Raw genomic sequence first — 45,269 nt, 5'->3', positions numbered from 1 at the left:
TGTTGTGTCTACTCCATAACGTGGCACATCCCCATCGAATGCCATAATCGTAGGGGTGAAGTCTTGTGCCACATCACATTGTTTATCGCATTTTTCTTCGGTGGTCGCCAAACGACTCGCTTTTAACGTATACTTTGTCGACACCTGTGGCTTGACTTTGAAACTCCCCTTGCAGGTAGTTATATTTTCATTAACGCTGCATTGTTTTTCAGAATCTGTGATAATGGTTTGATCATCGATCATTAGCGTTGTTGGGTTTACATTCTCTACTTCGTATTGCAACGACCCCTCCCACCCATTCCATAGGTCCCCTGATTTAAATATTTTTATATTAGGTTTATTGCGCACTTTGAAAGTCACCGGTCGACTAGGGCCCGGCTTTCCATCCACTTGCTCTGTTACGACGGTAACGGTTACTGGCTCCCCTTCTTCCATCCCACTTACACCCAAAGTTGAACTCGCACTCGCAGGATTTTTTGCAATGGGCTTTAATTTCCCAATCGGCCCCTTAATCGAAACCAGGCTCACTTGCGGTTGATTCACAACATTAAATTCTATCTCCTCATTCCCAAAAATCCATTTTCTCCCTTTGGGAGATACAACTTTAATGGCACTTGTATTAACCACACTATATTGCCCTTTACCTAATCCACTGTTACTCGCCTTATCAACCACCTCTACTTCTAGTTGGACCACCCCATCCGGCAAAAGCTCGGTGTTGAGTTGATTAAATGTTGTTTCCATCTCCCATAAAATATTTTCGTTCTTTTCAGTCGTATCACCGGCCAGAACTTCTCCATTATATTTCAAGGTTACCCCTTGAACCCCTTGCCTTGCACAGGCTATTCCCTTTAAAGTCTGGGTGCCTTCCAATTCGGTTCCCTCTTCTGGGTCGCTAAACGCAAAGGTGGGATGCGATAGATTGCTATCGAGAGTGAGTGATGCCTTCTCGTCTTTCCCCTGAATGGCGGTCACGCCGTCTTCAACGGTGGCCAGCAATTGTCTTGAGCTTAAGTCTTTATTCACACTCAAAAGATCCAGGCGATACACGATCTGTTTCGTCACTTTGCCATTGGCACTTCCCGTTACCTCGCTCAGTTTCGTAACTCCACAGATTGGATCAGTTAGTTTCATCTCTTCAACATGGGCGTTGTCTTCGCCTTCGAGGGTGATCAGTAAATCCGTGCCTTGCTGGGTGGTGGTGATTTTCAGCGTCGGTGGTTGGGGGACGCTTGTCTTATCGGTTGGGCTGACTTTGTCCTTGAGTTCTTGGTACGTGCTCCAACCATCGTTGTCGGGGTCTAAATCGGGCAAAATGCCTTGGCTGATGGAGGCGCTGATGCTCGGGTCTTGTTTGTCCACTTCATAACGGATGTCTGAGCTGGTGAAGCTTACGGTTTCGGCGTTACCGTCGCCGATTTCTTTTTCTACTTCGGCGTAGGCAAAGGCGATGGCACTACCTTGAGATAAATATTGAAACTCGATGATGAATTTATACGTCTTGCCGCCGGGGAGTTTGAAACTTTTGGCTTTTACGGTGCCGGTGGTTTCATCGACCTGCATGGTGGTAGCGTGGACTTTGGTTTGGGTGGGTAATTCGTAAACGCGGAGTTGGGCGGCTAGCCAGGGGGTGGCCTGGGCGTTTAGGTCTTGGCTCCAGCGGCTGGGGATGGGGATGGATAGGCCTTCGGGGGATGTTGATGGGGTGGTGCAGGAGGTGGAGAGAAGAAAAAGAAGGGGAAAGAGATAAAATAGAAGATTGCTTCTGTTATCATGGGTCCCCGCCTTCGCGGGGATGACATTCCTCGCAATGACATTTTTAGACATGGCACTCACGTAAATTACCTCGCTCACCCCCTGCCATATACAGTTACGCAGCGGGATTCAAGGGGGTTTTGCAATTTACGCTTTTTAGAAATTCGTCAAATAATAAAACAAGGCTACCAAGGTTTTGCCGTCTTGAATCTTGCCGCTTTTAAGCAATTGTTTTATTTTTTGCACAGAGAAACGATGGGTTTCGATGATTTCGTCTCGCTCTTGCGAGCATTTTCCTAAAATTAGCCCTTTGGCCACAAACAGATGAATGACCTCTTGGCAAAAGCCTGGCGTTGTCCAGATTGAAAGTATTTTTTTGATGGATCGGGCTTTGAAACCCGTTTCTTCTTGCAATTCACGCAATACCGTTTGGCGTGGAATCTCACCCTTTTCTAACCGACCCGCGGGGATTTCCCAAATGTATTGGTTTAAACAAGCCCTATATTGGCGCAACAATAAAATATCACCATTAGGAAACACCGGCAATACGGCTGCTCCACCCGGATGCCCCACCACTTCGACTTTAGTGGAAACACCGTTGGGCAAAACTAAATCAAGAATAGAAAGAGAAACTATTTTGCCCTTATAAATATTTTTTAATCTCATATAATGATTTGACTTTCAATTAGTGTCATCCCAGCGGAGGCGGGGATCCAGATTTTAACTATATTTTATGGATCCCCGCCTCCGCGAGGATGACAAAAATGGAAGGTCGTGGCCCGAAGACAACGCAGAAGGCTTCCGTGCCCTCTGGCTCCATGAAGGTCACCGCAAGAGACCTCAAGCATTTTAAACACTACTGTCTTGATCAAGGTTTTTAACTCTGCGACTTTAAGTAAGTGTAGCCTTGTAAGATCTGCTGATAAAATTCTACCAAATTGACGCCTTCTTTAGGTTTGATGACCCCCTCCCTAACGCGCCTCTCAACCCCACCCTTCACCTTTTTCAATAAATCACTCCCCGCATATTGCATGCGTGAAATGACATCGCTCACACTGTCACCCTTGATCACTTCTTCAATGTAAAAATCCTCCGGGTCTTCATCGTCACAAAACACGTGGATCTCATTTACCCGCCCAAATAAATTGTGCATGTCGCCCATGATGTCTTGATAAGCACCCATCAAGAACATCCCAATATAATAGGGCCTGCCATCATATTGATGAAGAAAAAGATTGTCGCGAAGCTTGGAACGATCAATAAACTTTTCTACTTTACCATCACTGTCACAGGTAAGATCGGCAATTTGAGTGCGCCGAGTGGGAATTTCATTGAGACGATGGAGTGGCATGAGGGGGAAAACTTGTTTGATAGCCCAGTGATCAGGGGCGGACTGAAATAAACTAAAGTTGGCGTAATAATGATCGACCAATGACTCTTGTAGTTTTTTGATTTCTTTAGGAACCTTTTCCATTTTTCCCACAAGATTAATAACGGCCTTACAAGTTCGCCAAAAATAATTTTCAGTAATGGCACGATCTTCGAGTTCTAAATAACCCAACCGAAACATATCCAGGGCTTCTTGTTTTTTTGCTACTGCATCGTGATAAGTTTCTAAGGCATTTTCTGTCTTTAAATTTTCCATCATGTCTTGCCATTCTTTGGCAATGTCACCGTTACTCGATTTAAGATGCCCATTTTCGGTGCCATATTCAATGTTGCCAAAGACATCCATAATAATGCAAGAATGATGCGCCACCAGGGCACGCCCGGATTCACTCACAATGTTAGGTTGTTTAACCCCCTCATCCATACAAATCTGCTGAATATTATACACCACATCCGAGGCATACTCGTTCATATTGTAATTGATCGATGAATCGGCCGTGGTACGGCTGCCATCGTAATCAACCCCTAAGCCACCCCCCACATCTAAATACTGAATGTCAAAACCCATCTTGGCCAATTTCCCGTAAACCCGCGTGGCCTCGGTAATGGCTTCTTTAACGGCACGAATATCCGTAAGTTGGGAGCCTACATGAAAATGAAAAAGTTTGAGAATGTGTGTCTTGCTTTGTTCTTTTAATATTTGCACCACCTTAATAATTTCCGGAATAGTCAAACCAAACTTTGCAAAATCACCACCGCTATCTTCCCATTTACCAGTGCCTTTGGCAGTTAATTTGGCTCGAATGCCAATCACTGGGTCTATTTCCATTTCGGCAGCAATGCGCAGCAATCTTTCTAACTCTTGAAATTGCTCGATCACCACAATGACCTGAATCCCCAGCTTTCGCCCCAGCATGGCTAGCCTTAAATATTCTTCGTCTTTATAACCGTTACACACCACCAACGATTCGGTGTCGTTGATGATCCCCAAAACTGTTGCTAATTCTGCCTTGCTCCCTGCCTCCAAACCGTGATGGTGAGGCAATCCGGCGTCGAGAATCTCTTCGACCACCTCGCGCATTTGATTCACCTTAATAGGATACACCCCAAAATATTTGCCTTGGTAGTTATGCTCTTCAATGGCCTTGTTAAATAATTGATTGATGGCGGCCACCCGAGCCCGCAAAACATCTTGAAAACGCACCACGCAAGGAAACCCCAAGGCCTTTTCACGGATATCATCAACAATGTCCATAATATCAATGGTGGGCCCACCTCGCCCCGAGGGGTTCATGCAAAGATGCCCTTTGTCATTGATTGAAAAATAACCCAAACCCCAACCATCGAGATTATAATTTTTCTCGGCTTGGGTGATGGTCCAGTTTTGACTGGGTGGTTTATCCAACGGCTCGCCCTCGAGTTAAAGTGCCCCGCCCCATTTCGATCATCTTGCCAATGCCACTCATGGCATCGGTGACAGCGGTGGGTTCATAACCGCAGTGGGTCATACAATTAGCACATTTAGGATTTTTACTCGCTGTTCCGTACCGTTCGAACTCGGTGGTCTGCATGAGTTCTTGATAGGTCTTAGCATAACCTTCATTGGTTAAAAGATAACAGGGTTTTTGCCAACCAAAGATATTGTAAGTAGGCATGCCCCAAGGCGTGCATTCATAATCACGCTTCCCTTCCAAAAAATCTAAAAAGAAGGGGCTATCGTTAAATTCCCAATTTTTATTATGGGCTCGTTGGTATTCAAATAATTCTTTGAAAAATTCATGTGTGCGTTGCTGTTTGAAAAAGTGATTTTGATCGGGTGCCTTTTCATAACTGTAACCAGGAGAAATCGTCAAACCTTCCACCCCTAACTCCATCATGTGATCGAATAATTGGGTTAGGTTTTCAATAGAATGCCCTTCAAAAACTGTGGTGTTGGTAATAACCCTAAAACCTTTGGCTAACGCCGCCTTCATGGCACTCACCGCAATATCGTAAACCCCTGACCTATCGACACAATGGTCGTGGTGTTCGCGGTAACCATCCATGTGCACACTAATGGTAAAACGAGGATGGGGTGTTAGCTTGTGCAGATTTCTTTCAAGCAACAAGGCATTGGTGCACATAATTACATAACGTTTTTGTTTAAGTAAGCCTTCAATGATTTGCTCGATCTGAGGATGAATGAGCGGCTCACCCCCTGGAATCGTCACCATGGGCGCACCACATTCTGTGGCGGCTTGCAGGCACTGCTCAACACTCAAGTGTTTTTTTAAATCTTCTTCAGGGTATTGGATCTTGCCACAACCCGGGCAAGCCAGATTGCAACGGAATAAAGGCTCTAACATTAAATTGAGCGGGTAACGTTTGTTTCGTTTGATTTTCTGCTTAAACAAATACCAACCCAAACTCAATGCCTGGTGTAAAGGCACGCCCATAAAAAGACCTCCAAATAATTCCCCACCCCATATCGAAATTAAAATGAAATAGCTATAGAATTTAGGCCAATGGGCTTAAGAATTTCATGCCATTATTTGGAATTCTTTATGGCGCCGCTTTGGGTCCCAACCTAAGGCATCGCCCACCAAATCAATGACTCTGGGTAATACCGCTAGGGTAGCCTTGCGATCTAAAAAAGCCAGCCGCATGCGCCGAGATAAAATATCCATCACATGACAGGCCCCTTCTTCGCGTATGGCATAAAGAATTTCTGCTTCTAAATAAGGATGACCCGGCACCAGCCGCCGCCATAAATAAGCACCCGTTGAAGTTAAAACCTCTCGAGCCAATCCTCCATAGGAGTTTGCTAAATGTTGGGCAATGTCAAAGTCTAACTTAAACTCTTCGGCTAATTCATAAGGTAATTTTGCATGAAAGCCTTCTGCCCCTACAAAAGGGATCTTTTCGGTTTGCGAAAATCTAGCCGGTTGAAGTTGCGCCAATTGAATCGCCTGATTAACTGCATCCAGAGCCATTTTGCGGTAAGTCGTCCATTTGCCACCCGTGATGGTGATCAAACCTGAAGCACTCACCCGAATCACATGATCCCGCGATAATTTTGCCGTTTCTTTAGAATCCGCCACCGAAACTAAGGGGCGCAAACCCGACCATGAGGCCAACACATCTTCGCGGCTTATTTTCAAATCGTAATAGCGATTGATGTATTTTAAAAGATAATGAACATCTTCTTCGCTAGCCTGAGGATCCACTTCTACTTTAGCAGGGTTGTCGGTCGTACCCACTAAGGTGTGGCCCAACCAAGGTAAAAGAAAGAGCACCCTGCCGTCATCCGTTTTAGGAATCAACACCCCTGTATCAGGCGCACAAAATCTTTTGTCTAACACCACATGAATCCCCGAGCTCACCTGCAACATGGGAGAAACTTCGGGTTCATCGATTTTACGAATTTCATCAACAAAAGGGCCCGTGGCATTAATGATGGCCTTGGCATAAATGTCAAATTCTACGCCGTTGATTTCGTCTTTAGCCCTCACCCCACATAATTTCCCCGCATCATTTTTAATAAGATTTTGCACCCTCACATAATTGGCCACCACCGCACCCTGTTTTAGTGCCGTAAGGGCAATCGACAAGTTCATCCGAGCATCGTTGAACTGCCCATCATAATAAAGCACCGCCCCTTTAAGCCCTTCCCGTTTAAGCATGGGAAACATTTCCATCACACGTTTAGCGCTCACAAAACGACTGGGCTTTAAATTATGCCTTCCCGCCAATAGGTCGTAAAGCTTCAACCCAATATGGTAATAAACAATCTCGTGCCATTTGTAGAGCGGGGTTAGGATGGGTAGAGGGTGAGTTAGATGGGGAGCCAATTTTAAAAGGATGGCTCGTTCATGGAGGGCTTCTTTCACCAAATGATATTGCCCCCGATCCAGGCGTTTCATGGCTTGTTCTAAATAACGAACCCCACCATGCACCAGCTTGGTGCTACGACTCGAGGTCCCCGCCGCAAAATCAAGACGCTCCACCAAAGCCACTTGCAAGCCCCGGCTAGCCGCATCGAGCGCAATCCCCGCCCCCGTGGCCCCCCCACCTATAACGAGGATATCAAACTGCCCTTCTTTGAGATTGGCTAATTGTTTATTTCGTTGCATGATTTAAGCGCCCTTATAAAGTAGCCCCTGCCAAAAGCCATTTCTAAAATCAACTAAATTAACACTAAATTAAAAACGGGGCATCCAATCTGAAATATATGTATGTAAAGCCTCAGTTTTAGGGGTTTAGCTTTCCGAAACCCTTTGCGCGAGAGCGACGAGTCATGAGCGCTTAAAAAAACATATAGTTTGTAGAAGTTAGGGTATGACCAGAGGGAATACACTAACTTCTAAACAAACTAATGTTTTTTAAGTGCGAATACGAGGAGTGGAGCGCGGGTTGAGGAAAGCTAAACCCCTAAAACTGAGGCTTTACATGTGTATCGTAAATCCCCTTGACCCTTCTCAAAAGCAAATCTATGAGGAACATGAATTCTCGGGGATCGTCTAATGGTAGGACCGCGGACTCTGACTCCGCTAGTCTAGGTTCGAATCCTAGTCCCCGAATATTTCATTTTGGGATTTTATCGTTTAGCTGAATTCCACAGTTTGGAAATGTCAGAGATGGCAGAGAAGCCATTTCTGCAATCAGAATAATGGCCCTCTTTAATTGATAAATAAGACTATATTTCTGAAACCTTTTATTCAAACATTCACCTTTATACATTAGACTGAGTATTTCTTTCGCTTGATCCTCTATTTTAGGGCATTCCAAATTGTGGGCCATCTTATTTCTAAGATTATTTAATTTTTCTACAGCTTCGAAAAAGTGATCGAAAGTCTTATCAAAGTTACCCATTGCCTGAAGAAAGACTAACTTAGTAGGAATAGAAAATCTTAAATCCTTTACCCTTTTCAAAAGATTAGGTTTTAATTTCTTCTCAAAAGCCTCGTTTATTCTTTGTTCAACGATCAAATGTCCTTTTAAAATGATTAGATCCAAATCTTTTTTATTTAGGTGCTTGAAATACTGATCTTGCCTTCGTTTAAACTTTTCCGAGCACTGCTTTACCCAAGCTTCAAAATCTTTATTCATTAAAGCTATTCCTTAATTTGAATTAACTGATTTAATTTCATCGCTCAATTCAATCTTTGAAACTGATTTACACTTTTTCTACGAATTTGTATGATTTTAAAATTCTTGCTCTCCTCGGCCTTGGGCTACGCCCCAGGGAAATATTCAAATCTTAAAAATGGTTTATGAGTCATGAAGCGATTGAACTATTAAATTTTACATTCCGCTCTATTCTCACTCGATCTCCTTCAAGGTAGCTTCCAAGAATTTCTCAATCTCTTTCTTTTTGGGCAATTCCACTTGGTACTTCGACACGAACAATTTGTTGTTCATGCCCGCCAAGGCATATTCAGCAAGGACATGATCCTTCTTCGTGCAAAGAAGAATTCCGATCGGGGGATTATCCCCGGACTCGGTCATATTCTTTTGGAACCAACTAACATAGGTATTCAATTGGCCTAAGTGTTCGTGGTTAAATGCATCCACCTTGAGTTCAATCAGAATATGGCATTTGAGAATCCGGTGATAGAAAACTAGATCCACAAAATAGTGTTTTCCACCGATGAGAATTCTTTTCTGGGAGGCTTCAAAACAAAAGCCGTGGCCCAACTCAAGCAAGAAATCCTGTAACTTATTAAGGAGAGATCCTTCCAAGGTTGATTCCGCCATCACCTCTTTCGATTTGATCCCCAAAAATTCAAACACATAAGGATCGCGGATATTCAGTCTGTCATTTGCCCCTTGAAGTTTTTTCTGAGTCAGATCCGCCAACTTCTTTTTGTTTTTTGAAAGGCCGGTTCTTTCAAAATAAAGACTAGCAATTTGACGCTTCAAATCACGGACTGACCAATTACCCTTAATGCTCTGGATTTCATAGAAAGCACGCTTTAAGGGATCATCGATTTCAGCAATCTGCTCTAACTGGCTATAGGACAGCTTAGAAATCAATTGATCCATGGGTACCCTGGAAAATGGGGCCACTGTCCCCACTTTCTCAAACCCAAGAGATTCTTCTCCGATGATCTTGCTGAATTGTGGGGACAGTGTCCCCACAATTTGGGGATAAAATTTATAAAATCGCAAGTACCGATAAAGTTGCCGCTTGTTGCAATTGCTTACCTTGATCTTGGTCAATTTCTCGGCTAATTCCGACAATAATTTTTCGCCGTAAACCGCACGATCTTTTCCACCAAACTCAAATTCTGAAATGTAATAACCAAAGACTCAATTCCGTAAAGTTAGACCCATCATGCGTTGCTGAATCCATTTTTCACTACGACCATGTTTGCGCCACGTTTCACGGGCACGATCGAGTGATCTGGCTGGGTCAGCCATTTCTTGCATACGCTCATAACCTACTTTAGCAAGCCAGAGTTTGATGGGTTCGGCTTTAGAGCTGGGGATGGACTGAATAAGCCGACTTTTGAGGACTTTCCAGTAATTTCGAGCAGCTTGGAAGTTAGGTTGTTGGATGAGAATTTGAATGATATCGACCACTGAAAAATACCAAACCTCATTTTCTTCATCATAGTGACGACGAATTTTGTAGTCTTCAAAAACAGCTAAGTTATTCTTAGCAGTCATAAATTAATACCCTTCAATAAAGGCTTCTTATTTTTTAAATTTCTTTATCACCTGTACAACCTTGCCATTGACCATGTAATCAACAAAGTCTTCAAGATGAATATAAATAGGTGGCAGTTCCTGAGCCGATTCCGAAATAAGAACTATTTGGCTATTTTCCCTATCCTCACAAAACAACTTAATATTAGCGGATCCTCCAATAACCGAAAGAACATAATCACCGTTCTTTGGGGCTTTGACTTCTGAATCCACGATTACATAATCCCCATCTTCGATCGACTTGCCTGCAATATTAGCCTGGTTCATTGAAGAGCCTACAGCTCGTATCGCAAAGAGGTGTTTTTTTTTCGGTACCATGCTCGGAGAAACGGTTAGATAGCCTTCCAAATTTTCAACGGCAAACTCACGCGGATCTCCACAATTAGCCGCCCCCAGAATAGGGATGGAAAGCATTTTTGTTTGCCCCTTCCCTTGAACTGCACCAATTTTTATTGACCTTGGTTTATCTCCGCTGACAAGGAGCCCTTTTGCTCTTAGCTGATTCAAATGGTGTTTGATTTTTTGCGGATGCTTCTCCCCGATATGATCACCAATCTCACGTAGAGTCATCCCTTCAAGTGGTTTTTTCGAAGCAAGTTCCAAAATGGCTTGTTGTAGGCGGTGCATAGATTCTGACCTCCTGATGTCAACCATGTAGCATAATTAGATCGTTCTAGTCAATTTTAATCAATATACTTGACAAATTTGACAAACACCAGCGTGGTCCTATTTGAATAGTCAACACAAATAAAACTGTTTTTTATAAGGAACGAGCTATTGCTATAACTGCTGAATTAGAACAGCAATCAAATTGGAAAAAAATGGGAAAATTCGCAACTAATATTGCTTCAATAATTTTTGCTAGTATTCCATTCCCAGGGGCTGGTTCAATTTCTGCAATTATTGACAAGGTTGGTAATATTTTTTCAACCTGACCTTCAAAAAAGCCTAATTGAGTTGGCAAAAATTATTGAGGCCTCAGTACCTGATATGGAAAAAATTAGACCATTAAAACGGCAAAAAAAGTATAATAAATAAAAAGGGTTTGTTTAGATTTTATGAAGTACATTTCTTAATTTATTCATAGAGACTTCGTGGGCTTTTCTATCCATCTTCCGAATATTCAACAGTTTCCACTGCACCGCGGGTAATTTATCGACTCCAGGAATGCCTAAAAGACCCCAATCAGGGGCGCCCTCTTTCATAGACAAAAGAAATTGTTTTTCATCATCAGTCAAGTCTCCCATTAAAGTTTTGATAAGCCAATCCCTTGCTTCGGTTAACTCTTTCATCGTCACTGGAACATGGGGCATGCCCTCAAATTCGTTTTCATAAATTGTTTGAATATCTTTTTTAATGGGAGAAAGCAGTTCACTCATGGGCCGGTCATGACTAATCAGATAAACCAAAAATGCTTTTCGGATTTGAGGAGTAAGACCTTCATTTTCCATTAACAGTTTAATGTCGAATAAATCTCTCGGATGTTGCCGATCCAACGCGGCGCAAATTTTGCCTCCGTAAAGATCGGGAGTTGATAAACTTACTATGGAAGCCGAAAGATTAAATAGATCTTCTGCTTTTGGAGAAAGATCGCGTGTCTCGCAAGGGTATACAAATCCTCGTATCACGGGATTAACTTCTATTTTGATTGCGGTTTTTCTGTTCTTTACCAAAAGATTAATCACTGTTCTTAGTGATGGGTTGGGAGTTACCTGAACTTTTACATTGGGAAGTTTGCCTTGAATGGCCTGAGAGAGTCTCTGCAAGGCCTCTCCCATATTCTTCAAAGAAATATCCCGTGCTTCTAGTGGTAAATAGGTCAGATCAATATCTACGGAAAGGCGCGCCATGTCGCGCAAGAAGAAATTAATGGCAGTTCCACCTTTTAAAGCAAAACATTTTTCACGGGCTACAAAAGGCAATGTTTGTAGCATAAGGAAAGTCTGTTCATAAAAAGGACTGTCTTTCATTAGGCTAAACTTTCGGATTTGGCGTAATAGTTTTTAGGAACGGTGATTTGGTATTTTTTATTAAACACGCCTTCTTTTATAAGAGAACGTTTTCCTTTGCCAAAGTCTACTTTTTCTAGAGAGAGTTTTTTTAACCAAGTATGGTTTAACTTTTCAGCTATGAGCATAAAGAGACGTTTTACCTTGATAGATTTACAATTTTCTAAAAGCTGTTGAACTAACTTCGGTCGAAGAGTCACCAGGCCTTCCATCAAAAGATGGGCTTCTTCAAACGACTGTTGCTTTGGGACGAGATACAGCACTTCAAGGATTGCTCTTTCTGGAGATGAAAGTTGCACAGAAAAATTGCCCATATCCTTTTGAGTTAATCCAAGTTCCATATTAAAAAATAAACCTGGCGTGAAATATTGTATTTTATTTTCCCAAGCGTAGGAATTGAACCAGCGAGGAAGCTTTGTTCCAGGATTTCCAAAAAGCCGTATTGGGGATTTCCCCAAGGGTATAAAATGAGCAAACCCTAATAGTTCCAGTGCGCTTTTAGCTGCCACATGAACAGGAAGTTGCAATTGCGCCTGAAGAGCATAAAGTCCGCCATCCCATGCCACCTTTTCTCCCGCTCTGATAAAAGCTCCGGGGCCTATTCTAGAAAGCCAGGAAGTTTTTTCATATTTATCGGCTAACTGCTGGGAGATGCCTTGTTCTTTCAACCAGCGCGAGACGACAACAACGCCAGAAGGCCATTCTTTGAGAAGTTGGTTTATTTTGCTTCCAAAAGCACTAGTCATGGTTGTCATAGTAGCATTAATTTAAACTATATTGCAAGCATAGTTTATTACAAGTATATTTTAACAACTTATGGTTGTTTTTTTAGAACTAAAGTAAACAAATATGGGGGAAAACCATCTGCGGCTTCTAATTTCAGTTGGTGACAATTTGTCACCAACTCACTGCCTTGTTTAACAACCAGTTTTATTTGCGCAGTAACAGAGCACAAAAACCCTTTGCCTTTTTTTCACAAATTCAGTACTTAATCATAATCTAATCACGTCAGCGGGTGGGTATTTTCCAACAAAAACTTATTTTTCGAGGAGTGGAAATGCCTGATAAACCTACCCATGCTTCCTATAAAGTCTGTAACGACAATATCTTTGGCCTTTTTGGTTTGATTAGCCATTGTGGAACCGAACAAGAAGGAACCTTACAAGAAGCCCAACGAGCAAAAAGAAAATTCCAAAATGAAAACGCAAATAATTATGTGATCTATTGTGAAATGATCGACGGCTATCGACCTAACTGTCGTAAAATTTAGCCCGCAAGTGTGCTTTTTGCAGCACCTTCGTATTGCTTGATGACCTCAATAAAAACCGTGGCATATTCTTTGTGTTTCTTTTCACCTACGCCATAAACCCTAGCAAAGGCCTGATCGGTCATAGGCTTTTGGTGCGCCATTTCTCTTAGGGTTTTATCGCCAAAAATAATAAAGGCCGGCACTTTTTTCATGCCTGCTAGCTCGGCCCGCTTTTGCCGCAACAGCTCAAAGAGATTGTAATCGATCTGTTTCCATTCTTCGCTCTTTATTTTCTGTTTTGTTTTTTCAATAGCCTGCTTTTTTTGAGTTGTCACGATCGGCTGAATCAGGGTGGGTTTACTCTCGCCACGCAATAATCTTTTTCCTTCCGCCGTGATGGAAAGCGAAGAATAAGCAGGTTCTCGTTTGATAAACTGCTGCCCAATTAACTGTTCGATCATAGAACGAATAAAAGAAACGGGTTTGTCTTGCAATAAGCCAAAAGTTGATAAGGTTTGGTGGTTCCACTGTTGAATTTTTTCGGTAAGTTTACCTTTTAAAACCTGTGTGACATGATCGGCCCCAAAACGTTCTTGAACCCTAAACACACAAGACAAAATCTTTTGCCCCATAATGAGCGGATCTTCTACCTGCTCTAACTCTCCCAAACAATAATCACAGGCCTCGCATGTACCTTGTAAATAGGATTGGTTAAAATACTGCACCAAGGCCCGGTGTCGACATTGCGGCTCCACACAAAATTGATAAAGTTTTTTGAGCTTTTCAATCATGACCATTTCGTTTTTTGAACCTTGCAACAGGTATTCCCATGTACGGTAGTCTTTACTCGTGTAAAAAAGATAACAAAAGGCAGGCAGCCCATCCCGGCCCGCCCGGCCAGTTTCTTGTTGATAATGCTCAACGCTTTTGGGCAACGCGGTGTGAATCACAAAACGAATATTAGATCGGTCAATCCCCATGCCAAACGCGATAGTCGCTACCATAAGATCGACTTCTTCTCTCGAAAAACGATCTTGGCATTCTTTGCGCACCTCATCGTCTAACCCCGCATGATAGGGGAGATTTTTATAACCGAGCGTATTGAGATGACTAGAAAGTTCGTCTACATCGCTACGCCGTAAACAATAAATAATCCCGGGCTCGTGATGATGTTTATCTAAAATATTAGTGATCTGCCGAATGTTTTGCTTAGCTTGAATACGATAAGTCAAATTAGGGCGATCTATCGGTGCCCAATTGACAAAGGGTTTTTCTAACTGCAACAATTGGATGATTTCTTCTTGTACTGCATGAGTGGCCGTGGCGGTAAAGGCGTGCACATTAATCTCTGCAAATTTTTCTTTGATAATACCCAACTGACTATATTCTTCCCTAAAATCGTGCCCCCATTGACTCACGCAATGGGCTTCATCAATCACAAAAAATGAAATTTTAACCGACTGTAACAGTTGAAGTGTCGATTCGGTCTTTAAACGTTCCGGCGCCAAATACAAAAGTTTGACCTCCCCATGTTTAACTTTTTGCACAATGGCCCGCTGTTCTTCTAACTTAAGGCTCGAATTAAGATAATCGGCCGCAATCCCCAATTCTCTCAAGCTATCCACTTGATCTTTCATCAAAGAAATTAGGGGAGATATCACCACGGCCATGCCGGTTTGACATAAAGCGGGGATTTGAAAACAAAGGGATTTTCCGCCACCGGTGGGCAAGAGGGTTAAGCTATCTTGATGATTTAAAATGGCGTTGATCGTCTCAGTTTGAAAGGGACGAAAATCATCATAGCCCCAATATTGTTTTAACAATGTTTTCATGTTTATTTTCGTAAAATAAACAAGGGGGGGTTGTCACTATTTAATTGATAATAACTGCATGGCCTCGCAAACTGTTGCAGGTTCTCGGCCTGCAGCACGGCACATTTTGGCAGCTTTTGCAACGAGCTCTCCGTTGCTCTTTGCCATAACATCTGGCTCGACATAAAAATTATCTTCTAACCCCACACGAATATTTCCACCCAGTTCCAAAGCAGCCTGCACCAGTTCCCACTGTTTGTGACTAATGCCAATAATCTCCCAAGTAGAATCAGGGGGAATTTGTTTAGCTTGATAAGCCAGGTGTTCGGGTTTGGCTGAAAGCCCGCCCAATACACCCAAAATAAAACTAAACTGAACCGGCCTTTTCAAAACCCCCATGTCTAATAAAGGATAAATGCTCTCGGTATGGCCTACGTCAAAACATTCTAATTCGGGCTTTACCCCAGCCCGATTCATATTTTCTAAATAAAATAAAATTGTTTCAAACGGATTCGCAAAGACAAAATCAAAAACCATTTTTTTCTTTTCAGGGGAATATTTCGCATAATTCATGCTGCCCATATTCAACGCACCAATCTGTGGCTTTAATTCACTAATATGGCGAATGCGCTCTTCCTTGGGGACATCCACCGCCCCGGTTGAAAAATTTATAATCACATCACACAACGATCGCGTTTTTTGCATAATCGCCCGATACACCTCAACGCGATGCGAAGGCCGACCGTCGTCTTCACGGGCATGGATATGCACCACGCTGGCCCCGGCTTGATAGGCCCGATAGGCTTCTTGGGCAATTTCATCTGGCGTATAAGGAATCGCCGGGCATTGTTTACGATTGGCCGCTACCCCGGTGAGAGCAGCTGTAATAATGACTTTGTTGTTCATACACTTACTCCTCATTAAACTGGAAGAATACCTTGTTTCTTCTTAGGCAAATGCACTTGTTTATTTTCACAACGTTCGAGCACGTCAATCAATACCCGTCGGGTATCAACGGGGTCAATGACATCATCGATATAACCTTCTTGCGCCGCTAAATCGAGATCGATGCGTTGTTTAAATTGGGCCACCAATTCAGCACGCTTTTTTTCTGGCTCAGGGCTACTCGCAATTTCTTTGCGAAAGATAATATTCACCGCCCCCTCGGCCCCCATCAAACTTATCTCGGCACTGGGCCAGGCCACAAGCAAGTCAGGTTGATAACCTTTCCCGCACATCACATAATAGCCCGCCCCATAGGCCTTGCGAATAATCACGGTTAATTTTGGAACGGTAGCCTGGCTAGTTGCAAACAGCATTTTAGCCCCATGCCGGATAATGCCCGCCCGCTCTACTTTAGAGCCTACCATAAACCCAGGCACATCGACTAAGTAGAGTAAGGGAATATTAAAACTGTCGCACAAATTAATAAAGCGTGCGGCCTTATCGCTGGCATCAACATCAATCACCCCTCCCATCACTAAAGGTTGATTGGCCACAATCCCAATCGATCGCCCATCGATTCTAGCCAACATGGTAATAAGAGAGGGAGCAAATTTTTCTTTGAGTTCTAAGCTCTCGCCCGCATCAACAATTTTGGCGATAACTTTTTTCATATCATAAGGTTTTTGGCTACTATCTGGAAGAATTTGATAAATAGAATCGTCTTTGGCAAGTTCTTCACGCAAGGCGGAGAATTCGTCTTCTACTTTTGCTTTACGAGATGGCTTGGCCCCACTGTGAGCTGGAAAAAACCCCAAATATTTTTTAATGACCCCAAGGCATTCTTGATCATTTTGCGCCTCATAATCAGCAACCCCACTGATCGCACAATGAATCTTTGAACCACCCAAATCTTCTGCCGAAATATCTTCGCCAATAGCAGCCTTAACCAGCGGGGGCCCAGCCAATGCCATAGAAGAGGTGCCCTTTACCATAGGCACAAAATCAGCCAAGGCCGGGATATAGGCCGTGCCTGCCGCACAAGGCCCCATCACCGCTGCCACTTGCGGGATAACCCCACTAGCCATGACTTGATCAAAAAACATCTCGCCAGTCTCAGCAAAACGCGAACTGGCAATTTCTTGAATCCTCGCCCCCGCTGAATCGAGTAACCACACTAAAGGTAATTTGTGTTTTAAGGCTAATTCGCGAATCCGCTTACTTTTTCTCTCCCCTACGGCTCCAATGGTGCCAGCAATTACCGTAAAGTCATAAGCAATAATGGCAACCTCTTTGCCTTGAATGCGGCCGGTGCCCGTAACCACCCCATCAGCGGGTGTATCCTTCCCCTGCAAATCAGACTCTACCGAAGCATGATTAGCTAGCAACCCCAATTCAGTAAACGAACCCGCATCGAGCAAACGCTGTAACCGTTCTCGAACATTTAGTTTTTTAGCCGCTTTTTGTTTAAGCAGCGCCTCCTCCCCCCCCATCCCTAAATGCCGTTTTTTAATTTCAAGATATTTCTGATTAAGTTCTTTTAATGTTGCCATAGGAACACTCCATTTTTTGGTAACCGGTCAGTGAACGGGTGAAACAAAGCGTTGTGTCATTCCTGCGAAGGCAGGAATCCAGTCTTTTTTCAGTATTTCTGGATCCCCGCCTTCGCGGGGATGACAGCCAACCACCCGTTCACTAACCGGTTACATTTTTTGTTCATCTTTTCTTGTCTCGGCTCACGATCCTGTGTCATAGGTGTAGCAGACTATGGCCTCCTTAGTAATATGGAAAGGAAAAAATCATGAATGCGACCCCGCGCTCTTATTTCACCACCGAACATGAAATATTTCGCAAAACCGTCCGTTCTTTTGTTGAAAAGGAACTACTGCCTCATAAAACAAAATGGGAATCTGAACGTTTTGTCCCAAAAGAAATTTTTAAAAGACTAGGCGAAGAGGGATTTTTGGGCATCAATTACCCCACCGAATACGGCGGCTCGGGCTGTGATCTTTGGTTTAAAGTTGTTCTTTACGAAGAACTCTTGCGTTGTCGCATGAATGGTTTTGTGATGGATGTGGTAGTACAAAGCGATATTTCGACCGGAATCATTGATGCCATTGGAACTCAAGAACAAAAACTCCAATTTTTAAAACCTGCGATTGCTGGCCTTAAAGTGGGCGGTTTAGGTATCACCGAACCTAATGCCGGTTCAGATGTGGCTCGCATAGCCACTAACGCGCGTCGCAAAGACGACCATTATCTCATTAATGGCTCTAAGATGTTTATTACCAATGGCAATCGTGCCGATTTTATTACGCTTGCCGCACGCACGGGCCCTGCCCTTAATGAACAAAATTTTTCTGCCGGGCACAAAGGGATTAGTCTCATCATCTTTCCCACTCATGATGAACAAGGTAAACTTACCCCTGGGTTCAGCACTCAACCTATTAAAAACAAATTAGGGAATCATTCTTCCGACACGGCTGAACTTTATTTTGAAAATTCCCCCGTCCCTATCAAAAATCTTTTGGGCGAAGAACACCGTGGGTTTTATTATATTATGCAAAACTTTCAAGGGGAGCGCCTGCATGCAGCGGTGATGTCGGTGGCTTGTTGTCAAATTTTGTTGGAAGACGCCATTCGCTATGGCTATGAACGCCAGGCCTTTGGCCAACCCATTATCAAATTCCAGGTGTGGCAGCATCGTTTTGCCGAACTCGCCACCCAAATCGCTGCAGCCCGTGAATTAACTTATCGGGCTTGTGACCTCTTTAACCAAAAAATCGATTGTGTGACTGAAATTTCTATGGCCAAACTTTTCTCTACTGAACTTGTAAATCGGGTGGCCAATGAAGCCCTCCAGTTTCATGGTGGCAGTGGTTACCTGGAAGAATACGATGTGGCACGCATGTTCCGCGATGTAAGGCTGGTGAATATTGGCGGTGGAGCCAGTGAGATTATGCGAGAGATTATCGCCAAGCGCATTGGGCTTTAGAGGTCCCCTTAAGCAGCAGGCGGCGCCTCTTTCATCAACAAATCTTGATAAGCCGCTATCGTGATGGTGTAAAAAAGTGGGAAAGTTCCAATGTAGCCAATGTAACACACATAAATACCCACCGATGAAATAAAATTAGCTATTAAACTAAAGAGCAACAACCACCAGAATTTTTTACGACATAAACTATCCGCCAAATGATAACTTTCTCTAATGGGTAGCCCCTTATCTACCATAATAGGCAGCATCAGCATAATGCGTGGGCTGAAGTAAAAAGAGAGAACAACAAAGCAAAGAATAGCTAAGAAAAAAATCCCAAACCCTCCAAAAGCAAAAAGGGGCCCCAATTTTTCAGCCATCAGTACCCCCCCAATGAACATCCCATAGGGAATCACAAACAGTAGTAGACTCACTCCGGTGATAATCATCATGAGCTTGGTAAAATCCCAATAACGATTTTTGAAGCCGTAAAAAACGTCTTGCACCGAAAAGCTCTCTCCCTTTAAATTTTTAAACGCAATATAAAACATAGAGTGCATGAGAGCACCTGACACAAAAAGTAGAGGGATAAAAAGGCAAAGCATCGAACCAAACATGATAAGCAAGGCCACCAGTGAAACCAGGCACCATTGCTGCCATTGATTACCAAACAGCTTAAAGCCATTCGAAATCCAATCGCCTAATTTAATTTCAATTTCTTGTGAGGGTGCCATGTTTACTCCTTAATAAGCTTTTAATTATCGGTGAATCTCTATTTAATGTAAATCAAATTATTAACGCAGTTCCTTAACGGCTTGCGAGATTCCATCGAGACTTAAGGGATACATCTTAAAGAGATTTCGAATCATGGCGTTGGTTTCGGTCCAATCCCAATATTTTACCGATTCTGGATTTAACCAAACACTTTTAAGGTAATGTTCTTTAATCCGCTTCAACCACTCAATTCCAGAAGTTGCATTGTGTTGATAGTAATCAATAATTCCACCAGCGCTTAACAATTCATAGGGGCTCATGGCCGCATCACCCACAATAATTAAACGATAATCTTTAGAGTACCGGCGGAAAAGATCCGCCGTTTGTATGCCCTGCCGCAACAGGGCCGTAGGATAAACATGATCATAAATACAATTATGAAAATAATAATGCTTAAAATCTTTAAAGTGGGTCATCGCATAGAGGGCTGAAAATAATTTTTCAACGTTATCAACATAGGGGTCCATGGTGCCACCCACATCCATCAATAATAATACGCGGATATTATTGCGTCGGCTGTGTTTAAAGGCCAAATCAATCTCGCCCCCATTACGGCAACTTTTATCAATGGTGCCTTCAATATCTAATTCATCGGGAACCCCTTCTTTGATCCACTGGCGCAATTTTTTTAGGGCCACCTTAATCTGACGAGTGTCTAAAACCACATCCCCACGATAATCGATAAAATGCCGTTCGGCCGCAATTTGCACAGCTGAGCGCATCCCGCCTGCCCCGCCTATTCGAATGCCGGCTGGATTATAACCCCCATGCCCAAAGGGGCTGGTGCCTCCCGTGCCAATCCATTTGTTACCCCCATGATGCTGTTCTTTTTGCTCTTTAAGCCGCTCGGCCAATAATTTTTTTAATTCTTCCAGGTCATGTTTTTTGAGATTCGCCAATTCTTCGGGTAAAAAATTTCTTTTTTTTACTTCACGGTTCAACCAATCAAGAATTTTTTCTTCAAAATGGGCAGGCAATTGCAGATCTTTAAAATAACTCGCAAACACGCGGTCGAAACTATCGTAATGGGCCTCGGATTTAATGAGAATCGAGCGGGCAAGATAATAAAACTGCACCAGCGAGTTTTGGGCACAACCTAAAGCCAGCGCCCTAAGCAGTAATAAATACTCGTGTAGACTAACCGGCACTTTTTCTGTTTTGAGTTGTAAAAAAAAATCTTCAAACATGATAAGCCTTAATTAAGTAAGTAAGGTCATATCTTGTTCATTTTTAATAAGCGCCCCTAGCAAAGGGAGTTCTTTTTTGAAGTGCTCTAACGATAGCCCACCTTTAATCAGGGCTTTCATCCAATCAATCAGTTCACTGGTAGAAGGTTTTTTGCGCAGATGATTAAGGGCGCGGATTTGATAAAATCGGCTTAAGGCCTGTTCTAATAATTTTTCTTCTAAATCCTCAAGATGCACACCTAAAATTTCTTTCATCATTTCTTTAGAAGGAAATTCAATAAAATGAAAGATGCAGCGCCGCAAAAAGGCATCCGGCAATTCTTTTTCATTATTCGAAGTAATCACCACAATGGGACGATGCCTGGCAGTGATGGTACTTTCGGTTTCAGGGATGTAAAAAGACATTTCATCTAATTCTGCCAAGAGGTCATTGGGAAATTCAATGTCAGCCTTATCGATCTCATCGATCAACAAAATAACTCGCTCCGAACTATGAAACGATTCTCCCAATTTTCCTAACTTAATATAATGCTTAATATCCGAAACATCTTTGCCCCCAAACCTGGCATCATTAAGGCGTTGCACCGTATCGTAAACATAAAGCCCATCCACCGCCTTAGTCGTAGATTTAATATTCCAACGCAAGAGCTTTAGACCCAAGGCCTCCGCAATCGAATAAGCCAAAAGCGTTTTCCCCGTCCCCGGCTCGCCTTTTATCAATAAAGGCCTCTCCAACAAAATAGCCGTATTCACTACATTTTGTAATTCAGGAGAGACAATATATTTTTCAGTACCTTGATATTGTTTTTTCATAAGAACCTATTATCGAACATCTGAGGAAATCTTTTTCAAGTCGGAAGAGGCTCTCTGTCATTGCGAGGCCAGCAGGGTCCTTCGGCAAGCCTCAGGATAAACTCCGCAATCCCACCGGTTAAACAGAAGAGATTGCTTCACCCTGCTGGGTTCGCAATGACAGAAAACAATTTACTGTAAATTATCATAAAGGACTTTAACAATCTTTTCACGATAATTCGCACCCTGATTAAGCAAAATGGAAAACCTCACCCATCCGTGCGTCGCCGACTGAAAATACCCCACCAAAGCCGCAACTCCATTTAAGGTCCCAGTTTTATAAAGGATATTATCTTTTGCGGGCAAAATTTTACGATAGGGGAAAAAAGCCACTAAGATGCGATCCATCTGGGCAGGGCTTAATTTATTTTGCCTCGACAAACCAGAACCCTCCTCCACCGAAAAGTCTTGCAACCCTACTTCGGTTTTCAAAAATTGAGTCACGGCCTCTTTACCTTTGGCAATCGTAGCCGGTGGACCTTTTTTCTTCACCCCGACCATCAAAAAAACTTGGTTCATCACAAGGTTTTGCGAATATTCCAAAGCATTTTTCAAGATTTCTTTAAGCGTTCGAGAATTTTTGTAACTTAAAATAAGCTTCGCTTGAGGCGCCACCAAACCTGTGCGAATCGAACCCGATACTTGAATTTTGTTTTCTAACAAAAATTCTTTTAAAAGATACCCCACGTATAAAACGGCTTCTTCAGGATGATTCACCAAACTGATTCGGCTCTTACCCACCGGAGCATTCTTGGCTAAAATTTTGGTAAGCTCGGTCATAGGGGTTTGAATCTCGGCACTCGAAACCTCGCCCTTACTATTCTTATAAACATAAATTGTGTTAAAATTAGCCGCTAACGCCGCAGGTTGAGCATCGTAAGGGTTTAATGTTTGACTGCGCCCCGATATTTCAATGTTCTTGTCATAAAAAGAAGTGTCTAAAATAATGCCATTAATCGTTTTGACACCCTTGGCCGCAATTGCAGCCGCCATTTGCGCAAGTTCTTCAGAAATTAAGAACGGATCCCCATAGCCTTTGATATAAAGAATATTTTGGCTATCCAGGTACAACTCTGTGGGAAATCTAAAATTTTCACCCAATTCTTTTAATGCCAAAAGCGAAGTAGCAACTTTCAAAGTTGAAGCTGGCATAAATTTTTGATCAATATTCAACATGAAAAGGGGCGTGCCCTTCTCACTCACCGCCAACACCCCACCATGGCTCACCATGGTTTTAATCTGATCCCGCCAATCTGCCTTAGCCACACTACCCAATGATAAACAAAATAAAATTAAACAAAGCCTACTAAACATTAATCGATCCCTCATGATTTCTACTTGCCACGTAACAGTATAGCGATATAAAGCAAAGGCTGGCTTGCTTCACAAGGAGAAAATGATGGCCTATAAAATCAACCAAAGAGATGTAGAATTTGTGCTCTTCGAACAACTCAAAGTTCAACAACTTAATCAGTTCGAAAAATACCAAGGTTATACCCAAGACGATTTTCAAGCTATTTTAGAAGGATCTCTAAAGTTTGCTCAAAATGACATGGCACCTTTGAACAAAGGCTCTGATGAAGTAGGTTGCCATTTAAGCCAGGGCAAGGTTACCACACCCCCAGGTTTTAAAGAGGCCTTTAAAAAATCAGCTGAGTTAGGCCTCATCGCCATTGACATCCCCACAACTTATGGTGGGCAAGGTTTGCCCACGATTATATCCACGGCCATCCAGGAATATTTAGCCGGGGCTTGCATTACCCTCACCATGTACATGGGTCTTACCCGCGGCGCTGGCCACCTCATTGAAACCTTTGGTACCCAAAAATTGGCTGAACTCTATTGCCAAAAAATGTACTCAGGGCTTTGGGCTGGCACCATGTGTCTCACCGAACCTCAGGCCGGCAGCGCAGTGGGTGATTTAAAAACTTCTGCCACTCCTCAACCTAACGGAAGCTATCGAATCAAGGGCAATAAAATTTTTATCTCAGCCGGCGATCATGACCTCACTGAAAATATTGTTCACCTGGTGTTAGCCAGAATCGAAGGCGACCCCGCAGGCACCAAAGGTATTTCGCTTTTTGCAGTTCCCAAAATTTGGGTTCAAGAAGATGGTTCTTTAGGTAAGCCCAACGATGTAACGACCGTCAACATTGAACATAAAATGGGCATCAAAGGCTCTGCTACTTGCACTTTGAGTTTTGGCGATAACAATCAATGTTATGGTTATTTAGTGGGCGAGGCCTGCAAAGGCATGTCTTATATGTTTCAAATGATGAACGAAGCTAGAATTGCCTGCGGCATGCAAGGCATGGCCTTAGGAGCCGTCGCTTACGAAAATGCCTTGGCCTATGCCAAAGAAAGAATCCAAGGGAGCAATACGCCGATCATTGAATACCCCGATGTTAAAAGAATGCTCGTCACCCAAAAGGCCTATGTAGAAGGCATGCGGGCTTTACTTTACCAAACGGCCTTTTTCTACGACCTGTCTCACCATCACTCTGATCCAAAACAGCGCGAATATTATGCTGGGCAAGTTGCTTTGCTAACTCCGATTTGCAAGGCCTATTGCTCAGACACTGGGTTTAAGGTCACCGAACTAGCCCTTCAAACCTACGGTGGTTATGGTTATATTAGCGAATATCCCGTTGAACAATTATTGCGCGATGCCAAGATAAGCTCTATCTATGAAGGCACCAATGGCATTCAGGCCCTGGATCTCATTGGAAGAAAACTGACCCACCGCTCCGGTGAATATTTTCGAGAATTTTATGAACGCATGAATCGCTTCTGCGAAGAAAATGCCAAACGGCCTTGGCTTGAAGATATGGTCGCCGCCTTAAAAAAACACCTCGAACAATTAGGTCAAATCACCCTTAAATTTGGTGAGTGGGCCATGAGCGGCGATACTGTGTATCCCATGTTCAATGCCACCACCTATCTTTCGATGTTTGGCGACGTGGTCTTGGCCCAGCTCCTTTGCGAACAAGCCATCTTAGCCCGCGAAAAACTCGAAAAAATTTGGCAAGAGACGGACGCTGATGATGAAGCTAGCAAAGTAAAATTGATCGAAGAAAATCAAGAAGTCCATTACCTAACCGGGAAGGTAAAATCCGCTCGCTTTTTCTGTGCGCATCTTCTTCCCCAGGCAATGGCTAAAGCCAAAGGAATTTTAAGCGGGGATCGTTCAGCATTAACAACACCTCTATAATTTTCCCCACGATAGCCCCATTAGGTGTCAACCTTTATATAGCAAAGGCCCCATGGATAAGCAGGAAATCGAGGCCCTTTATCAAAAGTATAGCTATGCTATTTATAAGCGGGCCCAGAGCTTCATGAAAAATGAAGAGGAGGCCTTAGAAGTCATGCAAGAGGTGTTTGTGAAGGCCCTACAATATGCCGATAGTTTTCGTGGTGAAAGTTCCCCCTACACTTGGCTGTATCGCATCGCCACCCACCTTTGCCTCAATAAATTAAGGCACATTAAAATCACTAAAATTGTCGACGAACCCCTTGAAGAAACGAGATATTCGAGCGGTCATAATTTAGAAAAAACCGTGGTTAACCAAAAGGCCTTTTACAAAATTTTTGACCAACTCGAAAAAGAAGATCAAACCATTTTAACCCTTTATTTTGTAGATGGCTTGACCCAAGAACAGGTGGCCCAAAGTTTATCTTTAAGTCGCAAAACGATTTATCATCGTCTAAAAAATATCACTGAATTATTTAAAGAACGAGGGTTAAACGATGGAATTTGAAAAAACCGACCCTTCTGATTTTGAATTAGAAAAAACTTTATTAGAATCTCCCACAATTCCCCAAGAATGGTTGGATTCTCCTGCGATTCAAGAACGGATTGAGGCCTTTAAAAAAGGTCAGTCCGACTTTTTAGCCAAGCATCCTTTTTCACAACAGTGGGAAGAAATTGCCAATAAACATCCGTTTCGAAAAAAACGGCTACTCAACTTCAAGTGGGTCTTACCCACTTTAGCCGTAGCCGCATCGCTTATTTTCGTTTTCAGAACTGATTTATTCAATTTAACTAACCCAAACTATTTAGGCTCAAAGGGCAACTTTGACTTTGGGCTTTATTACAAACGAGAAGGTGCTCCGACCGAAAAAGTAAATTCTGGAATTACCCTAAAAAAGGGAGATCGCATTCGATTTTCTTATGCAAGCCCGGTTGATGCATATTTAATGATTATAGGCATTGAAGAAAATGGTGAGGTTAATCTTTATTTTCCCGAAGAAACTGAAGCGAGTGTAAAAATTTCGGCCAACGAGCATAAAAATCTACCCCAAGCCTTTGCCATCAATGCCTCTCAACCCAAGGAACGTTTCATCGCATTATTTTCCAACAAACCCCTCTCGCTTGATGAAGTCAAACAAACCGTGGCTCGCAAGCTTCAATCCCAAAATTTTTTGGAGAGTGAGCAGCCCCTGTTTGACAAAAACCGTGAAATTTCAATTTTAGTTCGTAAAGAATAATTTAACCCAAGGGACACCAAAAGGGTCTTACAAACGATAATACAATAGAGGTGTGTTGCAAAATGTCATTCCCGCGAAGGCGGGAATCCAGAACTGCCTGAAATCACTGGATCCCTGCCGGAGTTTACCCCTGCGTAGGCAGGGGCAGGGATGACAGAAAGCACATTTTTCAACAAGCACAATAAAGATTATTTTAACCTAGGCTAACAAAACATGAAACACAAGTTATTCTGCATAGTTATCGTTAGCAGTCTCTTATGGACTCAATCGGTGGCCTATGCCTTTTCGGGCTTACGCTATGCTGTGATCATCGGCAATAATAATGGGCCCGAATCGGACCCACCGTTAAAATATGCCGAAAACGACGCCAAAAATATTTATGATGCCCTAAAAGAATTGGGGAATTTTTCCGAAGAAAATTCAACGCTGCTTTTGGGTAAAGACATCGAAACCATTCGCCAAACTTTAGACAAAACCAAAAATTCGATTCGCAATCTAAAACGCAGCGACCCTAAAACTAAAGTTGATTTTTTAGTTTATTACTCCGGCCATTCCAACAGCCAAGGTTTGCAAATTAACAATCAAATCTTACCCATCACCGAACTCAAACAATTAGTGCGCAGCTCGGGCGCCGACATCAAAATGGGCATTGTGGATGGATGTAACAGCGGCACTTTAGTGGCTGCCAAGGGCGCCAACAAGGCCCAATCTTTTGAAATTGACCTCCAAGACACTTCTGACGTGCACGGAGAAATCTTCATCTCTTCGAGCACCAGTTTAGAAAGATCTTTTGAAAGTAGTGAATTAAGGGGTTCTTTCTTTACTTACTTTTTTGTAACCGGCCTACGCGGTGATGCCGATTATAATAACGACGGCAGTGTGAGTTTAGCCGAAGGTTATCGCTATGCCTACGATCACACGGTTCTCAAAACCGCATCGCTTAATTTAGGCGAACAGCACCCCACCTCCCAAGTTGCCCTTAGGGGCAAGGGCGAAGTCATGCTGACCGAACTTTCACAAAAAATCTCTTATTTATTTTTCCCCGACAACGACAACGGAAAATATTTTATTTACAATAGTAAGGGTGGCTACATTGTTTCTGAACTTGAAAAGAAGGCCGGCGTTACCAAGCGCCTAGCCTTGGGGCAAGGGCCTTATATTATTCGCAAGCTAGTCGATGGCAAATTAATACAAAAAGAATTTCAAATCCCCCGTACTGGCAATCAAGTTTTAAATTGGGATAACGCCAAGGTATTATCGGAAAAAAAGACCACTCCGCTTAGCTCGAATGTTCGCACGCTATCTTATCAACTCCCAGTTGAAAATTTTTCGCGAAAAGAAAGAAAAATATTGAAAAGTGGTCCACAAAAAGTTCTTTTAAATAGAGGAGAACTGATCCGCTTAAGATTGCTTGAAAACCTAAACTCTAAAACCGTTCATTATGGTGACAAAATCCAATTTGAAACTGTTGAAGATATTCTGGTGAATGAAAAGTTGGTTATTCCTGCAGGTTCGCTCGCGATTGGTGACATTATTTATAATAAACCAAGGGTGGGTTTGGCCAGAGGAGAGATGGCCCTTACAGTGCGTTATGTAAAGGCCATCGATGGCCAAAACATCCCTCTTTCAACGGTCGTTGGGCGCCAAGGCAAAGGCAAAGATACCGATGCCAATTTTGCCGAATACAGTCAGCACTATCGCAACATGGATCATCATTTTTTCGAAGATAGTTTTCGCTACAATCAAAACCCCTACAAAGATGAAAAATTAACCCCTAATGAAATGATGAGCCGCATTGTCAGCCTAGGCCTAGCCATGGGCATCTCCGCTGCAGTATGGGGAACCAATGCCAAAATGAAAAAGGGAACCATCATCTCAGCCTTCGTCGACCAAGACCGAGAAATTATCGTTCCTTGAAGGAATATGACATGGCACTAGTCAAGCGGAGGCGCAATTTATTTAATCCCAAAGTGACAGCACCTTACAAACTCAGCAGATCACGTCTGGAAAATTTCATGCGTTGCCCGCGATGTTTTTATTTGGATCGGCGGTTAGGTATCGACAAGCCCTCAATGCCTGGATTTACTCTCAATACGGCTGTAGATCATTTGTTGAAAAAGGAATTCGATGTTTACCGCACCAAAGGCGAACCACACCCGCTCATGAAAGAAAACGGGGTTGATGCAATTCCGTTCCGGCACAAAGACCTCGACATCTGGCGCGAGAATTTCAAGGGCCTTGAATATCATCACAAGGCGACGAACTTCATCATCACGGGAGCTATCGACGATCTGTGGGTCAATCCCGCCGGGCAATTGATCGTGGTCGACTACAAGGCTACCAGCAAGGACGGTGAGGTTAGTCTCGATGATGAATGGAAAGACGGTTACAAGCGGCAAATGGAGATCTACCAGTGGATCCTTCGGGGAATGGGTTACGACGTGCTGGATACGGGATATTTTGTCTATGCCAATGGCCGGAAGGATCTCGACGGTTTCAACGGCACGCTTTCTTTTCACGTTCAGTTGATCAGATACACCGGCAATTGTGCGTGGGTTGAAAAGGCCGTGAAGGATGCTTGGGAGTGTTTGTCATCCGATACAATGCCGACGTGTTATGATGGGTGTGAACATTGTGACTACCGGAAACTCAGCAGGGAAGTTGAAGCATAAACAAAACCTATTTTTTTCCTGACACTGGATGAGAATCTAAATCAGGGGGTAAATCTTCGAGGCGAGATCGTTCTCGGAACGTCAAGTTTACTTCACCAGTCGTTTGCCGTGAAGTCCAATAGATGCCTTTGAGCTTTTTGATAGGGGTCGTGATTATTTCAAAAACGATTGTTCCGTCATGTGGCTGGCTTCGGGTCTTCACCGATGGAAACGGAGCACTGTGGTAGCTATAACCCAATTTTCGGATCTGCTCGTCACCATTTAGCCAGAAGTCGGCAAGATAGCTCCGGCTGGTCATTTCAGCCGTACGCATTACACAACTGATTCGAATGAATGACTGTTTGATAGTGAGAATTACCGGAATTGGTCCAGGGATTTCTCCCGTTTCTGGATTTTTCCAAATCGTTTGAATTGTTCCTTGCCATGTTCCATTAAGATCAGGAAAAGGCACGAGCCAACCTCGAAATATTCGCCACTTCCACGCATAACCGACAAAAAGGCCTATCACTGTCACAATTGCCGGAATTGTTTTATAAGCGATAGAAAGAATACCCCATAGGTCATCGATTGTTTTTCCACCTTTGAATGCGAAAAAACAAAAAAAGAGGGAAAAAAAGATAAAGATCAAAAGTGCAAAACGTTTTAGGTGTAAATTTTTCATTTGAAACCAATATAGTCCCATGCAGCATTTAAAAATTGATTCGCTTGATAACGCGTCCAAGGCTGAAATGAGCGAAATAAGTATTTAATTTCATTTACCTCACGCCATTCTGAGCAGTCTTTATCTTCTCGGGTGTTATTACAGGTGTGTGCCAGAACATGCCGTACGTTCTCAGTATATTTTTCATGTTGAAAGGCCTCCAGCGGCGCATTCCATACAAGGCACTCGATGAGAAATGACGATATATTTTGGGCGGCGACAATCCCATCATCCTGCATTCTGTTTCGTAATCGTTTTAAAATACGGATAATCCTCTTGTATTTGCGCCCTGTTTGATCGTTTCGCATAACCCCATTGTCGTAGGTTTGTTGTGGCCAGTTCACAATTCTTACACCGGTATCAGGGATGAAGGCAACGCCGTGCAGAATTTCATGGTTTCCACGTAGATCTTTGCGCCCCGTGTAATAACGGTATCCAAAGGCCGGAACAACATCGGCATCAATTCTATATGTATTGGCATGAATATCAAAAGCCTTACTGCCACGAGTTACCGATGAAGAGTCAAAGTAAGACTCCAACGCTCTTTGGACGGGACCTTTAAAATCGGAAAAAGCCAAACCTCCATTAACATTTCCGAAATCAGCGTCCGTCATTCCATCAGGATATTGCGTAAAAAACGCCTCATTGTAACGGATGCAAATATCAACATCACTATCCAATCGAACATTTGTTCGTACAGCGTATGACCCTTGGGTGAATACCGTGATGTCCATCTGAGCTAAAGTAGCATCCGCCAAAATTGCCTTTCGGATTGCAGTTTCAGCATTGGCACATTTTTGCGCCTCCACTGTTCCGGGGCCTTGAGCCCATGATGCAAAGGTATCTTCAGAGATACTCATACTGCTGCTACTCCCTCTCAAACTCGCTTGTATGGGCTCTAAACCTGAATATCTATTGAAAATCAATGAGTTTTCCTTCATTTTTCCATTCCTTTCTTATAGGTTATGCGGAGGCAGCTCCGCACACTAATTGTTCGGAACCTCTCATATATGTATGCTCGTCAAACTGATGGATTTTACGTTGTAGGAATTTTTTTTGCTTCGGTAAATTTTACCTCTGAGATGAGCATATCTATAAGGGGGAACCCGAATGCGCTAGGATAACGACCAATGGGGAAAAAACTAGAACTTTTTCTAAATACGGATTGGAAGGGGGATGTTTTGCCGCGACTCACCAAGTTTACGGAGAAATGGGTGCGCATTTATTCCTGGAGCACGAAGGGATCTCTTCCGAAAGGACTTGAGATTAAGGATATTGTGATGGGTGCAATTGAAAAAACGTTGGCGGGTTTGGATGAAGCTGAACTCAAAAAAGGCATTCGGCGGTGGAATGCAGAAAAATGCCCTAACCTTCTGGAGTTTCTGATGGGCATTGTTCGGAGCGACCTATCTGCTTTAGCCAAATCTCATGACCATCAGCGCACTGATCGATCTGAAGGTGAAGACGATGAAGTTAGTAAAATTGTTGATGTTGATTCTCTATCTGATGAGGAGAGTTATTCAACAACAAATAGCCGTTATGAAGAATTGATGGCGGCACTTCAGCCACGCATAGCTAATGATGAGGAAGTTCAACAGGTCGTCACAGCGATGGAAGAGTTGATAAACAGCGCAGAAGAGCCAACGTCAGAGGCGGTAATGCAGCTCACTGGCTTTCAGTATGTTCAGTATCGAAACGCAAGGAGAAGGCTTTTAGCTATTGTGAAAACTTTACCCCAAGCCAGAAAGGAGGCAATCTAAAATGAATAAGCATCAGGATAAGCTGACCACATTTTTCGATATCCTCTTTGATAGTAAAGATGTGGATATCCCAGAAATTATAAAGGACTTAAAAAATTCAGACATCAGCTATGATCGCATTGAGGCCGGATTAGATAGTTTGCTGGAGAAAGCCAGGCTGAAGAAAAAAAGAAGCTGGTTAATTGATGCCCAAAAAACACGAACTGAAGTTAGCGAGATTCTACACAAACAATCTCAGTGGGTACAATCTAAGTATAACAGCGCTCGAGAACTGGCACAGGCAATCCATGCCGGCACTTTTGGTACCCTTCTGCAAGGACGGGCTAATGCATTTTTTCGTAATCAAGACTTCAAAAAGATGTCTGAAACAGACTTAATTTCATTCATAGAGGATTGCCAATTATTAGAGGCTCTTTCTCAAAAAAACGAGGAGAATAAATGAGCCTCGGGAAGGCTAAAGCAAAGAGTGTTCTTGATAGTCTTGAAATAGATGATCCTTCACTATTGGTGAACCTCAATGAAATCTGCATGGCCAGGGGCGTGTTTGTGCGTGAAGGTCATATCGATGGAGCCGAAGCACGACTTACAATCGGTGATTCGTTTAGTCGAGTAAAAGCAGTTATACTTGCCAGGCCAAATGATACTTATGAAACAAGAACTCGATTTTCTATCGCGCACGAGCTGGGCCATTTTGAACTTCACAAAAATATTCAAGCAACAATCTCTTGTAGCGAACGGGAATTAAATGAATGGTTTGGCAAACAAGCCCATCAAGAAAGAGAAATTGAAGCAAACGAATTTGCCAGTGAGCTCTTATTGCCCGAACGCTTTATAAGGCCCGTAATCCATGCTCAATCCAACCCGAGCTTAAATCTTGTAGACTCTCTCGCATCCAAGTACCAGACGTCATTTATTGCAACAGCCCGTCGTTTAATTGATCTTACAGAAGAAGCCTGCGCATTAGTTTTCTTTAAGAAAGATCGTATTTTGTATCATGTACCTTCGGAATTATTTCGGCGTCAGCATTACTGGATTGCACTAGGTCCACTTGATATGGCTTCAATGGCTTACGATGCTGCCACCAAAGGAAAAAATGGCGCTTACATGTCCGCTGTGGATGCGGCAACTTGGGTCGATATTTCTGAGATGAAAGATTGGCAACGAAGTAAGATTGAGGATGCCAAAATTCTTGAGCAGGCTAGGTTTTTCCCAAAACTTGATCTTGGCATCTCTCTATTATGGATAAAAGATCCAAAGTTAATTTGGAATTAGAAAAGAGCCTTGATTCAATCAGCATTAATCTTGCTTAAGTCCGCCGTAATTGAACAGGCCAACGCCTTGCCAACTCTGCCAAAGGGGGTTTCAGCCGGCGCATATGCATCGGCACCAAGATCTTTTTTTCACTCACATACAATGAGCTCAGGCCATTTTTGCCTGGCTATGACAACCTCGAGGCCTTGAAATTTCATACCTTCTTCGTATGATTCCAATTCATCTAAAGTTTTTTCTATGTCGGATCTACGAACTGTCATTTATTTCCTTCACCGATTTTTAATCGGTACAAAAATATTTTTTCCTACACAGTTGTCTCTAGTGCACGATCAGACTTAGGGTACAAGGAACTTGATCAGTTTCCCTCTGAGGGCAGGATCATATTGAATGGAAACAGCACCACATATTCATCCCCCGTTTCCTTGCTCTTTATCTGCCCATTCAAGCAGCTTTCTCTGCAGCTCGCGTTTACTTGGCAGGTAGAGCTGATATTCCTTCGCATGAATGTTGGCATCCTTGGGCAAGGTGATTTCCACAAGGGCTTCTTTCTTCTCCTTGCAGAGTACAATACCGACGGTGGAATTTTCCTCCTTGGTCTTTACGAAACGATCAAAATAATTGACGTACATCTGCATTTGACCAAGATCCTGATGTGCGAGCTTGCCGATCTTGAGATCAATCACGACGTAGCAGCGTAGGATCCTGTTGTAAAAAACGAGATCCACGAAAAAATGATCATCGCCAAAGGTAAAACGTTTTTGACGTGCTTCGAAAAGAAAGCCTTTTCCAAGTTCCAGGAGAAAATGCTCAATCTGATCAATGATAGCGGACTCCAAATCGGATTCTGAATAGCCGTGTTTTTCATCCAGTCCCAAAAATTCGAGAACGAGTGGTTCCTTGAGAAGGTCGTGGGGAGCTGCAACCACATGACCTTCTTCAGAAAGTTTGCGAATCCGTTTTTTATCACGACTCAAAGCCAACCGCTCGTAAAGACTGCTGTTAAACTGGCGTCTCAACTCTTTAATGTTCCAATTTTGAGCCTGGGCTTCTATTTCATAAAAACGACGTTCATCCGGGTTCTTGATTACCATCAGAAAAATGTAATGCGTCCAGCTGAGGCAAAAGGCTTGTTGCGGCTTTGTACCCGAGGCCAATTGCCCAATTTCAAATTGGGCAATCTTGGCTTTTTGGGAACGAGCTATTGAAGATTGCCCAATCGGGATCTGGGCAATTTGGCTACGGTCCCGATAAGTCAGAAAAAAGCGACGTATGTATTCCAGATTGCTTTTGGAAAAACCGCGACCAAATTCCCGTGTCAATTTTTCAGCTAATCGCTTCAAGACTTCTTGCCCGTATTCAGCACGCTCTTTTCCCTGTTGTTCATGAGCGATGACATGGCGACCAATTTCAAAGTTTGTGTGGACTTGAACAAGGTCGACACCACGAGCCACCGTGCTACGAGCTATGAGGATAAGCTCTCGGATGCGCTTGTAAAGGGCGTGCTCCGTTGTCGGTAAAAGGCTTTTTGTTTCGAGGTTCTTTTTACGCTTCAATGTGCCTCCAATCCTATTTCGGCTTGATCAAGCATAACTTCTAAGGAATTAGCACCACTTTTCCGAATTGATGGAATTCCTCAAGATAACGATGGGCCTCAACGGCGGCTTCTAATGGAAATGTCTTATCGAGAATGGGTTTGAGTTTGCCTGACTCAACATGTTTTAAGATGTCGAATTGATTAGCCCGCGACCCCATGGTGGAACCTAAGATTTGAATCTGCCGAAAGAAAACGTGGCGCAAATCCAACTTAACATCAAAGCCGCTGGTGGCACCACAGGTCACCAACACGCCACCCCATTTCAAACATTGTAACGATGCCTCCCACATGGCCTTGCCCACATGCTCAAAAACAACGTCCACTCCATACTTACCCGCAATCTTGGTAACTTTTTCTAAAAAATTTTCTTTTTGGTAATTAATGCCGTAATCAGCGCCCAACTCTTTTGCCTTTTGCAATTTTTCATCAGAACCTGCGGTGGTAATCACTGTGGCCCCAAACAATTTGGCGATTTGAATCCCCGCCGACCCAACCCCCGAGCCTGCCCCATGAATCACCACCACCTGCCCCGGCTTGATTTTAGCTCTCACCACTAACATTTGCCACGCGGTGAGAAATACTAAGGGGATACAGGCGGCTTCTTCAAAAGAAAGCTTTTGCGGAAAAGGCAAAATATTTTGTTTGGGCACTGAGATGAATTCACAATACCCTCCACTCACGTGTTCGCCAAAAATTTTATATTGGCTACAAAGATTGTCCCAGCCAGCGCTACAGGCCTCGCACCTGCCACAACTTAATGCGGGGTGGATTAAGACCTTTTGTTCTAATGCAACTTCGCTGGCCTCTGAACCTCGATCCATCACGGTTCCCACAATATCAGAACCTAAAATCAGCGGATAAGTATGTTTTAAATGAGGCATCCCCTTACGAATCCACAAATCGAGATGATTAAGCGCCACCGCATGAATTTCAACTAAGATTTCATTCGCTTTAGGCTTTGGGTCGGGCAAATCCCCATACTTTAAAACTTCGGGGCCCCCATGGGTTTCAAGAAAAACTGCTTTCATAACGCGATCCTTTAGTTTAAAAAGAAGTATGTTGTCTGTCATCCCCACGAAGGTGGGGATCCAGTTCTGATAGGAGTTTCTATGAAATATTTGGCCACACTGTTTATCTTATTAACCTTGATTAACTGTAGTGGAAACAAAAAAGTTTCTAAAGAAAAAGTTGCTGATCTCGTCACTCAAGCCCTCTGCAAAAAAATGTTAGAATGCCAACCCCAGGCCCTCCCGAGTGAAGAATACTGTAACACCATGATGAAAAATGTCATCCAAGCCAAGGTACAAGAAATTCCTGAAATTAGTACAACCCAAAAAAAGCTAGAGGCTTGTGTTAATTCAATCAAAGGCCAAACCTGCGATACCTTAGAAGCCAACGAACCCCCTCCCGGTTGCGAATTTCTTTCTAAAAAATGACATCGTAAGGTGTCATCGCGAACCCGAGACGAGGGCCCTCTGTCATTGCGAGTTCAGCAGAACGAAGCAATCCCCTCGGTTTAACCGGTGAGATTGCTTCGCCCGTTGGGCTCGCAATGACAGAAGGTCCGGGCCTCGCAATGACAGACTAGGGCTTGTTTTTCTTGGATTGAGCATGTTAGTCAGCCCTCATGTCAAAGCGGGCTTTTCTAACCGGCGTCACGGGTTTTATTGGCAATGCGGTAGCTCGCGAATTATTGTCCCACGGCTACCAGATAAGGGCTTTAGTTCGGCCCAACTCTGATTTGAGGCTCATCCAAGACCTACCCCTCGAGCTTGTCTACGGTGATTTACGCGATAAAACTTCTTTTGAAAATCATCTTAAAGATTGTAACGAAGTTTATCATGTGGCCGCCCAATATAGTTTTTATAACCCCAATCCGGCCATGATTTACGAATCCAATGTTACCGGAACGCAAAATCTCCTTACGGCTTGCACTCAACACAACATTGAAAAAATAATTTATACCTCAACCGTAGGGGCGATTGGGATTCCTCCTGATGGAATTCCTGGTAACGAAAAAACCCCTTTAGAACTTCATGAATGCAAGGGGCATTATAAACGATCAAAATTTCTGGCAGAACTCGAAGCCATCAAATTTGCTAAACTGGGTTTGCCGATTGTCATCGTGAATCCAAGTGCGCCTATCGGGGTAAGAGATGCAAAGCCCACCCCTACTGGCCAAATGATCGTCGACTTCTTAAACAGAAAAATGCCTGCCTATCTAGACACAGGGCTTAACCTCATTGATGTTGAAGATGTTGCTCGGGGCCATTATTTAGCAAGCCTCCAAGGCAAAATTGGTGAACGCTACATCTTGGGAAATAAAAATCTTCATCTGAAAGAAATACTTTTGCTTTTAAGCGAAATTACTGGATTATCTGCGCCAAAATTTAAAATCCCCTTTTCAGTTGCCTTGGCGAGTGCCTACTTCAGTGAATTTTCTTCTAGGCTTTTACGTCGCCCCCCCCAAATTGCCATTGAGGCCGTTCAGCTGGGAAGAAAAAAGATGTTTTTTGATGCAAGCAAAGCAGTTCTTGAACTCGCCTTGCCCCAAACCGATATTAAAGTGGCTTTGCAAAAAGCAGTTCATTGGTATGTAAAAAATGGCTACGTTAAACCCAAGTATGTGCAAAAAATTATTTCTTGATTAATTGAGTTGAATCAGATTTATAGGGGACACTTTCTAACACAAACGGAACTAATAAAATGTTTACCGAACCGGTGCTATCTCGCATCTCTATGGTGGGGTCTGGCCTCGAAGAAGAAGGTGTTGTTGTACCCTTTGACTTTGGTTTACTCGAAGTTGATGCCCATGTCGATATGCCGCCGGCCCAGAGCAAAGTCATTTGCATCGCCAGTGGTAAAGGCGGAACTGGCAAAACTACCTTCACGGTCAATTTGGCATTAGCCTTGGCTAAAGCCGGGCAACGAGTTTTATTGTTAGATGCTGATTTTGGCCTGGCCAATGCGCATTTATTGCTCGGGGTCACCCCCCAAGCCGATTTTTCAGATTATATTAATCACCAAAAATCGCTCGAAGAAATCTTGCTCGATGGCCCTCATGGTTTAAAACTCATCCCGGGTGGGCAAGGGGTGAGCAAACTTTCCAATTTACAAGGTTATCAAGTCGAAGGGCTGGCCCGTGATTTGAGTTATCTAGAACCGCAGTTTGATTTTATCTTGATGGATCTAGCCGCCGGCATTTCGCTACAAAACATGTTGTTACTTCGCCCTGCCCATGAAATTGTGTTAGTCACCAACCCCGAAATTACGGCCTGCATGGATGCCTATGCCATGATCAAGGCCCTTTCTGCCTGGCATCCTGATCGTAACCCCAAAAACCCCCTTGGAATTCATGTGGTAATGAATCGTATTCGTAAACCCAGTGAAGGCAGAGAAGCCCTCGATAAATTAACCAATGTAGTCAAAAAATATTTAGAAAATATTAATATCCACTACTATGGTTCTATCCCCTTCGATCGTTACCTTTTGCATTCTATTGAGATCCAAAAGCCCTTGGTTCTTTCTCACCCCAAAGCAAAAATCACCGAATGCCTCGAAGGCATTAGCCGGCAAGTTTATGCTAATTATGTGCGATGGAACAATCGCCAAATGGGGACTCACCCTTGCCCCTCTTATTTTTCAATCTTAGAAAAAATTTCGCATAACTACGATTTTGAATGACAACGCCTCAACCCAGTAGCCTAGACTTTGTAGAATACTTGCACAACAATGTAAGCTCGCTTGACCCTAATCTAAGGGTTTTAGATCAAAACCTTCCCATTCTTAATATAGAAGACCCCATTGATTTAGTAGTTTCTAATCAACAAATGGAATTATTCCTGATTAAAGTTTTTAGCTCGGTTACCCAAAAAGATTTTTTTACCATTCTTAAATTATGCAACTGGGTTGATAAAAATTGGCTTACGCTAGCTCACGTTTATGAAGGCAAGCTAGGATATCTTTCTAAAAGAGTTGAAGTTTGTTGTTTAACCAACCGCATTCATCCTGAGGTTGGAGAAGTACTTCATGAATTAAAAGCCACCCCTTTAAAAATTTTTCTCTACGAAGGGGTAGCCCTCTCGGATCATTCTGGCTGGACCATCGATGCTTATAAGCCTAGTGAATTTGAAGAAAGTATCGAACGGGCGAAACTAAAAAAGAAAAATCTTCTACCCTCTAAACCTCTCCTCTCCCGAGAAGAAATTGATGCTTTCTTAAGCCCAACTTCTACCTTAGAACAACCCAATGAAGATTTTTTATCTGAATTTAGTGATGATGAGGTCACGGTTAATCTTGTGGGTAACCATTTAATCGATTAACGATCGGCACAATTAGGGGTGGCTATCCACTGATCCAAATTAAAAATATAAAAAACATCATCGTTAGGCAAAACCCGATGGGGAGCCTTGGTAAACAAACCCAATAACCAAGGTTCTACGTAGGTTATTATAAGATGTCCCCTTTGATAGAAAGTATGAACATCATAAAGATCTGAAAACTGTATTACACCTGATCCATTATCTTGGTAGACACAAGTCGTTCCTTCAAAGATTTCAATTCCGTTTTCAAAATAAACAGCATCAACATCACCTACACAATAGGTCCGTTCACTATGAGTGTCATCTAACATTTTAAATCTTCGATAAGGATTTTCTGTATAATAGTCGCTGGCAAAGGCCCACAAGGGATCGCCATGATGGGTTACCTCACCACCCTTCGAAACATAATCTCTGGGGTCGTTACGAGTATGAAAAAATTCGTAATATGCGGTTGTAATACTTCTTGGAATGCCACTAAAGATATTTATCACTGAAAATCCCCTTTTTATGAGTTTAAAAAAATGCTGACTTAGCTAGCACTGATGTCCAAATTAGTGAGGGGTTTTTTTTTAAGGTAAAAATGACGAATGCCACCCAAGAGCATGGGCAAAATGGAAAGAAAAATTACCGTCAAGATCACTAAATGAAGTTTTTCCCCCAGCGGGCTTTGCCCAATAAAATAACCCAAGAAGGTAATGCTCGTAACCCAAAACGTACCCCCTAATAAACTAAAGCAAAAAAATCGCCGATAAGACATGGTGGCAACGCCTGCAATAAAGGGCACAAAGGTACGAAAAATCGGCATGAATCGAGCCATAATGAGCGCTTTGCCGCCATGTCGTTCATAAAAACTATGAGCAGCTAAGGCATGTTTGCGCTTAAAAAAACGTGAATCGGGTCGACTAAAAATTTTAGGCCCTGTTTTAAGACCTAATAAATAACCCAATTGATCCCCAGTTACTGCTGCAACAATTAAGGTAATAATTAAACTATAAACATTGAGAACTGGCTCGTCCCCATTGAACGATTTTGCACTCAACACGCCTGCAGTTATCAACAACGAATCTCCTGGCAAAAAGAACCCGGCGAGCAATCCCGTTTCGGCAAAAATAATACCAATCAAAACGGTTAAGCCGCCATGGCGAATGAGCAATTCCAGCCCTTCGCGAGTATGGAGTGAATTGACAAACTCAAAAAAACCTTCAAACATATGATATTTCAACCATATATTTATGTATAATAAAAGTTAAAATTTAGTTAAACTTATTATCGAACTTCAAAGATGCTCAAAAATAAAACCCTAAAAAAAGGCCTTGTGGTTATTGTCATCGTCAATGGAGCGATATTTTTATTATCTTATTTTCTCCGAAATCAGTTACCCGATCCAAGCCAGATTCATCCAGCGACGTTACGCGAACCCATTCAAAACCCTACTCCTGCTGCACCTTTCCTTAAAATATTCGGTACCCATATTTATGAAATTGAGCCTAAGTTTGAATATGAATTAACTGGGTTAGTCGTTAGTTATCGCAACTTTGAGGAATCGTGGTTAAGCCGGCTTAAACTTAAACGGGACCCCTTCAATACCAAAGATCTTTGCGTATTATGGGGGAAAAACCTCATTACCCCTGACTATAAAAAATATCGCTATTCCTCTGGTGAATTCACTTGTTACGTAACAGGCCGTTTCTCTGAGCTTTTTTATGAAGATGCGCTTTCTAATAATCATTTATTGGCTGGCGACCCTAAGCTTGCCAATGAAATTATGTCGGCTAGGGTGGGTGACCAAATTCACTTAAAAGGTCTATTGGTTAGCTATAAAAACCGTACCACGGGCTTAAGCCGCGGCACTAGCATCGTTCGAACCGATCGTGGCAATGGGGCCTGTGAAACCATCTATATAAACGACTTTAACATCTTGAAAAAAGCCAATATAACGTGGCACCTATTAAATTCAGCTTCAAAAATGATTATCTTTCTTGCTATAATAGTGTGGTTCTATTTAATCTTTATTGATCCATTTTTTTTAGGGGAGCCCTATGAGAAAGAAACTGTTACTCGTGGAAGATGAACCCTCCATTGTTGAGCTTTTAATCGACCGCGCTAATTTTCATAACCTTGATTGCGATACCGCCGCCAGTGGTGAAGAAGCCCTTGAAAAGCTCAAAAATTCGCCCCCCACCCTTGTTATTTTAGATTTAATGTTACCCAAAATGAGCGGGCTAGGAGTTTTGCGAGAAATGCGCAACTCACCTACCATGAAAAATATTCCCGTACTTATTTTAACAGCCTTAAATCAAGAAAAGGTTGCCCGCGAAGCCATGGACTTGGGTGCCAAGGCTTTTTTTGTAAAAACGGGTAACATGAATGATCTTTTTAAATTAATTCAAGAATACATTCGTTAGTAAATGACCCGACCCCATTAAGAAAAAAATCGTCTTCTTTTTCGATCTCGACGAGCTGAAGGGGCAGGCAACGAATGTAAAGTTGGTGTTTTTTGAGCACCAGGGCGCTGTAAGGTGGCGGGCAAGGGGATAATTTTTAATGTCTTGCGAATTAAATTTTCAATACTTCGAATATTACTTCTTTGGTCAGGAGTCGCAAAAGAAATAGCCCTCCCTTGAAGACCTGCTCTTCCGGTACGGCCAATGCGATGCACATAATCGCCTGAATTATCTGGAAGATCAAAGTTAATCACCAATTCAATATTGGTCACATCAATCCCTCGTGCCGCAATATCAGTCGCCACTAAAACTCGATACTTCCCTGACTTAAAACCATCCAGGGCTTGCCGCCGTTGACCAAGCGAGCGATCCGAGTGGATCTCGGCTACATTATAACCTACTCGATGCAAGGCTCGGCAGATTTTTTTTGCCCCAAACTTGGTGCGGGAAAAAACGAGTACGGTCCCAAGGTTTTCTTTCAAAAGAGTTTCTAACAACGCTAATTTAGATTCACGATGAACCACGATAATTTCTTGCTCTATATTTTCAGCAGCTGTACCCGATGGAGCAACTTCAATCCTTACCGGTAAAATCATATAAGAGGCGGCTAATCTAACGATGGCGGGTGGCATGGTTGCCGAAAACAGCATCGTCTGCCGTTCTTTAGGGATGGTTCTTAAAATTTGGCTGATCTGCGGGGCGAACCCCATATCTAACATGCGATCGGCCTCATCTAAAACGAGGACTTTGATGTCATGCAATGTAACCGTTCTTTGTTCAAGGTGATCGATCAACCGCCCCGGTGTAGCAATGATAATCCTAGGCCGGCGTTGCAATGCCCTCAACTGACGATGAATAGGCTCCCCACCAATTAGCACAGCGGTGTTTATCCCAACGGTTCGGCCAATTTTTTGAATGGCCTCTTCGACTTGCAATGCCAGTTCACGAGTTGGCACCAGCACCAGCCCTCGCCCGGCAAAACTTTGGAGGCGTTGCACCATAGGAATGCCAAAAGCCATGGTTTTGCCCGTTCCCGTCTGTGCAATACCCATGATATCTTTGCCTTCAAGCCCTGCAGGGATGGATTGATGTTGGATGGGGGTTGGTACTTTGAATTTTAATTGCCTCAAGACTTCAAGCAGGCGGGGCGCAATCCCCAGAGTTGAAAAACCCAAAGCGGCTTCATTAGAAGAATATGTCATAAAACCTAAGGCGTCCTTCTACTTCATTTGAAGAAAAGAAGCTATAGGTAAACTTTGGCCTTGCATTTACTATAAATCACTTTGCCTCTTTGATCTGTTGAGCAAGGTAATTTTGTTCGCCAACTTGGGCTATTAAATTTAATTGCGATTCAAGCCAGTGAACATGGTCTTCTTCTGAAATCAGGATATTTTCTAAAAGTTCTGCTGACCCGTTGTCGCCAGCCTCACGACAGGTTTGAATGCCTGCATTGAGTCGAACTAAAGCCACCTGTTCAAGGGCAAGGTCTTCTTTAAGCTGTTCGATTACTGTTTCCCCAATGTTAATTTTTCCTAGACGTTGCACATTGGGAATGCCTTTTAGAAAAAGGACCCGTTCAATCAACTGTTCAGCGTGCTTCATTTCTCCCATAGATTGCTTACGAATTTTTTCTTGTAGGCGTTCATAGCCCCAATCTTCACACATCTCAGCATGAACAAAATATTGATTGATTGCCGTGAGTTCGGCACTTAAGGCGTCGTTCAGAACATCGATAATGGGTTTGTTGGTCATAACTTCTCCTTCCTTGGCTAAAGACAGCCTCTAGCACCCTCACACAAGAACCGCAATCCGTTCCCACACCACTTAAATTTTTAAGTCCTTCGACCGAGTCACAGCTTATGACGGTCTAGACAAACCCGACCATCTCAGCTATGCAAACAAAAAAAGCCACCATACCAGGAGGAACCATTTGAAAAATTTAAAAAATCTGATTCTCCGAGTTCTATTTGTCTTGTTATTGATGGCTGACTCTTCTTCAGTATTTGCCGAATCGTTTTCCTTTGAAATAACAAACCCCAAAGTAAAAATTTCAATACCCGAGTTGCCCAAAATTGTAATGAAGCCTCATTTACTATCAAAAACAAGGCCTCATCTTCGATATCAAGGCTCTAGTGGTTCTTACGACTTATCGATTATCACTCCAACGGCGGATACAGGTATGACACCACTTGAGTGTGCCCAATCTACTATCCATGACATTGTAAAACGACGATATGGATTGGCCGACTCCGAGTACAAGGCATATAAAGCTGATGATGGAAAAACATTCGCTTTATATTATTCTATTCGATTTCCGCCCTTCACACAGTTAAAAGCTCATCTTATCTCTGCCGCTAGTGGCCACTGTATAGAAGTGCATATCTCTAAAGTCTTAACCTCGCAAAAGGAGGCAAAGAACTGGTTTGGCAGTTTCCCACAGGCAAGAATTCAAACCGGCAAATAAAGATTTCATCACTGATATGTGGTTGTCCTTGGTGATGCTGGTCTATTGTGTCACTCTGATATGATCGATTATTGCAGCCATTGTTCTAGATGATCTCCTGCCCGCCAAACATTTAGATCAACCGGTGTTTCGATACCATCCACATGGCCACGATTATGATACTGCCAGATAACCCATCCCATTTTGTCATCAGGTTTGGTTATGATACCTCTTACCCACAAAGGATATTCAGAATAATCAAAAAATTCGTTTGATAACAAATATTGTTTATAGAATTTTCTGGTAACGTAGAAAAATGGCTTTCGATTATAGTGTTTTTCAATCTCTTCAGAATAGTCTCTAAGCTGTTTTGTCAATTCCGCTTTGTCAGGGCGGTTTGCACAGTTGCCACCATATTCTAAGTCAACAACTGGTGGTAAAGTATTTACTTCTACGGGTACGGCCGCAATAAAATTCGCGGCCTGTTCACGCCCCGATGCACATAATGAAAAAAAATGGTAAGCACCGCGTAAAATACCAGCATTTTTTGCATTATTCCAGTTTGTCAAAAAATTGGTGTCTTTAAAATCACGCCCTTCGCTAGCTTTAATAAAAACAAATTGAACATCGTTTTTACTCACCAAATCCCAGTTGATTTGTCCTTGATGATGGGAAATATCAATGCCTCTAATAGGAAATAATTTTCTATCTGGCTCAAAATTAATATAATAAAAATAAGCCACTAACGATAAAATAGAGACTACCAATAATAGTTTTACCACTCTTTTCACGGACATTTCAGACTCATGTTAGCATCTTTGAAGTAAGATTCAAATTCATACCAGAGAATCACCTTAATGGCGCTCCCAACTGGACGCTTTTAGAACTGCGTGTACTGAGATAACATTTAATTTTTTATGTGTGTTCCTGAGTATAAAAGTTTGGCAAACACTTTATTCTCTTTTCAAATCTTCAACTGACTTCACTAAATTGGTGAGCATTTTGGCGATGACGTCAAGTTGTGCATAGTAACCTGCGTATTGTCTCTCATCGATGAGTTGTTTGCGATATAAAACTTGAACGATCGGAACACATTCAAATACGGAACCCCGAGCAATCCAAAAGAACTGACGTTTTTCGCCTTTGTGCCAACGACCATTGCCTTCGGCGATGTTGAGGGGAATGGAGAGAGCAGCTCTGGTGAGCTGATCAATGAGACTGTAAGAAGCTTTACCTTTGAGCTTGGATGACAACGATTCAATAGACTCAACAAAATCAAGCGATCTCTTATAAACATCAAGATGTTCAAATGGAAATGGCATCAAGACCTCTAACGCTATTCTCTAATGCCATTTTCCAATTTTTCGCACTGGAAAATAGCTATAGAAAATAGAGGAAATTTTTCTTGCGAAAAATTTTGCTCCCAACGGGGATCGAACCCGTACTACGGCCTTGAGAGGGCCGCGTCCTAACCGTTAGACGATGGGAGCTCTTTTGGCTTATTGGCCTCGTGCTCTAAACTTAAGAATTCGAAAGATCAAGAGTTGTTATTGACATTCGTCTGCTAAAATTATTAGTGAAATCCTCTTATGTTCAACCCACAACGCATCCAACAAACCATTCAAGCCACTATGCCGCTGGCTCAAGTGCAAGTGGTCGATTTAGTAGGCGACAATAATCATTTTGAAGTAACGGTAATTGCCAAAGAGTTTGAAGACAAATCCATGGTAGCCCAGCATCAAATGATTAACGAAATTTTTAGACCCTATTTAAATTCCGGCGAACTTCATGCCTTAAGTTTAAAAACCTATACTCCACAAAAGTGGGAACTGTTGCGTCATTCCGGGCTTGACCCGGAATCCAGATAATGCGACAAACCATAAGATCCAGGCTCGAAACCGGGATGACGAAGGTGATTATGAACGACATTCAAACCAAATTA

General features: G+C 42.8%; 47 protein-coding genes, 2 tRNA genes and 1 pseudogene (1 of these 50 only partly in view). 20 read left to right on the top strand and 30 right to left on the bottom strand.

Annotated features, from left to right (window positions below; all coding sequences use genetic code 11):
- The 5 genes from HYU97_07240 to HYU97_07220 all read right to left on the bottom strand — a co-directional run.
- On the bottom strand, positions 1 to 1,854 hold a 1,854-nt coding region (locus HYU97_07240), incomplete at its 3' end, for a hypothetical protein (protein MBI2336538.1).
- Between the two features lie 57 nt (positions 1,855 to 1,911).
- The gene (locus HYU97_07235; protein MBI2336537.1) at positions 1,912 to 2,421 is read right to left on the bottom strand and encodes an NUDIX hydrolase; all 510 of its coding nucleotides are present in this window, start codon (positions 2,419 to 2,421) and stop codon (positions 1,912 to 1,914) included.
- Positions 2,422 to 2,632: 211 nt separating this feature from the next.
- The gene (speA, locus tag HYU97_07230; GenBank protein ID MBI2336536.1) at positions 2,633 to 4,549 is read right to left on the bottom strand and encodes a biosynthetic arginine decarboxylase; all 1,917 of its coding nucleotides are present in this window, start codon (positions 4,547 to 4,549) and stop codon (positions 2,633 to 2,635) included.
- Positions 4,542 to 5,579, bottom strand: a complete 1,038-nt coding sequence (hpnH, locus tag HYU97_07225) for an adenosyl-hopene transferase HpnH (protein ID MBI2336535.1) — start codon at positions 5,577 to 5,579, stop codon at positions 4,542 to 4,544. Before hpnH ends, speA begins: the two co-directional genes overlap by 8 nt.
- Positions 5,580 to 5,663: 84 nt before the next feature.
- Positions 5,664 to 7,256 carry an FAD-dependent oxidoreductase gene (locus tag HYU97_07220; GenBank protein MBI2336534.1) on the bottom strand — a complete coding sequence of 531 codons (1,593 nt, stop codon included), beginning with the start codon at positions 7,254 to 7,256 and terminating at the stop codon, positions 5,664 to 5,666.
- 376 nt (positions 7,257 to 7,632) lie between these two features.
- Between HYU97_07220 and HYU97_07215 the strand changes: the two genes are divergently transcribed.
- Positions 7,633 to 7,703, top strand: a tRNA-Gln gene (locus HYU97_07215).
- Between the two features lie 4 nt (positions 7,704 to 7,707).
- Here the strand turns inward: HYU97_07215 and HYU97_07210 are convergent.
- From HYU97_07210 to HYU97_07180, 7 genes and pseudogenes are all read right to left on the bottom strand, one after another.
- Entirely contained in the window at positions 7,708 to 8,232 is a 525-nt protein-coding gene (locus HYU97_07210) for a hypothetical protein (GenBank protein MBI2336533.1), read from the bottom strand.
- A gap of 213 nt (positions 8,233 to 8,445) precedes the next feature.
- Positions 8,446 to 9,168 (bottom strand): DUF1016 family protein, encoded by a 723-nt coding sequence (locus HYU97_07205; protein ID MBI2336532.1) that lies wholly within the window; start codon positions 9,166 to 9,168, stop codon positions 8,446 to 8,448.
- 285 nt (positions 9,169 to 9,453) lie between these two features.
- Positions 9,454 to 9,795, bottom strand: a pseudogene (locus tag HYU97_07200) (hypothetical protein).
- 27 nt (positions 9,796 to 9,822) lie between these two features.
- Positions 9,823 to 10,461 (bottom strand): hypothetical protein, encoded by a 639-nt coding sequence (locus HYU97_07195; GenBank protein MBI2336531.1) that lies wholly within the window; start codon positions 10,459 to 10,461, stop codon positions 9,823 to 9,825.
- Positions 10,462 to 10,594: 133 nt separating this feature from the next.
- Positions 10,595 to 10,798: a hypothetical protein gene (locus HYU97_07190; GenBank protein MBI2336530.1), complete on the bottom strand. Its 204-nt coding sequence runs from the start codon at positions 10,796 to 10,798 to the stop codon at positions 10,595 to 10,597.
- A gap of 85 nt (positions 10,799 to 10,883) precedes the next feature.
- Entirely contained in the window at positions 10,884 to 11,768 is an 885-nt protein-coding gene (locus HYU97_07185; protein MBI2336529.1) for a nucleotidyl transferase AbiEii/AbiGii toxin family protein, read from the bottom strand.
- Between the two features lie 35 nt (positions 11,769 to 11,803).
- Complete coding sequence (locus HYU97_07180) at positions 11,804 to 12,589, bottom strand: type IV toxin-antitoxin system AbiEi family antitoxin (GenBank protein ID MBI2336528.1); 786 nt, start codon at positions 12,587 to 12,589, stop codon at positions 11,804 to 11,806.
- A 311-nt stretch (positions 12,590 to 12,900) separates the two neighbouring features.
- On the opposite strand from HYU97_07180, the gene HYU97_07175 reads away from it, so the two are divergent.
- The gene (locus HYU97_07175) at positions 12,901 to 13,113 is read left to right on the top strand and encodes a hypothetical protein (protein MBI2336527.1); all 213 of its coding nucleotides are present in this window, start codon (positions 12,901 to 12,903) and stop codon (positions 13,111 to 13,113) included.
- Here the strand turns inward: HYU97_07175 and recQ are convergent.
- From recQ to HYU97_07160, 3 genes are read right to left on the bottom strand one after another with little or no spacing between them, the layout of a single operon-like run.
- Positions 13,110 to 14,924: a DNA helicase RecQ gene (recQ, locus tag HYU97_07170; protein MBI2336526.1), complete on the bottom strand. Its 1,815-nt coding sequence runs from the start codon at positions 14,922 to 14,924 to the stop codon at positions 13,110 to 13,112. The genes HYU97_07175 and recQ overlap by 4 nt on opposite strands.
- Positions 14,925 to 14,960: 36 nt before the next feature.
- Complete coding sequence (locus tag HYU97_07165; GenBank protein ID MBI2336525.1) at positions 14,961 to 15,809, bottom strand: 3-keto-5-aminohexanoate cleavage protein; 849 nt, start codon at positions 15,807 to 15,809, stop codon at positions 14,961 to 14,963.
- A 14-nt stretch (positions 15,810 to 15,823) separates the two neighbouring features.
- Entirely contained in the window at positions 15,824 to 17,398 is a 1,575-nt protein-coding gene (locus tag HYU97_07160) for an acyl-CoA carboxylase subunit beta (protein ID MBI2336524.1), read from the bottom strand.
- Between the two features lie 248 nt (positions 17,399 to 17,646).
- Here HYU97_07160 and HYU97_07155 point away from each other — a divergent pair, with 248 nt between their 5' ends.
- The gene (locus HYU97_07155) at positions 17,647 to 18,840 is read left to right on the top strand and encodes an acyl-CoA dehydrogenase family protein (GenBank protein MBI2336523.1); all 1,194 of its coding nucleotides are present in this window, start codon (positions 17,647 to 17,649) and stop codon (positions 18,838 to 18,840) included.
- 8 nt (positions 18,841 to 18,848) lie between these two features.
- Here HYU97_07155 and HYU97_07150 read toward each other — a convergent pair whose 3' ends face one another.
- The 4 genes from HYU97_07150 to HYU97_07135 form a co-directional block, all read right to left on the bottom strand.
- Positions 18,849 to 19,553, bottom strand: a complete 705-nt coding sequence (locus HYU97_07150; GenBank protein ID MBI2336522.1) for a hypothetical protein — start codon at positions 19,551 to 19,553, stop codon at positions 18,849 to 18,851.
- A 60-nt stretch (positions 19,554 to 19,613) separates the two neighbouring features.
- Positions 19,614 to 20,780 carry a VWA containing CoxE family protein gene (locus HYU97_07145; protein MBI2336521.1) on the bottom strand — a complete coding sequence of 389 codons (1,167 nt, stop codon included), beginning with the start codon at positions 20,778 to 20,780 and terminating at the stop codon, positions 19,614 to 19,616.
- A gap of 12 nt (positions 20,781 to 20,792) precedes the next feature.
- A complete protein-coding gene (locus HYU97_07140; GenBank protein MBI2336520.1) occupies positions 20,793 to 21,593 on the bottom strand; it encodes a MoxR family ATPase in 801 nt (266 codons plus the stop codon).
- Between the two features lie 171 nt (positions 21,594 to 21,764).
- Complete coding sequence (locus HYU97_07135; GenBank protein MBI2336519.1) at positions 21,765 to 22,961, bottom strand: D-alanyl-D-alanine carboxypeptidase; 1,197 nt, start codon at positions 22,959 to 22,961, stop codon at positions 21,765 to 21,767.
- Between the two features lie 67 nt (positions 22,962 to 23,028).
- Between HYU97_07135 and HYU97_07130 the strand changes: the two genes are divergently transcribed.
- The 5 genes from HYU97_07130 (at position 23,029) to HYU97_07110 (ending at position 28,792) form a co-directional block, all read left to right on the top strand.
- Positions 23,029 to 24,843: an acyl-CoA dehydrogenase gene (locus tag HYU97_07130; GenBank protein MBI2336518.1), complete on the top strand. Its 1,815-nt coding sequence runs from the start codon at positions 23,029 to 23,031 to the stop codon at positions 24,841 to 24,843.
- Between the two features lie 52 nt (positions 24,844 to 24,895).
- On the top strand, positions 24,896 to 25,390 hold the full coding sequence (locus tag HYU97_07125; GenBank protein ID MBI2336517.1) for a sigma-70 family RNA polymerase sigma factor: 495 nt from the start codon (positions 24,896 to 24,898) through the stop codon (positions 25,388 to 25,390).
- Positions 25,380 to 26,120: a DUF4384 domain-containing protein gene (locus HYU97_07120; protein ID MBI2336516.1), complete on the top strand. Its 741-nt coding sequence runs from the start codon at positions 25,380 to 25,382 to the stop codon at positions 26,118 to 26,120. The genes HYU97_07125 and HYU97_07120 overlap by 11 nt, the downstream gene beginning before the upstream one ends.
- 213 nt (positions 26,121 to 26,333) lie before the next feature.
- A complete protein-coding gene (locus tag HYU97_07115; GenBank protein ID MBI2336515.1) occupies positions 26,334 to 28,037 on the top strand; it encodes a caspase family protein in 1,704 nt (567 codons plus the stop codon).
- An 11-nt stretch (positions 28,038 to 28,048) separates the two neighbouring features.
- The gene (locus tag HYU97_07110; GenBank protein MBI2336514.1) at positions 28,049 to 28,792 is read left to right on the top strand and encodes a PD-(D/E)XK nuclease family protein; all 744 of its coding nucleotides are present in this window, start codon (positions 28,049 to 28,051) and stop codon (positions 28,790 to 28,792) included.
- A gap of 7 nt (positions 28,793 to 28,799) precedes the next feature.
- Here the strand turns inward: HYU97_07110 and HYU97_07105 are convergent, their stop codons facing one another.
- Both HYU97_07105 and HYU97_07100 read right to left on the bottom strand, forming a co-directional pair.
- Complete coding sequence (locus HYU97_07105; protein MBI2336513.1) at positions 28,800 to 29,453, bottom strand: hypothetical protein; 654 nt, start codon at positions 29,451 to 29,453, stop codon at positions 28,800 to 28,802.
- Positions 29,450 to 30,352, bottom strand: a complete 903-nt coding sequence (locus HYU97_07100) for a nucleotidyltransferase (protein MBI2336512.1) — start codon at positions 30,350 to 30,352, stop codon at positions 29,450 to 29,452. Before HYU97_07100 ends, HYU97_07105 begins: the two co-directional genes overlap by 4 nt.
- A 270-nt stretch (positions 30,353 to 30,622) precedes the next feature.
- Between HYU97_07100 and HYU97_07095 the strand changes: the two genes are divergently transcribed.
- The 3 genes from HYU97_07095 to HYU97_07085 are packed head-to-tail and all read left to right on the top strand — an operon-like array spanning position 30,623 to position 32,524.
- Positions 30,623 to 31,252 (top strand): hypothetical protein, encoded by a 630-nt coding sequence (locus HYU97_07095; protein MBI2336511.1) that lies wholly within the window; start codon positions 30,623 to 30,625, stop codon positions 31,250 to 31,252.
- A gap of 1 nt (position 31,253) precedes the next feature.
- Positions 31,254 to 31,694, top strand: a complete 441-nt coding sequence (locus tag HYU97_07090; protein ID MBI2336510.1) for a hypothetical protein — start codon at positions 31,254 to 31,256, stop codon at positions 31,692 to 31,694.
- Positions 31,691 to 32,524, top strand: coding sequence for an ImmA/IrrE family metallo-endopeptidase (locus HYU97_07085; GenBank protein MBI2336509.1), 834 nt, complete (start codon positions 31,691 to 31,693; stop codon positions 32,522 to 32,524). The genes HYU97_07090 and HYU97_07085 overlap by 4 nt, the downstream gene beginning before the upstream one ends.
- A 407-nt stretch (positions 32,525 to 32,931) precedes the next feature.
- Here HYU97_07085 and HYU97_07080 read toward each other — a convergent pair whose 3' ends face one another.
- Entirely contained in the window at positions 32,932 to 34,077 is a 1,146-nt protein-coding gene (locus HYU97_07080) for a DUF1016 domain-containing protein (protein MBI2336508.1), read from the bottom strand.
- Between the two features lie 40 nt (positions 34,078 to 34,117).
- The gene (locus HYU97_07075; GenBank protein ID MBI2336507.1) at positions 34,118 to 35,146 is read right to left on the bottom strand and encodes a zinc-binding dehydrogenase; all 1,029 of its coding nucleotides are present in this window, start codon (positions 35,144 to 35,146) and stop codon (positions 34,118 to 34,120) included.
- Positions 35,147 to 35,227: 81 nt separating this feature from the next.
- On the opposite strand from HYU97_07075, the gene HYU97_07070 reads away from it, so the two are divergent.
- The 4 genes from HYU97_07070 to HYU97_07055 all read left to right on the top strand — a co-directional run bounded on the left by HYU97_07070 (position 35,228) and on the right by HYU97_07055 (position 38,440).
- Positions 35,228 to 35,554, top strand: a complete 327-nt coding sequence (locus HYU97_07070; protein ID MBI2336506.1) for a hypothetical protein — start codon at positions 35,228 to 35,230, stop codon at positions 35,552 to 35,554.
- A gap of 191 nt (positions 35,555 to 35,745) precedes the next feature.
- Positions 35,746 to 36,765 (top strand): NAD-dependent epimerase/dehydratase family protein, encoded by a 1,020-nt coding sequence (locus HYU97_07065; protein ID MBI2336505.1) that lies wholly within the window; start codon positions 35,746 to 35,748, stop codon positions 36,763 to 36,765.
- Positions 36,766 to 36,824: 59 nt separating this feature from the next.
- Complete coding sequence (locus HYU97_07060) at positions 36,825 to 37,802, top strand: MinD/ParA family protein (protein ID MBI2336504.1); 978 nt, start codon at positions 36,825 to 36,827, stop codon at positions 37,800 to 37,802.
- Positions 37,799 to 38,440, top strand: a complete 642-nt coding sequence (locus HYU97_07055; GenBank protein ID MBI2336503.1) for a hypothetical protein — start codon at positions 37,799 to 37,801, stop codon at positions 38,438 to 38,440. Before HYU97_07060 ends, HYU97_07055 begins: the two co-directional genes overlap by 4 nt.
- On the opposite strand, the gene HYU97_07050 is transcribed toward HYU97_07055, so the two are convergent.
- Positions 38,437 to 38,931, bottom strand: a complete 495-nt coding sequence (locus HYU97_07050) for a hypothetical protein (protein ID MBI2336502.1) — start codon at positions 38,929 to 38,931, stop codon at positions 38,437 to 38,439. The two genes, HYU97_07055 and HYU97_07050, sit on opposite strands and share 4 nt — an antisense overlap.
- A 38-nt stretch (positions 38,932 to 38,969) precedes the next feature.
- Complete coding sequence (locus HYU97_07045; protein ID MBI2336501.1) at positions 38,970 to 39,650, bottom strand: VTT domain-containing protein; 681 nt, start codon at positions 39,648 to 39,650, stop codon at positions 38,970 to 38,972.
- 72 nt (positions 39,651 to 39,722) lie between these two features.
- Here HYU97_07045 and HYU97_07040 point away from each other — a divergent pair, with 72 nt between their 5' ends.
- Both HYU97_07040 and HYU97_07035 read left to right on the top strand, forming a co-directional pair.
- Positions 39,723 to 40,511, top strand: a complete 789-nt coding sequence (locus HYU97_07040; protein ID MBI2336500.1) for a hypothetical protein — start codon at positions 39,723 to 39,725, stop codon at positions 40,509 to 40,511.
- On the top strand, positions 40,480 to 40,845 hold the full coding sequence (locus HYU97_07035; GenBank protein MBI2336499.1) for a response regulator: 366 nt from the start codon (positions 40,480 to 40,482) through the stop codon (positions 40,843 to 40,845). Before HYU97_07040 ends, HYU97_07035 begins: the two co-directional genes overlap by 32 nt.
- A gap of 17 nt (positions 40,846 to 40,862) precedes the next feature.
- Here HYU97_07035 and HYU97_07030 read toward each other — a convergent pair whose 3' ends face one another.
- The gene (locus HYU97_07030) at positions 40,863 to 42,086 is read right to left on the bottom strand and encodes a DEAD/DEAH box helicase (GenBank protein ID MBI2336498.1); all 1,224 of its coding nucleotides are present in this window, start codon (positions 42,084 to 42,086) and stop codon (positions 40,863 to 40,865) included.
- A 76-nt stretch (positions 42,087 to 42,162) separates the two neighbouring features.
- A complete protein-coding gene (gene bfr / locus HYU97_07025) occupies positions 42,163 to 42,636 on the bottom strand; it encodes a bacterioferritin (GenBank protein MBI2336497.1) in 474 nt (157 codons plus the stop codon).
- Positions 42,637 to 42,814: 178 nt separating this feature from the next.
- Between bfr and HYU97_07020 the strand changes: the two genes are divergently transcribed.
- A complete protein-coding gene (locus HYU97_07020; protein MBI2336496.1) occupies positions 42,815 to 43,348 on the top strand; it encodes a hypothetical protein in 534 nt (177 codons plus the stop codon).
- Positions 43,349 to 43,416: 68 nt separating this feature from the next.
- Here HYU97_07020 and HYU97_07015 read toward each other — a convergent pair whose 3' ends face one another.
- From HYU97_07015 to HYU97_07005, 3 genes are all read right to left on the bottom strand, one after another.
- The gene (locus HYU97_07015) at positions 43,417 to 44,124 is read right to left on the bottom strand and encodes a glycoside hydrolase family 25 protein (protein MBI2336495.1); all 708 of its coding nucleotides are present in this window, start codon (positions 44,122 to 44,124) and stop codon (positions 43,417 to 43,419) included.
- 156 nt (positions 44,125 to 44,280) lie between these two features.
- Positions 44,281 to 44,649: a four helix bundle protein gene (locus HYU97_07010; GenBank protein ID MBI2336494.1), complete on the bottom strand. Its 369-nt coding sequence runs from the start codon at positions 44,647 to 44,649 to the stop codon at positions 44,281 to 44,283.
- Between the two features lie 96 nt (positions 44,650 to 44,745).
- A tRNA-Glu gene (locus HYU97_07005) sits at positions 44,746 to 44,817 on the bottom strand.
- 99 nt (positions 44,818 to 44,916) lie between these two features.
- Between HYU97_07005 and HYU97_07000 the strand changes: the two genes are divergently transcribed.
- Positions 44,917 to 45,195 carry a BolA/IbaG family iron-sulfur metabolism protein gene (locus HYU97_07000; GenBank protein ID MBI2336493.1) on the top strand — a complete coding sequence of 93 codons (279 nt, stop codon included), beginning with the start codon at positions 44,917 to 44,919 and terminating at the stop codon, positions 45,193 to 45,195.
- Positions 45,196 to 45,245: 50 nt separating this feature from the next.
- A protein-coding gene (gene grxD / locus HYU97_06995; GenBank protein ID MBI2336492.1) for a Grx4 family monothiol glutaredoxin crosses the window boundary here: on the top strand, positions 45,246 to 45,269 show its beginning. 291 nt of this gene lie beyond the right edge of the window; 24 of the gene's 315 nt are visible here — the first part of the coding sequence; its start codon is at positions 45,246 to 45,248; its stop codon lies beyond the right edge, outside the window.

The sequence above is a fragment of the Deltaproteobacteria bacterium genome, from assembly GCA_016183235.1.
In the GTDB taxonomy this organism is placed as follows: domain Bacteria; phylum UBA10199; class UBA10199; order DSSB01; family JACPFA01; genus JACPFA01.
The sequence above is the reverse complement of the archived record's forward strand: the minus strand, read 5'-3'. Positions and strand labels throughout refer to the sequence as shown.

Excerpts from the sequence above, each read along its gene's own strand:
- HYU97_07150 (MBI2336522.1), bottom strand. The coding sequence starts at position 19,553 with ATGGCACCCTCACAAGAAATTGAAATTAAATTAGGCGATTGGATTTCG.
- HYU97_07160 (MBI2336524.1), bottom strand. The coding sequence starts at position 17,398 with ATGGCAACATTAAAAGAACTTAATCAGAAATATCTTGAAATTAAAAAA.
- HYU97_07100 (MBI2336512.1), bottom strand. The coding sequence starts at position 30,352 with ATGAGTATCTCTGAAGATACCTTTGCATCATGGGCTCAAGGCCCCGGA.
- HYU97_07045 (MBI2336501.1), bottom strand. The coding sequence starts at position 39,650 with ATGTTTGAAGGTTTTTTTGAGTTTGTCAATTCACTCCATACTCGCGAA.
- HYU97_07060 (MBI2336504.1), top strand. The coding sequence starts at position 36,825 with ATGTTTACCGAACCGGTGCTATCTCGCATCTCTATGGTGGGGTCTGGC.
- HYU97_07010 (MBI2336494.1), bottom strand. The coding sequence starts at position 44,649 with ATGCCATTTCCATTTGAACATCTTGATGTTTATAAGAGATCGCTTGAT.
- HYU97_07085 (MBI2336509.1), top strand. The coding sequence starts at position 31,691 with ATGAGCCTCGGGAAGGCTAAAGCAAAGAGTGTTCTTGATAGTCTTGAA.
- HYU97_07130 (MBI2336518.1), top strand. The coding sequence starts at position 23,029 with ATGATGGCCTATAAAATCAACCAAAGAGATGTAGAATTTGTGCTCTTC.
- HYU97_07030 (MBI2336498.1), bottom strand. The coding sequence starts at position 42,086 with ATGACATATTCTTCTAATGAAGCCGCTTTGGGTTTTTCAACTCTGGGG.
- HYU97_07065 (MBI2336505.1), top strand. The coding sequence starts at position 35,746 with ATGTCAAAGCGGGCTTTTCTAACCGGCGTCACGGGTTTTATTGGCAAT.
- HYU97_07125 (MBI2336517.1), top strand. The coding sequence starts at position 24,896 with ATGGATAAGCAGGAAATCGAGGCCCTTTATCAAAAGTATAGCTATGCT.
- HYU97_07105 (MBI2336513.1), bottom strand. The coding sequence starts at position 29,453 with ATGAAAAATTTACACCTAAAACGTTTTGCACTTTTGATCTTTATCTTT.
- HYU97_07185 (MBI2336529.1), bottom strand. The coding sequence starts at position 11,768 with ATGCTACAAACATTGCCTTTTGTAGCCCGTGAAAAATGTTTTGCTTTA.
- HYU97_07135 (MBI2336519.1), bottom strand. The coding sequence starts at position 22,961 with ATGAGGGATCGATTAATGTTTAGTAGGCTTTGTTTAATTTTATTTTGT.
- HYU97_07145 (MBI2336521.1), bottom strand. The coding sequence starts at position 20,780 with ATGTTTGAAGATTTTTTTTTACAACTCAAAACAGAAAAAGTGCCGGTT.
- HYU97_07180 (MBI2336528.1), bottom strand. The coding sequence starts at position 12,589 with ATGACTAGTGCTTTTGGAAGCAAAATAAACCAACTTCTCAAAGAATGG.
- HYU97_07090 (MBI2336510.1), top strand. The coding sequence starts at position 31,254 with ATGAATAAGCATCAGGATAAGCTGACCACATTTTTCGATATCCTCTTT.
- hpnH (MBI2336535.1), bottom strand. The coding sequence starts at position 5,579 with ATGGGCGTGCCTTTACACCAGGCATTGAGTTTGGGTTGGTATTTGTTT.
- HYU97_07015 (MBI2336495.1), bottom strand. The coding sequence starts at position 44,124 with ATGTCCGTGAAAAGAGTGGTAAAACTATTATTGGTAGTCTCTATTTTA.
- HYU97_07175 (MBI2336527.1), top strand. The coding sequence starts at position 12,901 with ATGCCTGATAAACCTACCCATGCTTCCTATAAAGTCTGTAACGACAAT.
- HYU97_07095 (MBI2336511.1), top strand. The coding sequence starts at position 30,623 with ATGGGGAAAAAACTAGAACTTTTTCTAAATACGGATTGGAAGGGGGAT.
- HYU97_07210 (MBI2336533.1), bottom strand. The coding sequence starts at position 8,232 with ATGAATAAAGATTTTGAAGCTTGGGTAAAGCAGTGCTCGGAAAAGTTT.
- HYU97_07035 (MBI2336499.1), top strand. The coding sequence starts at position 40,480 with ATGAGAAAGAAACTGTTACTCGTGGAAGATGAACCCTCCATTGTTGAG.
- HYU97_07165 (MBI2336525.1), bottom strand. The coding sequence starts at position 15,809 with ATGAACAACAAAGTCATTATTACAGCTGCTCTCACCGGGGTAGCGGCC.
- HYU97_07040 (MBI2336500.1), top strand. The coding sequence starts at position 39,723 with ATGCTCAAAAATAAAACCCTAAAAAAAGGCCTTGTGGTTATTGTCATC.
- HYU97_07055 (MBI2336503.1), top strand. The coding sequence starts at position 37,799 with ATGACAACGCCTCAACCCAGTAGCCTAGACTTTGTAGAATACTTGCAC.
- HYU97_07195 (MBI2336531.1), bottom strand. The coding sequence starts at position 10,461 with ATGCACCGCCTACAACAAGCCATTTTGGAACTTGCTTCGAAAAAACCA.
- HYU97_07120 (MBI2336516.1), top strand. The coding sequence starts at position 25,380 with ATGGAATTTGAAAAAACCGACCCTTCTGATTTTGAATTAGAAAAAACT.
- HYU97_07205 (MBI2336532.1), bottom strand. The coding sequence starts at position 9,168 with ATGGATCAATTGATTTCTAAGCTGTCCTATAGCCAGTTAGAGCAGATT.
- HYU97_07110 (MBI2336514.1), top strand. The coding sequence starts at position 28,049 with ATGGCACTAGTCAAGCGGAGGCGCAATTTATTTAATCCCAAAGTGACA.
- HYU97_07235 (MBI2336537.1), bottom strand. The coding sequence starts at position 2,421 with ATGAGATTAAAAAATATTTATAAGGGCAAAATAGTTTCTCTTTCTATT.
- HYU97_07070 (MBI2336506.1), top strand. The coding sequence starts at position 35,228 with ATGAAATATTTGGCCACACTGTTTATCTTATTAACCTTGATTAACTGT.
- HYU97_07000 (MBI2336493.1), top strand. The coding sequence starts at position 44,917 with ATGTTCAACCCACAACGCATCCAACAAACCATTCAAGCCACTATGCCG.
- HYU97_07220 (MBI2336534.1), bottom strand. The coding sequence starts at position 7,256 with ATGCAACGAAATAAACAATTAGCCAATCTCAAAGAAGGGCAGTTTGAT.
- HYU97_07155 (MBI2336523.1), top strand. The coding sequence starts at position 17,647 with ATGAATGCGACCCCGCGCTCTTATTTCACCACCGAACATGAAATATTT.
- HYU97_07075 (MBI2336507.1), bottom strand. The coding sequence starts at position 35,146 with ATGAAAGCAGTTTTTCTTGAAACCCATGGGGGCCCCGAAGTTTTAAAG.
- HYU97_07140 (MBI2336520.1), bottom strand. The coding sequence starts at position 21,593 with ATGAAAAAACAATATCAAGGTACTGAAAAATATATTGTCTCTCCTGAA.
- recQ (MBI2336526.1), bottom strand. The coding sequence starts at position 14,924 with ATGAAAACATTGTTAAAACAATATTGGGGCTATGATGATTTTCGTCCC.
- HYU97_07115 (MBI2336515.1), top strand. The coding sequence starts at position 26,334 with ATGAAACACAAGTTATTCTGCATAGTTATCGTTAGCAGTCTCTTATGG.
- bfr (MBI2336497.1), bottom strand. The coding sequence starts at position 42,636 with ATGACCAACAAACCCATTATCGATGTTCTGAACGACGCCTTAAGTGCC.